Source organism: Geodermatophilus sp. FMUSA9-8 (assembly GCF_037034165.1).
Lineage (GTDB): Bacteria > Actinomycetota > Actinomycetes > Mycobacteriales > Geodermatophilaceae > Geodermatophilus > Geodermatophilus nigrescens.
This window is the reverse complement of sequence record NZ_JBAGKE010000006.1, coordinates 57,672-113,281: the sequence shown is the minus strand read 5'-3', so window position 1 is coordinate 113,281 and position 55,610 is coordinate 57,672. Positions and strand designations below refer to the sequence as shown.

At 75.8% G+C, this 55,610-nt stretch carries 57 protein-coding genes and 1 pseudogene (2 of these 58 cut by a window edge); 20 read left to right on the top strand and 38 right to left on the bottom strand.

The genetic code is table 11. The annotated features are described in order from the left end of the window. Positions 1-743, bottom strand: the 5' portion of a protein-coding gene (locus tag WA616_RS13975) for an endonuclease/exonuclease/phosphatase family protein (protein ID WP_336030695.1). It extends 106 nt beyond the left edge of the window; the window shows 743 of its 849 coding nt (coding positions 1-743); it begins with the start codon at positions 741-743; its stop codon lies beyond the left edge, outside the window. Between the two features lie 189 nt (positions 744-932). Between WA616_RS13975 and WA616_RS13970 the strand changes: the two genes are divergently transcribed. Continuing rightward, positions 933-1,394, top strand: a complete 462-nt coding sequence (locus WA616_RS13970; protein WP_336030693.1) for a hypothetical protein — start codon at positions 933-935, stop codon at positions 1,392-1,394. Between the two features lie 137 nt (positions 1,395-1,531). Here WA616_RS13970 and WA616_RS13965 read toward each other — a convergent pair whose 3' ends face one another. Further along, positions 1,532-2,827, bottom strand: a complete 1,296-nt coding sequence (locus WA616_RS13965; RefSeq protein ID WP_336030692.1) for an amidohydrolase family protein — start codon at positions 2,825-2,827, stop codon at positions 1,532-1,534. Positions 2,828-2,906: 79 nt separating this feature from the next. On the opposite strand from WA616_RS13965, the gene WA616_RS13960 reads away from it, so the two are divergent. The 3 genes from WA616_RS13960 to WA616_RS13950 are packed head-to-tail and all read left to right on the top strand — an operon-like array spanning position 2,907 to position 4,890. Further along, positions 2,907-3,605: a DedA family protein gene (locus WA616_RS13960; RefSeq protein ID WP_336030691.1), complete on the top strand. Its 699-nt coding sequence runs from the start codon at positions 2,907-2,909 to the stop codon at positions 3,603-3,605. Next, entirely contained in the window at positions 3,602-4,261 is a 660-nt protein-coding gene (locus WA616_RS13955) for an HAD family hydrolase (protein WP_336030690.1), read from the top strand. The genes WA616_RS13960 and WA616_RS13955 overlap by 4 nt, the downstream gene beginning before the upstream one ends. Beyond that, positions 4,258-4,890 carry an alpha/beta hydrolase family protein gene (locus tag WA616_RS13950; protein WP_336030689.1) on the top strand — a complete coding sequence of 211 codons (633 nt, stop codon included), beginning with the start codon at positions 4,258-4,260 and terminating at the stop codon, positions 4,888-4,890. Before WA616_RS13955 ends, WA616_RS13950 begins: the two co-directional genes overlap by 4 nt. Before the next feature lie 88 nt (positions 4,891-4,978). On the opposite strand, the gene WA616_RS13945 is transcribed toward WA616_RS13950, so the two are convergent. From WA616_RS13945 to WA616_RS13910, 8 genes are all read right to left on the bottom strand, one after another. Beyond that, positions 4,979-6,001 carry an SRPBCC family protein gene (locus tag WA616_RS13945; RefSeq protein WP_336030686.1) on the bottom strand — a complete coding sequence of 341 codons (1,023 nt, stop codon included), beginning with the start codon at positions 5,999-6,001 and terminating at the stop codon, positions 4,979-4,981. Positions 6,002-6,159: 158 nt separating this feature from the next. Continuing rightward, positions 6,160-7,017, bottom strand: coding sequence for an FAD binding domain-containing protein (locus WA616_RS13940; RefSeq protein WP_336030685.1), 858 nt, complete (start codon positions 7,015-7,017; stop codon positions 6,160-6,162). Next, positions 7,014-9,506 (bottom strand): xanthine dehydrogenase family protein molybdopterin-binding subunit, encoded by a 2,493-nt coding sequence (locus WA616_RS13935; RefSeq protein WP_336030684.1) that lies wholly within the window; start codon positions 9,504-9,506, stop codon positions 7,014-7,016. The genes WA616_RS13940 and WA616_RS13935 overlap by 4 nt, the downstream gene beginning before the upstream one ends. Beyond that, positions 9,503-10,015: a (2Fe-2S)-binding protein gene (locus WA616_RS13930; RefSeq protein ID WP_336030681.1), complete on the bottom strand. Its 513-nt coding sequence runs from the start codon at positions 10,013-10,015 to the stop codon at positions 9,503-9,505. Before WA616_RS13930 ends, WA616_RS13935 begins: the two co-directional genes overlap by 4 nt. A 217-nt stretch (positions 10,016-10,232) precedes the next feature. After that, positions 10,233-11,462 carry an MFS transporter gene (locus WA616_RS13925; RefSeq protein ID WP_336030679.1) on the bottom strand — a complete coding sequence of 410 codons (1,230 nt, stop codon included), beginning with the start codon at positions 11,460-11,462 and terminating at the stop codon, positions 10,233-10,235. Positions 11,463-11,517: 55 nt separating this feature from the next. Beyond that, the gene (locus WA616_RS13920; protein WP_336030676.1) at positions 11,518-12,831 is read right to left on the bottom strand and encodes a phytochrome sensor protein; all 1,314 of its coding nucleotides are present in this window, start codon (positions 12,829-12,831) and stop codon (positions 11,518-11,520) included. A gap of 94 nt (positions 12,832-12,925) precedes the next feature. Then, entirely contained in the window at positions 12,926-14,380 is a 1,455-nt protein-coding gene (gene mftF / locus WA616_RS13915) for a mycofactocin biosynthesis glycosyltransferase MftF (protein WP_336030675.1), read from the bottom strand. Then, on the bottom strand, positions 14,377-14,916 hold the full coding sequence (locus WA616_RS13910) for a cysteine hydrolase family protein (protein ID WP_336030674.1): 540 nt from the start codon (positions 14,914-14,916) through the stop codon (positions 14,377-14,379). Before WA616_RS13910 ends, mftF begins: the two co-directional genes overlap by 4 nt. Before the next feature lie 90 nt (positions 14,917-15,006). On the opposite strand from WA616_RS13910, the gene WA616_RS13905 reads away from it, so the two are divergent. Beyond that, on the top strand, positions 15,007-16,020 hold the full coding sequence (locus WA616_RS13905; RefSeq protein ID WP_336030673.1) for an iron-siderophore ABC transporter substrate-binding protein: 1,014 nt from the start codon (positions 15,007-15,009) through the stop codon (positions 16,018-16,020). 5 nt (positions 16,021-16,025) lie between these two features. On the opposite strand, the gene WA616_RS13900 is transcribed toward WA616_RS13905, so the two are convergent. From WA616_RS13900 to WA616_RS13890, 3 genes are all read right to left on the bottom strand, one after another. Further along, the gene (locus WA616_RS13900) at positions 16,026-17,522 is read right to left on the bottom strand and encodes a purine-cytosine permease family protein (RefSeq protein WP_336030671.1); all 1,497 of its coding nucleotides are present in this window, start codon (positions 17,520-17,522) and stop codon (positions 16,026-16,028) included. Between the two features lie 63 nt (positions 17,523-17,585). Beyond that, on the bottom strand, positions 17,586-18,269 hold the full coding sequence (gene mftE / locus WA616_RS13895; RefSeq protein ID WP_336030669.1) for a mycofactocin biosynthesis peptidyl-dipeptidase MftE: 684 nt from the start codon (positions 18,267-18,269) through the stop codon (positions 17,586-17,588). Next, entirely contained in the window at positions 18,269-19,534 is a 1,266-nt protein-coding gene (locus WA616_RS13890) for a multidrug effflux MFS transporter (RefSeq protein ID WP_336030668.1), read from the bottom strand. Before WA616_RS13890 ends, mftE begins: the two co-directional genes overlap by 1 nt. Positions 19,535-19,657: 123 nt before the next feature. On the opposite strand from WA616_RS13890, the gene WA616_RS13885 reads away from it, so the two are divergent. After that, positions 19,658-20,149 (top strand): pyridoxamine 5'-phosphate oxidase family protein, encoded by a 492-nt coding sequence (locus WA616_RS13885; RefSeq protein WP_336030666.1) that lies wholly within the window; start codon positions 19,658-19,660, stop codon positions 20,147-20,149. A gap of 42 nt (positions 20,150-20,191) precedes the next feature. Here WA616_RS13885 and WA616_RS13880 read toward each other — a convergent pair whose 3' ends face one another. From WA616_RS13880 to mftA, 5 genes are all read right to left on the bottom strand, one after another. Continuing rightward, complete coding sequence (locus WA616_RS13880) at positions 20,192-21,025, bottom strand: mycofactocin-coupled SDR family oxidoreductase (protein ID WP_336030665.1); 834 nt, start codon at positions 21,023-21,025, stop codon at positions 20,192-20,194. Continuing rightward, a complete protein-coding gene (locus tag WA616_RS13875; RefSeq protein WP_336030662.1) occupies positions 21,025-21,861 on the bottom strand; it encodes a mycofactocin-coupled SDR family oxidoreductase in 837 nt (278 codons plus the stop codon). The genes WA616_RS13880 and WA616_RS13875 overlap by 1 nt, the downstream gene beginning before the upstream one ends. Before the next feature lie 376 nt (positions 21,862-22,237). Then, the gene (gene mftC / locus WA616_RS13870) at positions 22,238-23,494 is read right to left on the bottom strand and encodes a mycofactocin radical SAM maturase (protein ID WP_336030659.1); all 1,257 of its coding nucleotides are present in this window, start codon (positions 23,492-23,494) and stop codon (positions 22,238-22,240) included. Continuing rightward, positions 23,491-23,802: a mycofactocin biosynthesis chaperone MftB gene (gene mftB, locus WA616_RS13865; RefSeq protein ID WP_336030657.1), complete on the bottom strand. Its 312-nt coding sequence runs from the start codon at positions 23,800-23,802 to the stop codon at positions 23,491-23,493. The genes mftC and mftB overlap by 4 nt, the downstream gene beginning before the upstream one ends. A gap of 7 nt (positions 23,803-23,809) precedes the next feature. Next, entirely contained in the window at positions 23,810-23,947 is a 138-nt protein-coding gene (gene mftA, locus WA616_RS13860) for a mycofactocin precursor MftA (RefSeq protein WP_336030655.1), read from the bottom strand. A gap of 131 nt (positions 23,948-24,078) precedes the next feature. Between mftA and mftR the strand changes: the two genes are divergently transcribed. Further along, positions 24,079-24,669, top strand: coding sequence for a mycofactocin system transcriptional regulator (gene mftR / locus WA616_RS13855; protein ID WP_336030653.1), 591 nt, complete (start codon positions 24,079-24,081; stop codon positions 24,667-24,669). Positions 24,670-24,735: 66 nt separating this feature from the next. On the opposite strand, the gene WA616_RS13850 is transcribed toward mftR, so the two are convergent. Next, positions 24,736-25,956 carry a cysteine desulfurase-like protein gene (locus WA616_RS13850; protein WP_336030652.1) on the bottom strand — a complete coding sequence of 407 codons (1,221 nt, stop codon included), beginning with the start codon at positions 25,954-25,956 and terminating at the stop codon, positions 24,736-24,738. Positions 25,957-25,991: 35 nt separating this feature from the next. Here WA616_RS13850 and WA616_RS13845 point away from each other — a divergent pair, with 35 nt between their 5' ends. Further along, positions 25,992-26,456, top strand: a complete 465-nt coding sequence (locus WA616_RS13845) for an SRPBCC family protein (protein WP_336030651.1) — start codon at positions 25,992-25,994, stop codon at positions 26,454-26,456. Between the two features lie 57 nt (positions 26,457-26,513). Here WA616_RS13845 and WA616_RS13840 read toward each other — a convergent pair whose 3' ends face one another. Further along, entirely contained in the window at positions 26,514-26,744 is a 231-nt protein-coding gene (locus tag WA616_RS13840; RefSeq protein WP_073420859.1) for a hypothetical protein, read from the bottom strand. 18 nt (positions 26,745-26,762) lie between these two features. Beyond that, on the bottom strand, positions 26,763-28,199 hold the full coding sequence (locus WA616_RS13835; protein ID WP_336030647.1) for a bifunctional 3-(3-hydroxy-phenyl)propionate/3-hydroxycinnamic acid hydroxylase: 1,437 nt from the start codon (positions 28,197-28,199) through the stop codon (positions 26,763-26,765). A 56-nt stretch (positions 28,200-28,255) separates the two neighbouring features. On the opposite strand from WA616_RS13835, the gene WA616_RS13830 reads away from it, so the two are divergent. The 3 genes from WA616_RS13830 (at position 28,256) to WA616_RS13820 (ending at position 30,497) form a co-directional block, all read left to right on the top strand. Next, the gene (locus tag WA616_RS13830) at positions 28,256-29,062 is read left to right on the top strand and encodes a class E sortase (RefSeq protein ID WP_336030645.1); all 807 of its coding nucleotides are present in this window, start codon (positions 28,256-28,258) and stop codon (positions 29,060-29,062) included. A gap of 3 nt (positions 29,063-29,065) precedes the next feature. Further along, positions 29,066-29,230 carry a hypothetical protein gene (locus WA616_RS13825; RefSeq protein ID WP_336030643.1) on the top strand — a complete coding sequence of 55 codons (165 nt, stop codon included), beginning with the start codon at positions 29,066-29,068 and terminating at the stop codon, positions 29,228-29,230. A gap of 139 nt (positions 29,231-29,369) precedes the next feature. Continuing rightward, the gene (locus WA616_RS13820; RefSeq protein WP_073420857.1) at positions 29,370-30,497 is read left to right on the top strand and encodes an NDMA-dependent alcohol dehydrogenase; all 1,128 of its coding nucleotides are present in this window, start codon (positions 29,370-29,372) and stop codon (positions 30,495-30,497) included. A gap of 49 nt (positions 30,498-30,546) precedes the next feature. Here the strand turns inward: WA616_RS13820 and WA616_RS13815 are convergent, their stop codons facing one another. Further along, entirely contained in the window at positions 30,547-32,244 is a 1,698-nt protein-coding gene (locus WA616_RS13815; protein ID WP_336030642.1) for an AMP-binding protein, read from the bottom strand. Between the two features lie 180 nt (positions 32,245-32,424). Between WA616_RS13815 and WA616_RS13810 the strand changes: the two genes are divergently transcribed. Then, the gene (locus tag WA616_RS13810; protein ID WP_336030640.1) at positions 32,425-33,282 is read left to right on the top strand and encodes a helix-turn-helix transcriptional regulator; all 858 of its coding nucleotides are present in this window, start codon (positions 32,425-32,427) and stop codon (positions 33,280-33,282) included. Positions 33,283-33,463: 181 nt separating this feature from the next. After that, positions 33,464-34,201: an endonuclease/exonuclease/phosphatase family protein gene (locus WA616_RS13805; protein WP_336030639.1), complete on the top strand. Its 738-nt coding sequence runs from the start codon at positions 33,464-33,466 to the stop codon at positions 34,199-34,201. A gap of 333 nt (positions 34,202-34,534) precedes the next feature. Here WA616_RS13805 and WA616_RS13800 read toward each other — a convergent pair whose 3' ends face one another. The 7 genes from WA616_RS13800 to WA616_RS13770 form a co-directional block, all read right to left on the bottom strand. Further along, positions 34,535-36,409 carry an AAA family ATPase gene (locus WA616_RS13800; RefSeq protein ID WP_073420854.1) on the bottom strand — a complete coding sequence of 625 codons (1,875 nt, stop codon included), beginning with the start codon at positions 36,407-36,409 and terminating at the stop codon, positions 34,535-34,537. Positions 36,410-36,489: 80 nt separating this feature from the next. Further along, complete coding sequence (locus WA616_RS13795) at positions 36,490-37,629, bottom strand: NDMA-dependent alcohol dehydrogenase (RefSeq protein ID WP_073420853.1); 1,140 nt, start codon at positions 37,627-37,629, stop codon at positions 36,490-36,492. 102 nt (positions 37,630-37,731) lie between these two features. Then, positions 37,732-38,307 carry an MOSC domain-containing protein gene (locus WA616_RS13790; protein ID WP_336030635.1) on the bottom strand — a complete coding sequence of 192 codons (576 nt, stop codon included), beginning with the start codon at positions 38,305-38,307 and terminating at the stop codon, positions 37,732-37,734. Next, positions 38,304-39,425, bottom strand: coding sequence for an XdhC/CoxI family protein (locus tag WA616_RS13785; protein WP_336030632.1), 1,122 nt, complete (start codon positions 39,423-39,425; stop codon positions 38,304-38,306). The genes WA616_RS13790 and WA616_RS13785 overlap by 4 nt, the downstream gene beginning before the upstream one ends. Continuing rightward, positions 39,418-40,539: a vWA domain-containing protein gene (locus WA616_RS13780; protein ID WP_336030629.1), complete on the bottom strand. Its 1,122-nt coding sequence runs from the start codon at positions 40,537-40,539 to the stop codon at positions 39,418-39,420. The genes WA616_RS13785 and WA616_RS13780 overlap by 8 nt, the downstream gene beginning before the upstream one ends. Continuing rightward, positions 40,529-41,443 (bottom strand): AAA family ATPase, encoded by a 915-nt coding sequence (locus tag WA616_RS13775; protein ID WP_336030627.1) that lies wholly within the window; start codon positions 41,441-41,443, stop codon positions 40,529-40,531. Before WA616_RS13775 ends, WA616_RS13780 begins: the two co-directional genes overlap by 11 nt. A gap of 142 nt (positions 41,444-41,585) precedes the next feature. Continuing rightward, positions 41,586-42,569: a PRC and DUF2382 domain-containing protein gene (locus WA616_RS13770; RefSeq protein WP_336030624.1), complete on the bottom strand. Its 984-nt coding sequence runs from the start codon at positions 42,567-42,569 to the stop codon at positions 41,586-41,588. A 248-nt stretch (positions 42,570-42,817) separates the two neighbouring features. Here WA616_RS13770 and WA616_RS13765 point away from each other — a divergent pair, with 248 nt between their 5' ends. After that, positions 42,818-43,690: a DUF3097 domain-containing protein gene (locus WA616_RS13765; protein ID WP_245794882.1), complete on the top strand. Its 873-nt coding sequence runs from the start codon at positions 42,818-42,820 to the stop codon at positions 43,688-43,690. A gap of 328 nt (positions 43,691-44,018) precedes the next feature. Here the strand turns inward: WA616_RS13765 and WA616_RS13760 are convergent, their stop codons facing one another. After that, positions 44,019-44,858 (bottom strand): aldo/keto reductase, encoded by an 840-nt coding sequence (locus tag WA616_RS13760; protein ID WP_336030621.1) that lies wholly within the window; start codon positions 44,856-44,858, stop codon positions 44,019-44,021. 72 nt (positions 44,859-44,930) lie between these two features. Then, positions 44,931-46,187 carry an MFS transporter gene (locus WA616_RS13755; RefSeq protein ID WP_336030619.1) on the bottom strand — a complete coding sequence of 419 codons (1,257 nt, stop codon included), beginning with the start codon at positions 46,185-46,187 and terminating at the stop codon, positions 44,931-44,933. 192 nt (positions 46,188-46,379) lie between these two features. On the opposite strand from WA616_RS13755, the gene WA616_RS13750 reads away from it, so the two are divergent. From WA616_RS13750 to WA616_RS13725, 6 genes are all read left to right on the top strand, one after another. Beyond that, positions 46,380-47,258, top strand: coding sequence for a hypothetical protein (locus WA616_RS13750; protein WP_336030616.1), 879 nt, complete (start codon positions 46,380-46,382; stop codon positions 47,256-47,258). Between the two features lie 148 nt (positions 47,259-47,406). Then, complete coding sequence (moaA, locus tag WA616_RS13745; protein ID WP_336030614.1) at positions 47,407-48,471, top strand: GTP 3',8-cyclase MoaA; 1,065 nt, start codon at positions 47,407-47,409, stop codon at positions 48,469-48,471. A gap of 31 nt (positions 48,472-48,502) precedes the next feature. Then, positions 48,503-48,739 (top strand): MoaD/ThiS family protein, encoded by a 237-nt coding sequence (locus WA616_RS13740; RefSeq protein ID WP_336030613.1) that lies wholly within the window; start codon positions 48,503-48,505, stop codon positions 48,737-48,739. Between the two features lie 69 nt (positions 48,740-48,808). Next, complete coding sequence (locus tag WA616_RS13735; RefSeq protein WP_336030612.1) at positions 48,809-50,197, top strand: hemolysin family protein; 1,389 nt, start codon at positions 48,809-48,811, stop codon at positions 50,195-50,197. Next, positions 50,190-51,239: a hemolysin family protein gene (locus WA616_RS13730; RefSeq protein ID WP_336030611.1), complete on the top strand. Its 1,050-nt coding sequence runs from the start codon at positions 50,190-50,192 to the stop codon at positions 51,237-51,239. Before WA616_RS13735 ends, WA616_RS13730 begins: the two co-directional genes overlap by 8 nt. Next, on the top strand, positions 51,236-51,454 hold the full coding sequence (locus WA616_RS13725; RefSeq protein ID WP_336030610.1) for a hypothetical protein: 219 nt from the start codon (positions 51,236-51,238) through the stop codon (positions 51,452-51,454). The genes WA616_RS13730 and WA616_RS13725 overlap by 4 nt, the downstream gene beginning before the upstream one ends. Positions 51,455-51,503: 49 nt before the next feature. Here the strand turns inward: WA616_RS13725 and WA616_RS13720 are convergent, their stop codons facing one another. The 7 genes and pseudogenes from WA616_RS13720 to WA616_RS13695 form a co-directional block, all read right to left on the bottom strand. Beyond that, entirely contained in the window at positions 51,504-51,929 is a 426-nt protein-coding gene (locus WA616_RS13720) for a molybdenum cofactor biosynthesis protein MoaE (RefSeq protein ID WP_336030608.1), read from the bottom strand. Further along, the gene (locus tag WA616_RS13715; RefSeq protein ID WP_336030607.1) at positions 51,926-52,543 is read right to left on the bottom strand and encodes a nucleotidyltransferase family protein; all 618 of its coding nucleotides are present in this window, start codon (positions 52,541-52,543) and stop codon (positions 51,926-51,928) included. The genes WA616_RS13720 and WA616_RS13715 overlap by 4 nt, the downstream gene beginning before the upstream one ends. A gap of 118 nt (positions 52,544-52,661) precedes the next feature. Then, positions 52,662-53,117, bottom strand: coding sequence for a TOBE domain-containing protein (locus WA616_RS24510; RefSeq protein WP_442902004.1), 456 nt, complete (start codon positions 53,115-53,117; stop codon positions 52,662-52,664). A gap of 120 nt (positions 53,118-53,237) precedes the next feature. Then, a pseudogene (locus WA616_RS24505) lies at positions 53,238-53,681 on the bottom strand (ATP-binding cassette domain-containing protein); the annotation flags it as partial. Positions 53,682-53,710: 29 nt separating this feature from the next. Further along, positions 53,711-54,505 (bottom strand): ABC transporter permease, encoded by a 795-nt coding sequence (locus WA616_RS13705; RefSeq protein WP_073422662.1) that lies wholly within the window; start codon positions 54,503-54,505, stop codon positions 53,711-53,713. Further along, positions 54,502-55,290, bottom strand: a complete 789-nt coding sequence (gene modA / locus WA616_RS13700; RefSeq protein WP_336030601.1) for a molybdate ABC transporter substrate-binding protein — start codon at positions 55,288-55,290, stop codon at positions 54,502-54,504. The genes WA616_RS13705 and modA overlap by 4 nt, the downstream gene beginning before the upstream one ends. 42 nt (positions 55,291-55,332) lie before the next feature. After that, positions 55,333-55,610, bottom strand: the 3' portion of a protein-coding gene (locus WA616_RS13695) for a TOBE domain-containing protein (RefSeq protein WP_073422664.1). Its footprint extends 118 nt past the window's final position; the window shows 278 of its 396 coding nt (coding positions 119-396); the start codon falls outside the window, past its right edge; the stop codon is at positions 55,333-55,335.

The window sequence follows — 55,610 nt, the reverse complement described above, 5'->3', positions numbered from 1 at the left end:
ACGGGCTCGTCGAGCACCCGGGCGCACGCGGTGACCTGCAGCGTCGGCCCGTGCACGCCGGCGCGCACCAGCACCCAGTCGATCCGCCGGCCGACGGCGGTGGCCACCTCGCCGGCCCGCACGAGCGGGTTGCGCGCGTCGAAGGTGAGCCCGGGGTCGCCGGGGTGCAGCGTCTCCCAGGCGTCCTGGTAGCAGACGCTCGTGCCGTCGAGCGACCGGCGGCCGCGCCAGAACTGCATGCTCGCGGCGTCGGGGGTGGCGTCGCAGTCGCCGAGCACCACCACGTGGTCGGCGGTGCCGGCGAGCCGCTCCAGCGTGCGCGCGGCGGCCAGGGCCTGCTGCTCCCGCTCGGCCTCGTAGCCGAACTGCCAGCTCGGCTTGTGGTGGGCGACCAGGGTGCGGCCCACCGCGGTGTCCACCTCGACGACGAGCGTGGCGCACCAGGCGAAGTCGCGGGCCCGCTCGGTGCGGCGCTGGTCGACCTCCTCGACCACCCGGTGCGGCGCGCGGGTGGCCAGCACCCCGCCGACGCCGTCGTCCGCCGCCCGCGAGAACGGGGTGACGGTGTAGCCGGACCCGAGGAGCTCCTCCACCGTGCCGCCCGCGACCGGCACCTCCTGCAGCGCGACGACGTCGGCGTCCAGCCGGCGCAGCGTCTCCCCGGTCAGCGCGCCGCGCCGTCGCCAGTCCGGGTTGGCCGGGCCGAGGACGTTCATGGTCAGGACCCGCAGGGACGCCGCCATGCCCGCGCAGTCAACCCGAGCGGGCGCCCGTCCTCCAGCCGCCGTCGCACGCCGGTGCTCCCCGGGTCCTCCCCCGGTCGGACGGCGGGCGGTCCCGCGGATCGTCCCGGCGGCCGACGCGCGCAGCGACCTGCGCGGACGACGCTCGTCCCGCCACCACGACGGTGGCCGAACGGGAGGAGGTCCGCGGTGCGCGGAACGGTCGGAGCGGTGCTCGGCGGGGCGGTCGCGGTGGCGGCGACGGCGGTGGCCGGGGTGCTGGTGGCGATGCCGGCGGGCGTGCACGGCGCCGGGGCGGTGCTCGCCGAGCTGCAGGGGCACACGGAGACGACCTCCCGCGACGACGCGGCGCGCGCCCCCGAGGGCTCGGTGCCGTTCTGGACGCGCTCCGTCGGGACCGGCGTGACCGTCGTCCGGCCGGGCGACGCGTACGGCGAGGACGACGGCAGCGTGCGCGCGGACATGGCGCTCGCGGCCGGGACGACGGCGCCCGGGTCGTGCACGCCGCTGGCGCACCCCGGCATGCCGTGGGACGGCGGCGGCTCCTGGCCCGACCTGACCGGCGAGCCGGCGCTGCTGTGCGACGGCTGGGTCACCGTCGTCGTCGACGGCCACCTCTACGCCTGGACGGGACCCGCCCCGCAGGCCTGACCGGCGCCCTCGGGTCCTGGCTCACCTCCGCGGGTCCTGGCTCACCTCCGCGGGTCCTGGCTCACCGCAGCGCCTCCTGGCCCACCTCCGACGGTGAGCCAGGACGCAGCACGACCAGGCGGCCTGATCGTGCGGGGTCAGCCGGCCAGGCGCGCCGCCCGGACGGCAACCTCGGCGCGCAGCGCGCCGGCGTCGACGGTGGTGACCGCCCCCTCGGCGACCACCTGGCGCCCGCCCACCCACACGTCGCGCACCTGCCGCGAGACGCCCGACCAGACCAGGTGGGTGAGCAGGTCGGCCGGGTCGCCGACCGGCTCGAAGCCGAGGTCGCCGGTGTCGACGTGCACCAGGTCCGCGCGCCGCCCGGCCTCCACCTGCCCGAGGTCGGGCCGGCCGATCGCGTCGGCGGCCCCGCCGGTGGCCAGCCAGAACGCCTCGGCCGCGGTCAGCGCGAGGGCCGACCGCTCGCGCAGCCGCGCCAGCGAGGCCGCCAGCCGCACGTCGGCGAGCAGGTCCAGCCCGTCGTTCGACGCCGGCCCGTCGGTGCCCAGGCCCACCCGGAGGCCGCGGTCGAGCATGTCCCGCAGCCGCGCGACGCCGCTGGCGAGCTTGGCGTTGCTGGCCGGGCAGTGCGCGACGGCGACGTCGTACTCGCGCCACAGCTCGAGGTCGCCGTCGTCCATGTGCACGCAGTGCGCGGCGAGCACCCGGCCGCCGAGGACGTCGTGGGCGGCCAGCAGCGCGGGCACCGACAGCCCGTGCTCGGCGAGCAGGTCGGCGCCCTCGGTCGCGGTCTCGGCCACGTGCAGGTGCAGCAGCATCCCGTGCTCGCGGGCGAGCTCGGCCGCGCGGCGCAGCAGGGGCAGCGGCACGGTGTAGGCCGCGTGCGGGCCGAGGCCGTACTCGACGCTGCCGTCGTCGGGCACCCCCCGCGCGAGCTCGACCGCGGCGGCCAGCTGCTCCTCCAGCGGCGGCATGCCGGGCAGCGGCACCATCGGCGCGGCAATCACCGCCCGGGCGCCGGTGGCGCCGACCGCCGCGGCGATCCGCGCGGGCTCGAAGTACATCTCGACGCTGGTGGTCACCCCGCCGCGCAGCATCTCCGCCGACGCCGCGGTCATCGCCACCTCGACGTCGTCGGGGGTCAGCCGGGCCTCGCGCGGCCACATCACCTCGCGCAGCCAGCGGTCCAGCGGCAGCCCCTCGCCCTGCCCGCGGAACAGCACCATCGGCGCGTGCGAGTGGCTGTTGACCAGGCCGGGCACCAGCAGACCGGGCAGCGCGACCACCTCGGCGTCGCCGGCCGGCGGGGCGTCGGCGGCCGGTCCGGCCCACGCGATCCGGCCGTCCTCGACGTCGACGACGGCGTCCGGGACGACGGTGCCGGCCCGGTCCCCCACGATCACGGCCCGGGCGGTGAGTCGCTGGCGCATGGCGGAACGCTAGCCCCACCGGCCCCCGTGGTCCGGCAGCGTCCGGGCGACCCCCCGGGCGCCCCTCTACCGTGGTCGCATGTCGTTCCTCGCCGCCGCGGCCACCGACCAGGGCGGGCTGACCGCCTGGCTGCTCTCCCTCGTGGACTCGCTCGGCCCGATCGGCGTGGGCTTCAGCATCCTGCTCGAGACGGTGATCCCGCCGATCCCCAGCGAGGCGGTGCTGGGCGCGGCGGGCGTGCTCATCGACAGCCCGTGGGCGTTCGTCGCGGTGGTGGGGGCCGCGACGATCGGCTCGATCCTCGGCGCGATCTTCTTCTACTACGTCGGCCGGGCGCTCGGCCCGCGCCGCTCCCACGCCTTCCTCGACCGGCTGCCGCTGGTGGAGACCGCCGACGTCGACAAGACCTTCGCCTGGTTCGAGCGGCACGGCCGGTCGGCGGTCTTCTTCGGCCGGATGGTGCCGATCGTGCGCAGCTTCATCTCCGTGCCGGCGGGCGTCGTGCGCATGCCGTTCGGCCAGTTCGTCCTCTACTCCGCCGCCGGCAGCCTGATCTGGAACACCGTGCTGGTGACCCTCGGCTGGCTGGCCCGCGACTTCATCGAGGCGAACCTGCACTACCTCGACTACGCCGTCGTCGCGGTCGTCGTCCTGGGCGTGGGCTGGCTGGTCTACAAGCGGGTGCAGGACATCCGCCACCACCGCCGCCGGCAGACCACCGCCGGCCGCACCGAGCCCGGCCGCCCCGGGGACGCCGGCGACAGCACGACGGCGTGACCGCCCGGCCCGACGTCGTCGCGTTCGACGTCAACGAGACGCTGCTCGACCTCGCGCCGGTCGCCGCCGCGCTGGTCGAGCACGGGCAGCCCGAGGGCCTGCTGCCCACGGTCTTCGCCCGCACGCTGCACACCGGCACGGCGGCCACGGTCGCCGGGCTCCGGGTGCCCTTCCGCGCGGCCTTCGAGTCGGCCCTGGCGCAGCTGACCGACCTCTCCGAGCGCGACCGCGGCCGCGTCGCCGATCGCTTCCTGGCGCTCTCGCCGCACCCCGACGTCGAGCCCGCGCTGCGGCGGCTCGCGGAGGCCGGGATGCGGGTGGTGACGCTGTCGCACGGCTCGCCGGGCGTGGCCGAGGCCGGGCTGGAGCGCGGCGGGATCACGCCGCTGGTGGAGCGCACGCTGACCAGCGAGACGGTGCAGGCGTGGAAGCCGTCCCGGGAGGCGTACGTGTGGGCGGCCGGCGTCTGCGGGGTGGCGCCCGCGCGCATGGCGCTGGTGGCCGCGCACGCCTGGGACGTCCACGGCGCGGAGCGCGCGGGCCTGACCGGCGCCTGGTTCCCGCGCGCCGAGCGCGTCTGGGCGCCGGCGCTGCCCGCCCCGTCGGTGGTGGCCGCCGACCTCGCCGGGGCGGTCGACGCGCTGCTCGCGCGGTGAGCCCGCCGGTCCTCGTCGACACCCCGCTCGGCCCGGCCGCGGTGCGCGCCGCGGGCCCGGGGTCCGCCGTCGGCACGCTGGTGCTGGGGCACGGTGCGGGGGGCGCGACGGACGGGCCCGACCTGCTCGCCGTCACGGCCGCGGCGTCCGCTGCCGGCTGGCGGGTGCTGCGGGTGGACCAGCCGTGGCGGGTGGCCGGCAGGCGCATCGCGCCGGCACCACCGCAGCTCGACGTCGCCTGGACAGCGGTGCTCGAGGCGCTGCGCGCCGGCGGCGCGCTGACCGGGCCGCTGGTCGTCGGCGGGCGCAGCGCGGGTGCGCGGGTGGCCTGCCGGACCGCGGCGGCGCTCGGTGCCGACGGCGTGCTGGCGCTGGCCTTCCCGCTGCACCCGCCGGGCCGGCCCGAGCGCAGCCGCGCGGACGAGCTGCGGGCGGCCGGCGTGCCGCTCGCCGTGGTGCAGGGCGGGACCGACGCGATGGGCCGGCCGGAGGAGGTCGCCGCCGCGCTGGCGGGCGTGCCGGCGGCGTCGGTGCACGCGGTGCCGGGCGACCACTCGCTCGGGAAGGCCCCCGACGCGGTGGCCGCGGCGGCGCTCGCCTGGCTGGGGCAGCTGCCCCTCAGGAGTTGATCATCGGCTGGTTGCCGCTCGCCGCGGCGTGTCCGCGCGTGTCGGCGGCAACGAGCCGATGATCAACTCCACTGGGCGCGCGGCGGCCTCAGCGGTGGCGCCGCCGGAACGCCAGCACCACGAGCAGCAGCACTGCCGCGACCGCGGCCCCGGGCGCCGCGTAGCGCGCCATCGCGGCCCCGCCGGCGACCTCCAGCAGGTCGATCGGCTCGGGCTCGGCGGCCGGCTGCGGCCGGGGCGCGGCGGACGGGGTGCTCCGCGGCGGGGCGCCGGTGGCCGGGCGGCCGGGAGGAGCCGTGTTGCCCGACGGCGGCGCGCTGGGCGCCCGGCCGGCGGACGGCGCGGCGGGCGTCCCGCTCGAGGACGGGGCGGTGTCGGCGACCGCGGGCACCGGCGAGGTGTCCGTGGCGCCCACGGGGCTGATCGGCCGGGTGGGCGGGCTGGCCGCCACGGTGTCGGCGTCGGCCGTCAGCGAGTCGGTGGCCGACGCGGCGGCCTCGCGGGCCTTCGTGCCGGCCGAGCGCACGGCCTCGGCGACGGCGTTGTCCCCCGGGGTCTGCTCGACCGACTGGGCGACCTCCTCCGCGACCCCGGTGGCGGTCGCGGCGGCCCCCGCGACGGCCCCCGTGGTGGCGCTCCCGGCCCGGTCGGCGTCGCCCTGGGCGTCGCCCTCGCCGAGCTGGGCGGCGAGCTTGTCGGCGAACTGGCCGAGCAGCTTGTTGCCGACGTCGGTCATGACCCCGCGGCCGAACTGGGCGGGCCGGCCGGTGATGTTGAGATCGGTGAGCACGTCGACCCGGGTGACCTGGCCCTCGGCGAGCAGCTTCGCGGTGATGGTGGCCGCCGCGGTGCCGTTGCCGCGCTGGTCCTTGCCGCGGGCGTCGATGACCGCCCGGTGCGCGGCCTCGTCCTTCTCCACGAACGACGCCTTGCCCTGGTAGGTCAGGTTGATCGGGCCCAGCTTGACCTTCACCCGGCCGGTGAAGTCGTCACCGGTGACCGAGTCGAGGGCGGCGCCGGGCATGCACGGGGCGATGCGCTCGATGTCGAGGAGCACCCGCCAGGCCTCGTCGACGGGGACGGGGACGGTGAAGGAGTTCTCCAGCTGCACGGTGCGACCTCCGGGGGTGGGAACGGACCTCGGCCGGTCCGCCCGGGTGGGCGGGCCGGCCGAGGGAACGTGCGGAGCCTGGTGACCGAATGGAACGGCCCCCTCACAGGGACCCGGTGCGAGCCTGCGAGTGCCGGGGGGTGAGGGGGTCCTTCAACCTACAACCCGGCGGCGGTGGCGACCGCCCGGCGAGTGAGCACCTGCGCGAGGTGCTCGCGGTAGTCGGCCTGGGCGTTGAGGTCGCTGCTGGGGCTGGTGCCCTCGGCCGCCGAGCGGGCTGCCTGCGCGACCGCGTCGGGCGACGCCGCGGCACCGGCGAGGGCGGCCTCGGTGGCCGATGCCCGCAGCGGGGTCGGGCCCATGTTGGTCAGCCCGATCCGCGCCTCGGCGATGTGCCCGTTCTCCCGCCGGACCGCCGCGGCGACCGCGACGATCGACCACGCCTGCGCCACCCGGTTGAACTTCTCGTACCGCACGCCCCAGTCGCCGGCGAGCTTCGGTACCCGGATCTCCACGAGCACCTCGCCCTCGTCGAGGGTGGTGGTGAGGTAGTCGACGAAGAACTCCGACGCCGGCACCGTGCGCCGTCCCGAGGGCCCGGCGATCACCATCTGCGCGTCGAGGGCGAGCGCCACGGCGGGCAGGTCGCCGGCCGGGTCGGCGTGCGCCAGCGCGCCGCCGAAGGTCCCGCGCCGGCGGGTCTGCCGGTCGGCCACCGTCTCGGTCGCCTCGGCGATCAGCTTCGCGTGCCGGGCGATCAGCGGGTCGGTGACCACCTCCGCGTGCGTGGTCATGGCGCCGATCACCAGCGCGTCGCCCTCGTCGCGGACGCCGCGCATCTCCGCCACCCGGCCGAGGTCGACGACGGTCTCGGGCGCCGCCAGCCGCAGCCGCATGACCGGGATGAGCGACTGGCCGCCGGCCATGATCTTGACGTCCTCACCGCCCTCCGCGACCGCCTGGACGGCCTCGTCGACGGTGGTCGGCCGGACGTACTCGAACGCGGCGGGGATCACCGGTCACCTCCGAGGGACGAAGCAGGGGTCGAGACACCGGTCGTGGACTCGGTGGAGGCGCCGCCGTAGGCGTTGGTGCCGGCCGCGGCCCGGTCCCCGCCGTCGCCGCCCTGGTGGATGGCCCGCCAGACCCGCTCGGGGGTCAGCGGCATGCGGATGTCGCTCACGCCGAGGTGCCGGACGGCGTCGAGCGCGGCGTTGACCACCGCCGGCGTGCTGGCGATGCAGCCCGCCTCGCCGACGCCCTTGGCGCCGATCGGGTTGCCCGGCGCCTCGTGCACCGTGTTGCCGGTGTCGAAGTGCGGCAGGTCGGCGGCCGAGGGGACCAGGTAGTCGACGAAGGTGCCGGTGGTGAGGTTGCCGTCGGCGTCGTAGACGGCCTCCTCGTACAGCGCCTGCGCGATGCCCTGGGCCAGCCCGCCGTGGATCTGGCCCTCGACGATCAGCGGGTTGACGATCGTGCCGACGTCGTCCACGCACGCGTACTTGCGGATCTTGACGAACCCGGTGTCGGTGTCGACCTCCATGGCGCAGATGTGCGTGCCGTGGGGGAAGGAGAAGTTGACCGGGTCGAACGTCGCGTCGGCGTCGATCGAGGGCTCGATGCCCTCCGGGTAGTCGTGCGCGGCGAAGACGGCGAGCGCGATCTCCTGGATGCCGAGCGAGGCGCCCGGCGTGCCGCGCACGGAGAACTTCCCGTTCGCGAACTCCAGGTCGTCCTCGTTGGCCTCGAGCAGGTGCGCGGCGACCGTGCGGGCCTTGGCGACCACCTTCTCCGCGGCCTTCACCACGGCGGTCCCGCCGACGACCAGCGAGCGCGAGCCGTAGGTGTCCAGGCCCTTGGTGGCGATCGCGGTGTCGCCGTGCAGCACCTCGACGTCCTCGAAGGGCACCCCGAGGGCGTCGGCCACCAGCTGGCTCCACGCCGTCTCGTGGCCCTGCCCGTGCGGGGTCGAGCCGGTGACCACCTCGACCTTGCCCGTCGGCAGCATCCGGATGGCCGCGTGCTCCCAGCCGCCCGCGCCGAAGGACAGCGAGCCGAGCACCCGCGAGGGCGCCAGGCCGCACATCTCGGTGAAGGTGGAGAAGCCGATGCCGAGCTGCACCGGGTCGTTCGACTCCCGGCGGCGGCGCTGCTCCTCGCGCAGCTCGTCGTAGCCGATCAGCTCGAGCGCCTGCTGGGTGGCGGTCTCGTAGTCGCCGCTGTCGTACTCCAGGCCGGCCACCGTGGTGAACGGGAACTCCTGGGCCTGGATCCAGTTCTTCCGGCGCAGCTCCAGCGGGTCCATGCCGAGCTCGACGGCGAGCTCGTCCATGATCCGCTCGATGGCGAAGGTGGCCTCGGGCCGGCCGGCGCCGCGGTAGGCGTCGGTGGGCACCTTGTTGGTGAAGACGCCGTCGCACTCGAAGCGGTAGGCCGGGAACTTGTAGATCGCCGGGAACATGAAGGCGCCGAGCGCCGGCACGCCGGGGGTGATCAGCCGCAGGTAGGCGCCCATGTCGGCGAGCAGCCGCACCCGCAGGGCCTTGACGTTGCCCTCGCGGTCGCTGGCGATGTCGACGTACTGGATCTGGTCGCGGCCGTGGTGGGCGGTCATCAGCGACTCGCTGCGCGTCTCGGTCCACTTGACCGGCTTGCCGAGCCGCCGCGCCACGAGCAGCGCGATGACCTCCTCCGGGTTGACCTGCAGCTTGCCGCCGAAGCCGCCGCCGACGTCGGGGGCGATGACGCGCAGCTTGTGCTCGGGCACGCCGGTGACCGAGGCGAGCATGACGCGCAGGATGTGCGGCACCTGGGTGGCCGACCACATCGTGTAGTTGTCGCCCTGGGGCTGGACGACGACCGAGCGCGGCTCCATGAACGCCGGGATCAGCCGCTGGTTGACGAACCGCCGGCTGACGACGACCTCGGCGTCGGCGAACGCCTGCTCGGTGTCGGTGCCCGTGCCGGCCTCCCCCGCGTCGAAGACGAAGTGGTAGCTGATGTTGGACTGCGTGTGGTCGTGGCAGAGGTCGGCGTCGGCCTTGACCGCCTCCTCCATGTCGAGGACCGGCGGCAGCGGCTCGTAGTCGACGTCGACCAGCTCGATCGCGTCGGCGGCCGCCGCGCGCGAGCGGGCGATGATCACCGCGACGCCCTCGCCGACGTGGTTGACCTCGTCGACGGCGAGCGAGGGGTGCCCGGGGTTGACCATGTCCGGCGTCACCGGCCAGGCGCAGGGGATGGAGCCCTGCTCGTCGGCGATGTCGCGGCCGGTGAACACGGCGACGACGCCCGGCGCGGCCTGCGCGGCGCTCACGTCGATGCTGCTGATCTTCCCGTGGGCCACGGGGCTGCGGACCACGGACATGTGCAGCATCCCGGGCAGGACCATGTTGTCGGTCCAGGTGGTGCGCCCCGTGATCAGGCGGGCGTCCTCCTTGCGGCGGCGCGCCTTGCCGACCTCCTTCTCGACGGCGGTGGTCGCCGGGTCCTCGGTGAGGGTCATGCCTGCGCTCCGGTGGTCTCAGGGGCGGCGGGGGTGGCGGAGGACTTCATCTCGCCCGCGGCCTGCTGCACCGCGCGGACGATGTTCTGGTAGCCGGTGCAGCGGCAGAGGTTGCCCTCGATGCCCTCGCGGACCTCGGCGTCGCTCGGGTCCGGGTTCTCCTTCAGCAGGTCGATCGAGGCCATGATCATCCCCGGCGTGCAGTAGCCGCACTGGAGACCGTGCATCTCGTGGAACGCCTTCTGCACCGGGTGCAGGGCGCCTCCGGGCTCCGCGATGCCCTCGATGGTGGTGACCTCGGCGCCGTCAGCCTGGACCGCGAGGACGGTGCAGGACTTCACCGCCTGCCCGTCGAGGTGGACGGTGCAGGCGCCGCAGTTGCTGGTGTCGCAGCCGACGACCGTCCCGACCTTGCCCAGGGCCTCGCGCAGGTGGTGGACCAGCAGCGTCCGGGGTTCGACCTCGTCCGTGTACGTGACGCCGTCGACCCGCATGCTCACCCGTGTCATGGATCCTCCGCTCCGTTGCAGGGCGCGTGGCGCCCGGCCCGCCGGGCGCTCTCCGGCGGAGTCTGGCAACGGGAGAGTGACTTAGGCCACGCTTACCTCTGACGGGGGGAACGGCGGAGCCGCGGATGCGGGCTCATCGACTCTCAGGGCCCGCATCCGCGGAGGTCTTGCGGACCAGGAGCCCGCAGGAGAGAGGTTGCAGCGCTGTTGCAGCGCCTCAGGCGGCGACGAGGGCGCGCAGCTCGCGCCGGCGGAGCACCGCGCTGGCCGCCAGCGCGGCCAGGCCGAGGACCGCCAGACCCGCCCCCACCAGGCTCGGCGCGGTGTAGCCGTACCCGGCGGCGATGACGACGCCGCCGAGCCACGCGCCGAGCGCGTTCGCGGCGTTGAGCGCGGAGTGGTTCAGCGCGGCGCCGAGCATCTGCGCCTCGCCGGCGACCTCCATGAGCCGCAGCTGCAGGCAGACGACCAGCGTGGAGGCGGCGACGGCGAGCAGGAAGATGCCGGCCAGCAGGGTGGGGCCGGAGCCGGCGGCCGGGCCGACCAGCAGGAGCAGCACGGCGAGGGCGACCAGCGTGCCCACCAGCGACCGGAACAGCGCCAGGTCGGCGAGCCGCCCGCCGAGCGCGGTGCCGATCACGCCGCCGACGCCGAAGGCGAACAGCACCCACGGCACGGTGCCGCGGGACAGGCCGGTCACCTCGGTGGCCAGCGGCGCGACGTAGCTGTAGACGGCGAACATGCCGCCGAACCCGACGGTGCCCACCGCGAGGGTGAGCAGCACCTGCGGCCGGCGCAGCGCGCCGAGCTCGGCGCGCACGGTGGCGTCGCGGTCGCCGGGGCGGGAGGGGACGACGGCGAGCACGGCGGCCACGGTCAGCACGGCCAGGACGACGACGGCCCAGTAGGCCGAGCGCCAGCCGAGCGTCTGGCCGAGCCAGGTGGCGGCGGGCACGCCGGCCACGTTGGCCACCGCGAGGCCGAGCATCACGGTGCTCACCGCGCGGCCGCGCAGCTCGGCGCCGACCAGCGAGGCGGCGACGAGCGAGGCGACGCCGAAGTACGCGCCGTGCGGCAGGCCGCTGACGAAGCGGGCGAGCAGCAGCGTGGTGTTGCCGGGGGCGAGGGCGCTGAGCGCGTTGCCGACCAGGAAGGCGGCCATGAGCCCGACGAGCAGCGCCCGGCGGGGCAGGCGGGCGCCGAGCGCGGCCAGCACCGGGGCGCCGACGACGACGCCGAGGGCGTAGGCGGAGATGACGTGCCCGGCGGCCGGGATGCTCACCCCGACGCCGGAGGCGATGTCGGGCAGCAGGCCCATCGTGACGAACTCGGTGGTGCCGATGGCGAAGCCGCCGAGCGCCAGGGCGACCAGCGCCACGGCCACCCGGGGGGTGGCCAGCGTGACGGGACGGACGGGGGCGGGCGGGGCGGCGGCGCGGGCACTCACGTAGCCGTGCCAAGTCCGCGTCGCCGGGCGGCATTCCCGCACCGGCGCGTCCGGATCAGCCCCGGGCGCCGCGCCGCAGGGAGAGGAGGTGGCCGGCGACCGCGCCGCGGCGGGGCGAGCCGGCCGGCAGCGCCTCGAGGCAGGCCTGCCAGACGGCCACGTCGTCGCGGGCCTCGGGCAGCGCCGTCCACCGCAGCAGCAGCTCGGGACGGCGGCTGCGCAGCACGGCGGACCGCAGCGCGGCGGCCGTGCGGCGGCGGGCCGCGACGACGCCCGGCGCGCACGAGCGCGGCAGCACCGGCCCGGGGTAGCGGTCGAGGGCGGCGCCCACCGCGCCCCGGTCGAGCAGGGCGCGCACCCGGTCCAGGTCGGTCTCCAGCGGCCCGAGCAGCCGGTAGGGGCGGGACCCGACGAGGTCGGCGCCCACGAGGCGGCGCAGCCGGGACAGCTCGGCGCGGACGGTGACCGCGGCGGTGTCGGTGGCGTGGCACTCGGCGGCCAGCTGCTCGGTGGTGCGCCCCTCCCCCGCGGCGGCGGCCTCGGCCAGCAGCAGGAGCAGCTCGGAGTGGCGCAGCGAGAGCTCCAGCGGCCCGCGCGGCGTCGTCAGGCGGGCCCGCTCGCGGCCGAGCACCTCCAGCAGCGGCGCGGCGGCCCGGACGGGTGCCGGCCGGGCCGGCCCCCGGGCCTCCTCCTCGCGGTGCAGCCAGCGCAGCTCGGACTCGACGGCGGCCACCGTGGCGCGCACGAGGGTGAGCACGTGCGGGCTGGCCACGTGGTCGCCGCCGGTGACGTCGATGGCGCCGAGCAGGACGCCGGTGACCGGGTGGTGCACGGGCGCGGCCGAGCAGCTCCACGGCTGCACGGGACGGCGGTAGTGCTCGCTGCCGTAGATCTGCACCGGGTGGTCCAGCGCCAGCGCCGTCCCGGGGGCGTTGGTGCCGGCCACCTCCTCCGACCAGCGGGCGCCGGCGACGAAGTGCATGCCCTCGGCCAGGGTGCGCAGCCGCCGGTCGCCCTCCACCCACAGCATCCGGCCCTCGGCGTCGGTGACCGCGACGATCATGCGGTCGGCCTCGGCGTCCTCGACGAGCAGCCGGCGGATCACCGGCAGCACCGGCGCGAGCGGGTGGGCGGCGCGGTAGGCGGCCAGGTCGTCGTCGAGCAGGTCGACCGGCGGGTGCTGGCCGTCGGGGTCGACGCCGCTGCCCAGGCTGCGCCGCCAGGAGTCCCACACCATCTCGCGCACGGCCGACCGGGGCGGCGGGGCGCCGCGGGTCACCAGCGTCTCGTGCGCGGCCCGCAGCCGGCGGGTGTGCGCCGGCGACGGCCGCCCCTCGGGCAACGCGAGCCACGGGCTGACGGCGGTCACGGCACGCTCCCGGGGCTGAGGGACATGGTGCGCCCATGGTGACCCGGATCGCACCTCCCGCGCCAGGGGACCGCCGCGGGGGTCCCGCCGCAGGTCAGGCGGCCGGTGGGCGGACGGGCAGCAGGCACCGGGGGTCGCGGGCCCGCAGCGCGCCGGCCCACAGCCCCGCGCCGTAGGCCACGTCCTCCAGCCGGCGGGCGGCGGCGAAGCGCGGCAGGCCCACCTGCCCGCGGTGCGGCCACCACCCCAGGACGGCGTCGGCCGCGGCGACGGCCACGGCCGCCCGGCGGGCGCGGCGGGAGACGGCGGCGGCCGCGACGGTGAGCGGCCAGTGGTGGCGGGTGGCCGACCGGGCGAGCGTGCGGGCGCCGGCGGCGGTGCCGCGGAGCACCAGCCCGGCGGCCCGGCCGTACGGCGGGCGTCCCCCGGCCGGCGCCAGCCGGTGCGCCAGGCGGGCCGTGGCGACGCCGAGGACGCCGGCCGCGGCGACCCTGCCGCCCCGCCCGGCCAGGGCCAGCCCGAGCGCCGCGGCCGACCACGGGCTGATGACCACGGGGGCCACGAGCGCGCCGTGCCGGGCGGCCAGCGGCGCGGCCCCGGTGCCGTAGAGCGCGCGGCGGCGCAGCCACGCACCCGTCGCGGCCGGGTGCTCGTGCGCCACCCGCGCGGCCGGCTCGTAGCGCACCCGCCACCCGGCCGCGGTCAGCCGCCACACCAGGTCGACGTCCTCGGCCACGCGCATCCGCTCGTCGAAGCCGTCGCCGAGCGCCGTCCGCCGGGCCAGCAGCGCCGCGCTCGGCAGGTAGGACAGGCCGGTCAGCGGCGCGACCGGGCCGGGCACCGGGCCCATGTCGAGCGCGCTGACCGCGGTCTCGTAGGCGCTCAGCCATCCGGGGCGCCCGGGCGGCAGGGCGGTGACGCGGGGGGCGACGAGGGCCAGCCGCGGGTCGGCGAGGTGCGGGAGCAGCACGTCGAGCCAGCCGGGGACCGGGACGACGTCGGAGTCGAGGAACGCCACGGCCGCGGTGGCCGCGGCGCGCAGGCCGGTGTCGCGGGCCGCCGCCGGGCCGCGCGAGCGCGCGTGCCGCAGCACCTCGGCGCCCGCGGCTCCAGGGGGCAGGGCGGCGGCGAGGGCGGCGGCGAGGGCGGCGGGGTCGGCCGAGCCGTCGTCGACGACGAGCACCCGCACCCCGGCGGTGGGAGGGTCGGCCCGCAGCGCGGCGAGCAGCCGGGCGGCGCCGTCGGGGCGGTCGCGCACCGGGACGACCACGGTGACGTCGTCCGGGCCGGGCGCCGGGCCGGCGGGCTCGGGCACCGCGACGCCGGCGTCGAGCAGCCGGGCCGCGAGCGCCGCGGTCCGCGCGTCCGCCACGGTCAGCCGGTCGCCGTCGAGCAGGCGCCGGGCGGCCGGGGAGAGCCGCAGCAGGCGCAGCGGCGAGCCGCCGAGCAGCGCCGTCCCGTCCTCCACCGGCCGGGTGCCGGGGGCGAGGCGGACGGCGTACCCGTCGGGCAGCCGGGCGTCCGGCGGCGCGGGGAGGGCCGGGGTCACCGGCCCAGGAGGTCGGCCGTGGTGGTGAGCTCCATGAGCGGGGCGTAGAGGTCCATCAGGTGCAGGGCGCGCTCGTGCTCGTCGTCGGAGGAGCCGGCGCACGCGTCGGTGACCACCCGGACCGGGACGCCGGCGTCGGCGGCGGGCAGCACGGTCGAGACCACACAGCAGTCGGTGGCCACGCCCGCGACGGTCAGCGGCCCGCCGCCGACGACCTCGGCGAGCTCGGGGCCCCACTTGCCGAAGGTGGTCGCCGTCCGCACGAGCGCCGCACCCGGGTCCTCGACCAGCTCGTACAGCGGCGCGTCGGGCGGCTGCAGCGCGAAGGGGTACCGGTCGTAGTAGGCGGCCCACGCGCCCTGCGGCCGGGCCGGCGCCACGAACCGGGTGAACACGACGCGCTCGCCGAAGGCCGCGACCAGCCGCCGGATGCGCGGGCGGACCTCCTCGAAGCGCGGTGCCGTCCACGGGGAGTCCGGGTCGCCGAAGACCCGCTGGAGGTCGACGACGACCAGCCAGCCGGAGAGATCTGCCACGGCCGGACCCTAACCAGCCGCGCCGCCCGGCCGGTCCGGCGGGGACGGGTCAGGTTAGGCTGCCCTTCCTTCCTACCGAGGAGTACCGCGATGCCCCACGCCCTGTCCCGGCGGGCCGCCCTGCTGGCGGCCGCCCTGACCACCGCCGCGTCGCTGGCCGCCTGCGGCTCCGACGACGGCGGCTCGTCGGCGGGGTCGTCGGCCCCCTCGTCGGGCGGGGGCGGGGCCGGCGCCTTCCCCGTCACCGTGAGCACCGCCTTCGGCGACGTGGAGATCGCCGAGGCGCCGCAGCGCGTCGTCGCCCTGGGCTGGTCCGACGCCGAGACGGCGCTGTCCCTGGGCGTGCAGCCGGTCGGCGCGAGCGACTGGCTGGGCTTCGGCGGCGAGGGCGTGGGCCCGTGGGCCGAGGGGCTCTACGACGAGGCGCCGGAGATCATCGAGACGCTGGAGCCCAGCCTGGAGGCCATCGCGGCGCTCGAGCCCGACCTCATCCTCGACACCCGCTCCGACGGCACGCAGGAGCGCTACGACTCGCTGTCCGCGATCGCCCCGACCGTCGGCGCGCCCGAGGGCGTCGACGCCTACCAGACCACCTGGCAGCAGCAGCTCGAGCTGGTCGGCCAGGCGCTGGGCTGCACCGAGGAGGCCGAGCAGCTGCAGGGCGAGGTCGAGCAGGCGTTCGCCGACGCCGCCGCCGAGCACCCGGAGTTCGACGGCACCGAGGTCGCCGTCGGCGCCTACACCTCCGAGGGCTTCGGCGCCTACGTCCGCGGCGACACCCGCGTCGACTTCATGGAGGCGCTCGGCTTCACCAACAAGCAGGCCATCCAGGACCTCGCCACCGACAGCTTCTTCGTCCCGGTGTCCGAGGAGCAGGTGTCGCTGCTCGACGCGCCGCTGACCGTCGCCTTCCCGATCTTCGTCGACCCGGCGCAGATCACGTCGAACCCGCTGTGGCAGACGCTGGGCTCGGTGCAGCAGGGCAACGCCGTCGTCCTGGAGGACGAGACGCTGGTCAACGCCTTCTCCAGCGGCTCGGCCCTGGGCCAGCAGTACGCGCTCGAGAACGCCGTCCCGCTGTTCGCCGAGCCGCTGCAGGACTGAGCCGCTCAGTTCGCAGGAGGCCGTCCCGGCACCGCCGGGGCGGCCTCCTGCCGTTCCACGGCCCCGCGCCGCAGGCCGAGCGCGCCGAGCAAGCCGACGGCGAAGGCGGCCAGGACGCCGAGGTTGGCGAAGGCCCAGGCGCCCTCGCGGCCGCCGAGACCCAGCGGGCCGAACAGGTAGCCCTGCCAGGTCAGCCACCCCGCAGCGCCGTTGGTCACCAGGCCCCAGCCGAGCACGGTGCCCGCCGCCAGGAGCAGCAGCGGGACCGCCGGCGCCGCGCCGTAGCGCCCGCGGGCGTCGTAGAGGTCGGCGTCGGAGTAGTCGCCGCGGCGCAGCGCCAGGTCGCCCAGGAAGACGCCGCACCAGGCCGCGACCGGCACGCCCAGGGTGATGAGGAAGCCCTGGAACTGGACGGAGAAGCTCGCGTCGGCGAGGAACACCACCCAGATCGCGCCGAGCACCATGAGCGTGCCGTCGATGCCCGCGGCGACCGGCCGGGGCACCCGCACGCCGGCGGCCAGCAGCGACAGGCCGGACGAGTAGATGTCCAGCAGCGCGCCGCCGACCAGGCCGAGGACGGCGACGACGACGAACGGCACGAGGAACCAGGTCGGCAGGAGCGAGGCCAGCGCGCCGATCGGGTCGCCGCCGACGGCCGCCGAGAGCTCCGGGTCCGACGCGGCGAGCAGCAGGCCGGTGGCCAGCAGCAGCACCGGCGCGAGCGCCCCGCCGAGCGTCGTCCAGCCGACGACGCCGCGGGGAGACGCCGCGCGCGGCAGGTAGCGGGAGTAGTCGGCGGCGGCGTTCACCCAGCCGAAGCCGTAGCCGGTCATCGCCAGCACCAGCGCGCCGACGACGGCCGCCGTCGACCCCGCGGGCGCCGCGCCCACCGCCGACCAGTCGACCTCGCCGGCCACCAGCGCCACGTAGACGACGGTGAGCACGCCGCTGACCACGGTGATCACCCGCTGCATGCGCATGATCGCGTCGAAGCCGAGCACCCCGCCGGCCACCACGAGCAGCGCGACGACGACCAGCGCCACCGCCTGGGTCGCCGTGCCGCCGCTCCAGCCCAGCTCTATGAAGACGGTCGCGGTGGCGAGCGTCGCCAGCGAGACCAGCACGGTCTCCCAGCCGACGGTCAGCACCCACGACAGGACCGCGGGCACCCGGTTGCCGTGCACACCGAACGGCGCGCGGCTGAGCACCAGGGTGGGCGCCGAGCCGCGCTTGCCGGCGATCGCCACGAGCCCGCAGAGCAGGAACGACACGACGATGCCCACGACGCCGGCCACCAGCGCCTGGGCCGCGGAGATGCCGAAGCCGAGCAGGAACGAGCCGTAGGCCAGGCCCAGGACGCTGACGTTCGCGCCGAACCACGGCCAGAACAGCGACCGCGGGGCGCCGTGGCGCTCCTCCTCGGCGATGACGTTGATGCCGTTGGTCTCGACGGCGACCCGCGGCGCCGCCGTGCCGGTCCCCGTGTCCTGCCGCTGGGCCACTCGGCCCTCCTCCCCGGTCGGTGTCGCCGGTCATCCTGACGTCCCGGGCGCCGGGCGGCCCGCTCAGCCCAGCCGGCCGTCGTCCCCCACGTCCCAGCGGGCGGCGGCGGCCGCCAGCCGCGCGGCCATCCCCGCGAGCAGCCGCGCCCCCTCGTCCGCCGTGGCGCCGGCGGGGTCGCCCAGCACGCCGGTGGGGCTGACGGCGCGCACGCCCTCGGCGCGCAGGCGGGGCAGCAGCTCGGCGACCGGCGTCGTCACGCCCGGGACGGACCGGTCGGTCCGCACCGCCGCCGGTTCCACGTGCGACAGCAGCGAGGTCTCGGTGCGCCCGGCGTGCGCGTCGCCGCCGGGGACGGCGCAGGGGAACCAGGCGGCGTCGCGGCCCTCGGCGCGCAGCAACGGGACGGCGCGGCGCAGGGCGTCGAGGTTGCCGCCGTGGCCGTTGACGACGAGCAGCCGACCGGCCCAGCGGCAGGCGGAGCGGCCGTACTCGACCAGCAGCGCGGCCAGCGCCTCCGTGCCGATCGACACGGTGCCCGGGAAGCCCTCGTGCTCGCCGCTGGCGCCGTACGGGACGGCCGGGGCCAGCACGCCGTCGAGGCCCGCCGCCCGCGCCACGGCCTCCGCGACGACGGTGTCGGTGGCCAGCGGCAGGTGGTGCCCGTGCTGCTCCACCGACCCGAGGGGGACGACGAGCAGCGGCCGCTCGGGGAGCTCCGGCCAGACGGCGCCGGCCAGGTCGGGCACTATCCGGCCTGGGCGGGGGCGTCGGCCTCCACGGGCAGCTGCCAGGGCCGGACGACGGCGAGCAGCACGGCCATGGCGAGCACCAGCGCGGCCACCACGACGACGCCCATCGCGACGGCGTCGTTGCCGAGCACGCCGACCAGCGGGGCCACGACGGCGCCGACGCCGAACTGCACCGCGCCGAGCAGCGCCGCGGCGGTGCCGGCGGCCTCCCCGTGCCGGCTCAGCGCCAGCGCCGGGGCGTTGGGCAGGGCGAGCCCGCACGCGGCCAGGACCGCCCACAGCGGCAGCACGATGGCCCACAGGCCGCCGGTGCCGGTGGCGGCCAGCACGACCAGGACGGCGCCGGCCAGGGCACCGCCGGCCACACCGGTGACCAGGACCTGCGCGGGCGAGAACCAGCGCAGCACCACCGGGTTGAGCTGGGTGGCAGCGATCAGCCAGAAGGCGCCGGCGCCGAACAGCAGGCCGAACTGCTGCTCGTCGAGGCCGAACTCGTCCTGGAAGACGAAGGAGGAGCCGGAGACGTAGCTGAACAGCCCGGCCATGGTCAGGCCGGCCACCAGCACGAGGCCGACGTAGGCGCGGTCGCGGAGCAGGCCGCGGTAGCTGCGAAGGGTGCCCGTGAACCCGCTGCTGCGCCGCCGCTCCGGCGGCAGCGTCTCCCGGACGGCGTACCTGCCGAGGAGGAGCAGGCCGATGCCGTAGAGCCCGAGGATCAGGAAGACCCCGCGCCAGGAGGTGAAGCGCAGCACCTCCCCGCCCACCGTGGGCGCGAGCACCGGCGCCGCCCCGAGCACGAGGAACAGCCGGGAGAGCATGGTCGCCGCGGCGCGGCCCTGGAACAGGTCGCGCACGACGGCGAGGGCGATCACCGCGCCGGCCGCCGTCCCCATGCCCTGCAGGAAGCGCAGCAGGCCGAGCACCTCGATCGACGGCGCGACGAGCACCAGCAGCGAGGCGACGACGTGCAGCGCCGTGCCCGCGATCAGCGGCCGCTTGCGGCCCAGCGCGTCCGACAGCGGCCCCAGCACCAGCTGGCCGAGCGCGAGCCCGACGAGCGTGCCGGTGAGGGTCAGCTGCACGGTGGCCGAGGAGGTGCGCAGGTCGTCGGCGACGGCCGGCAGCGCCGGCAGGTACATGTCCACCGTGAGCGGGCCGAGGGCCACGAAGGCCCCGAGCGTGAGGGCGGTGCGTGCCGTCCCGGGCCGGTTCGCCGTGCCGGGAGCCGCGGAGGCGGCCGGCCGGTCCTGGGTCGTCGTCACGACAGGGGCGAAGGCGGCTCGGCGCCGGGGCATTCCACCGAGCCGGGGTGTTCACGGAACGGTTCCCCTCCCGACATGCCCGCGGGCCGGTGTCAGCGCCCGGATCCGGGGAAGGGCAGGAGCATGACCACCGACTCCCCGGACGCCATCCGCAAGGTCGCCGAGCTGCTCAAGGACCAGCGGCTCGGCTTCCTCACCACGACCATGCCCGACGGCCGGCTGACCAGCCGCCCGATGGCCCTGCAGGAGGTCGAGTTCGACGGCGACCTCTGGTTCTTCGCCGAGCAGGACGCCCCCTGGCTGACCCACATCGCCTCCTCGCCGCAGGTCAACGTGGGCGCCGGCTCCGGCGGCAGCTGGATCTCGCTGACCGGTACCGCGCAGGTCACCGCGGACGTGGCGAAGAAGAAGGAGCTGTGGAACAAGGGCGTCGAGGCCTGGCTGCCGCAGGGCCCGGAGGACCCGTCGGTCGTCCTGGTCAAGGTCCACGGGGACACCGCCGAGTACTGGGACTCCCCCGGCAACCGGCTGGCGACGGCGCTGAGCTTCGTCAAGGCCAAGGCCACGGGCAGCCAGCCCGACACCGGCGACAAGGACGTCGTCGACCTGCCCTGACGCAGGACGGGTGCGGCGGCCGGGCGGCCGCCGCACCCGCGGTCAGCGGATCGTGTAGCCGGCGTCGACCGGCAGCATCGCCCCGGTGACGTAGCGCGCCTCGTCGGAGACGAGGAACAGCACGGCGTTGGAGATGTCGACCGGGTCGACGTAGGGCACCGGCAGCGGGTGCAGCGTCTCGAACAGCTCGGCGAACTTCTCCCGCGTCGGCTCCGGGTCGTCGGGCGTGAACAGTCCCCACGTCTTCTCGTTCTGGATCATCACGGTGTCCACGCCGGTGGGGTGCACCGTGTTGACCCGGATGGACTGCTTGCCGAACTCGTTGGCCAGCGTCCGCATGATCCCGACGACGCCGTGCTTGGCCGCCGTGTAGTGGATCGTGTTCGCCGTCCCCTTGATGCCGGCGGTCGAGCTGGTGATGACGATCGACCCGCCGCCGCCCTCGATGAGGTGTGGCAGCGCGACCCGGCAGGTGTTCCAGACGCCGGTCAGGTTGATGTCGATCATCTCCTGCCAGTCGCCGTCGGTGAGTTCGAGCGCGGGCTTGATCTCGAAGACGCCGGCGTTGGCCAGCACGATGTCGAGCCGGCCGAGCTGGGCGACACCGTCGTCGACCGCCGCGCGCAGCGCCGCCGGGTCGCGGACGTCGGCCTTCGCCGCCACGATCCGCCGGTCGAGCGCCTCGACCTGGCGGACGGTCTCGGCGAGGTCCTCCTCGGTGGCCGGCGGGTACATCCCGATCGAGTCCACCGGCCCGCAGAGGTCGACGGCGATGACGTCGGCGCCCTCCTGCGCGAGCCGCAGCGCGTGGCTGCGGCCCTGGCTGCGGGCGGCTCCGGTGATGAAGGCGACCCTGCCCTCGACGCGGCCGGCCACTACTTGATCACCGACCCGGCGTCGACCGGGAGCTGGACGCCGGTGACGTACCGGGCGTCGTCGCTGACCAGCCAGAGGATCGCGTTGCTGATGTCGGCCGACTCGACCCACGGCACCGGCAGCGCGTTGAGCCCCTGGAACATCGGGGCGACGTCGTCCCGGGTCACCTCGTCCTCGGCCTTGTCGGGGACGAAGTTCCCGTAGGTCTTGCGGTTGTGGATCATGTCGGTGCTCACCGACGTCGGGTGCACCGAGTTGACCCGGATCATGTCCGGCGCCAGCTCGTTGGCCAGCGTCTTCACCAGCCCGACGACGCCGTGCTTGGCGGCGACGTAGTGGGCGAGGTTGCCCAGGCCCTTGATGCCGGCGGTGGAGCTCGTGAGCACGATCGCGCCGCCCTGGCCGTGCGCCCGCAGGTGCGGGACGGCTGCGCGCACCGTCTTGAAGACACCGGTGAGGTTGACGTCGATCATCTCGTCCCACATCTCGTCGGTGAGGTCCTCCACCGGCGCGAAGCTGGCGATGCCCGCGTTGGCCAGCACGATGTCGAGGCGGCCGAGCTCGGCGACGCCCTCGTCGACGGCCGTCCCCAGCGCGGCGGTGTCCCGGACGTCGGCGACCCGGGCGACGATCCGCCGGTCGAGGGCCTCGACCTGCCGGACGGTCTCGGCGAGGTCCTCCTGGGTGGCCAGTGGGTAGCCGACGGTCGGCATGTCGGCGCACCGGTCGACGGCGATGACGTCGGCGCCCTCCTGTGCCAGCCGGAGTGCGGGGCTGCGGCCCTGGCCGCGGGCCGCACCCGTGACGAGAGCGACCTTGCCGTCGAGTCTTCCCATGTGGACTCCCTGCTCGGCGGTGCGCTGAGCCCCCGTGACGCACGTGTCAACCTAGGCGGAGTCCGCCGGGCCGGGCAATGACACCGACGTCAGCCTCACGGACGGCGCACGGGCTCGGCCGGGGTCGTCCAGCCGACTCCCAGGCGGCGCACGGGCGGCGGTCAGCGGCCGCGTCGATCCTCGGTCGTGCCTCCTCCGGAGCGCCCGTGTCCCCCGTCGCGGGCGCTCCGGAGGGGCACCGGACCCCGAGGAGGACCCGTGCTCACCGTCGCCGTGCTCGTCGCCCTGCTGCTGACCATGACCCTCGCGGACCTGGCCCCCGGGCTGCTGCCCGACGGCCCGGGGCCCGCGGGGGTGGCCCCGACCCGCTGAGCCCTCAGCCGAGCTGCAGGCCCGCCAGCGGCGACTCGTCGCAGATCCGGGCGGGCGGTGCGGGTGTGGACGCAGCCGGGATCGCGGGCATGCCGAGCAGCGTCGGCTGGCCGCGGACCGGGCCGGTGTGCGAGTGGTCGAGGTGGCTCTTGGGCTTGACCAGGTCGAGGTCGCGGGCGGCCAGCGCGGTCTCGCCGTAGCCCTGCACGCACTCCGGGTCGGGGCCGTCCAGCGGCAGGCCGGTGAAGAACTTGGCCGCCATGCAACCGCCCCGGCAGGCGTCGAAGTGCGCGCACTTCGTGCAGGCGCCGCCGGTCTGCGGGCTGCGCAGCTCGGCGAACAGCTCGCTCTGCTGCCAGACCCGCTGGAAGCCGCCCTCGCTGCGGACGTTGCCGGCGAGGAACTGCTCGTGGATGGCGAAGGGGCAGGCGTAGACGTCGCCGACCGGGTCGATCAGGCAGACCACCCGCCCGGCGCCGCACAGGTTCAGGCCCGGCAGCGCCTGCCCGTAGGCCGACAGGTGGAAGAACGAGTCGCCGGTGAGCACCCGGTCGCCGTTGGCCAGCAGCCAGGCGTAGAGCTCGCGCTGCTGGGCCTGGGTCGGGTGCAGCTGGTCCCACACGTCGGCGCCGCGGCCCGACGGTCGGAAGCGGGTGATCCGCAGCTGGGCGCCGTAGCGGTCGGTCAGGGCCCGGAAGTCGTCGAGCTGGGAGACGTTCTCCCGGGTGACGACGACGGAGACCTTGAAGTCCTTCATCCCCGCCTCGGCCAGGTTCTCCAGGGCCTTCGTGGCGGTGGCGAACGACCCGGTGCCGCGGACCCGGTCGTTGACCTCGGCGGTGGCGCCGTCGAGGGAGATCTGCACGTCGACGTAGTCGGTGGCAGCCAGCTGCTCGGCGCGCGCCCGGTCCAGCTTCACGCCGTTGGTGGAGAACTTGACGCCGACGTCGTGGCCGATGGCGTAGTCGAGCAGGTGCCAGAAGTCCGGGCGCACGGTGGGCTCGCCGCCGCCGACGTTGACGTAGAAGACCTGCATCCGCTGCAGCTCGTCGATGACGCCCTCGGCCTCGGCGGTGGTCAGCTCGCGGGGGTCGCGCCGGCCCGAGGAGGACAGGCAGTGCACGCACGCCAGGTTGCAGGCGTAGGTGAGCTCCCAGGTGAGACAGATGGGGGCGTCGAGGCCGTACTCGAACTGGTCGACCAGGCGGCCGCCGGTGGGGCGCTCCGGGGCGGCGGGTCGGCTCGGCAGGACGGCGGTCATGCGCGCACCTCTTCGGGACGGCGTTCGATCATCTGGGAGCGGGCGAGGTCGGCCAGCGCCGTCACGTACGCGGGCCGCTGGGCCTCGGGGACGCCGCACGCGACCAGGGTCGCGGTGGCGCTGGGGTGGTCGGCCAGCGTCTCCACGACGGTGACCAGCGTCTTCGACTTCAGGAACGACAGCTTGCGGTTGCCGAAGTGGTAGACCAGCGCCCCGAACGGCTCCGGCCGCAGCGCCACCGACCGGGCGCGACGCCAGGGCAGATCGGGGTCGAAGAGGTCCGCGGCCGGAGCGGTCGGGGTCGTCACGGTCGGCTCAGTAGACGCCGCACATGCCGTCGATGGAGACCTCCTCGACGAGGGACTCCTCGACCAGCGCCTCCTCGGCTCCCGTCTCGACGGCGGTGGCCTGCGCGGCTCCGTCCTGGGTCTCGGTCTGGGTCGTCTCGGGCATGCGGACCTCCGGATCAGGTGGGTCGGGGGATGCGGAGGACGCTAGAGGCACCGAGTGCCACGGGCAACCGTGTGGGTGAGCGGGGCCACACCGGCGGCTCCCGGCCGGCCGGAACGGGCCAAGATGTGCCGGTGACCGACGTGCTGCGCGCCGACCTCCGCGAGGACACCCGGGCGCGGATCGAGCAGGCGGCCCTCGAGCTGTTCACCGCCGCGGGGTTCGAGCAGGTGACGATCGAGGAGATCGCGGCCGCCGCGGGCACCAGCCGGCGCACGTTCTTCCGCACCGTGGGCAGCAAGGCCGACGCCGTCTGGGGCGACTTCGACGGCCACGTCGACCGCCTGGCCACCCTGCTCGAGCACTCCGGCGACGACGTGCCGGTGCTGACCGCCGTGCTCGGCGCCTACGTCGAGGTCAACGACTACGCGCCCGAGGACCTCCCGGTGCTGCGCCAGCGGATGCGGCTGATCCTCACCGAGCCGGCGCTGCAGGCCCACTCGCAGCTGCGCTACGCCGACGTCGACCGGGTGGTGGCCGGCTACGTGGCCCGGCGCTGCGGGGAGCAGCCGACGGCGCTGGTGCCGAGGCTGGTCGCCACGGCCACCCGGGCGGCGGCGACGACGGCGTTCGAGGCGTGGCTGTCCGGCGCCGCGCCCTCGCTCGCCGACGCGCTGCGGACGGCGTTCGGCCAGCTCGCGGAGGGCTTCCCCGGCCTGCGCTGACGAGGCACTGACGAGGCATTGGAGGCTATCCGCACGTTCTGGTACGCGATACGTGCGTGAAGCTTCCTATGCCCGGCCCACCGCGGCGCGCAGGCCGTCGAGCAGCCGGTCGACGTCGGCGTCGTCGGTGTAGGGCGCGAGCCCCACCCGCAGGCCACCGGTGTCGCCGAGGCCGAGCCGCCGGGACACCTCGATCGCGTAGAAGCTGCCCGACGGCGCGTTGACCCCGCGCGCGGCGAGCTCCCGGGTGACGTCGGCGGCCGCCCGGTCGGCGAAGGTGAGCAGCAGCGTCGGCGTGCGGTGCGCCGCCCGTGACCACAGCGTGACGCCGGGCAGCTCCGCGAGGGCGTCCTCGATGCGCAGCCGCAGTCGGTCCTCGTGCTCCTCGACGGCGGTCAAGCCCGCGACCAGCCGCGCCCGCCGGTCGCCGTCGTCCCCGCCGAGGCCGGCCAGGTAGTCGACCGCCGCCGTCGTCCCGGCGAGCAGCTCGTAGGGCAGCGTGCCCAGCTCGAAGCGCTCGGGGACCGCGTCGGTGGAGGGCAGCAGCTTGTCCGGGTGCAGCGTCTCCAGCAGCGACGGCGCGGCAACCAGGCAGCCCAGGTGCGGGCCGAGGAACTTGTACGGCGAGCAGGCGTAGAGGTCCGCGCCGAGCGCCGCGACGTCGACCGGCGCGTGCGCGGTGAGGTGCACGCCGTCCACGTGGGTGAGCGCCCCGGCCTCGTGCGCCAGGGCGGTGAGGGCGGCGACGTCGGGGCGGGTGCCGATGAGGTTGGAGGCGCCGGTCAGCGCGACCAGCCGGGTGCGGTCGGAGAGCACGGCGGCCAGCGCGTCCGGCGTCAGCTCGCCGGTGTCCGGGTCGAGGTCCGCCCACCGCACCGTGGCGCCCCGCGCCTGCGCCGCCTGCACCCACGGCCGCACGTTGGCGTCGTGGTCGAGCCGGGTGACCACGACCTCGTCGCCCCGGCCCCAGCCGGCGGCCAGCGTGCGGGACAGGTCGTAGGTCAGCTGGGTCATCGACCGGCCGAAGACCACGCCCCCGGGGTCGCCCGCCACCAGGTCGGCGACCGCGGCGCGGGCGGCGACCACCACCGCGTCGGCGTTGCGCTCGGCCTCGGTGACCTGCCCGCGGTTGGCGATCGGCGAGCCGAGGGTGGCCGCCACGGCGTGCGCGACCTGGCGGGGCACCTGCGAGCCGCCCGGCCCGTCGAAGTGGGCGGCGCCGGCCCGCAGCGCGGGGAAGTCGGCACGGACGGCGGCGACGTCGTACGCGGTGCTCACGGTGCTCATCGCCGCCGAGCATGGGGGACGGCAGACTCCGCGGCATGTCCGACCTGACGCACTCCGACTCCGTCGTCGTCGCCGTCGGCCCGGAGGAGCTCTACGACCTGGTCAGCGACGTGACCCGCACCGGCGAGTGGAGCCCGGTCTGCGTGGCCTGCTGGTGGGACGAGGGCGCCACCGGGCAGGCCGGCGACTGGTTCACCGGCCGTAACGTCACGCCCGAGCGCACGTGGGAGACGCGCAGCCAGGTGGCCGTCGCCGACCGCGGCCGGGAGTTCGCCTGGCTGGTCGGCGGCTCGCGGGCGCGCTGGGGCTACGTGCTCGAGCCCGTCGAGGGCGGCACCCGGCTCATCGAGACGTGGGCGTTCCTGCCCGACGGCGTCGCCTTCATGACCGAGCGCTACGGCGCCGACGACGCCCCGGCCCAGGTGCAGGCCCGCATCCGCGCCGCGCGGGAGGGCATCCCGGCCACGCTCGCGGCCATCAAGCGCGTCGCCGAGGCGTGAGGGAGTGCACGTCCGCGGAGATGCGCCGAGGCGTCTCCGCGGACGTGCACGGGTGGACTAGCGGCCGAGGATCCCGCCGATGGCGCCGCCGAGGCCGCCGCCCTGGCCGCCACCACCCCCGCCGAGCATCTTGATCAGGTCCATCGGGTCGATGCCGAGCTTCTGGAGGAGCCCGGCGTGCTGGTCGGTGTCGACCTGACCGGGCAGTTCCTGGTCGGCCTGCTGCGCCTTGGCGTCGTCACCCTGCGACTGGAGCAGCTGGAGGATCTGTGCCTTGTCGATCTGCATGGGCGGGCCGGTACCCACTCAGCCCGCCGCCCTCACCACCCGGTCGGGACGGACCACGACCCAGCGGGCGCGGCCGGCGCGCAGCCACGCGGTCAGGGTGCCGTCGACGTCGTCGAGCGCGGTCCGCCGCCCGCCCGCGGTGACGGTGGGCCCGGACGGCGCCAGCGCGAGGACGGCGGTGCCGGCGCCGAGGACGTCGTCGAGCCGGCACTCCCGGCCGTCGACGCGGACCCGGGCGCGCGGCACGAGCGTCCCCGCCAGCCGGCGCCCGGCCGGCCCGCCGCGGTCGACCAGCGGCCCGCGGCGCAGCGGCGGCGTGCGGCTGTCGGTGGCGTAGGCGGCAAGCGCCGGCACCCGGCCGACGGCGGCGAGCACCGCCCGGCGGACCGGCACCGCGCCCGCTCCCCCGCCGGTCATCAGCCCGCCGACCAGCGCGGCCAGCCGCACCAGCGCCCGGGCGTGCGGCCCGCGCTCGGCGCCGTGGCTATCGAGCAGGCCCTCGTCCGCGGCACCGGTGACGACGGCGGCGACCTTCCAGGCGAGCTGGTGCACGTCGCGCAGCCCGAGGCCGAGGCCCTGGCCGACGAACGGCGGGGTCAGGTGGGCGGCGTCGCCGGCCAGCAGCACCCGCCCGCGCCGCCACCGGTCGGCCACCTCCGCGCGGTAGACGTACTCGGCGGCGCGGACCACCTCGGCGCCGTCGGCCCCGAACGGCGCCAGCAGCGGCCGCAGCACCTCCGGCGCGGTGAGCGCGGCCGCCGTCCCGCCGTCGAACAGCCGGGTCTCGAAGCGGTACCGGTCGCCGCTGACCGGCATGAACGTCGCCGCGCGGGCCGGATCGCAGACCTGGTGCACGCCGGGCCACACCGGCAGCGGCGACGGCGCGCGCAGGTCGACCACCAGCCAGCGGTCGGGCCGGGCGAGGGCGCGCATGCGGGCGCCGGTCAGCCGCCGCACCGTGCTGTGCGCCCCGTCGCAGCCGAGCACGGCCGCGGCGTCGAGCCGGTCCCCGCCGGCCAGCGCCACCGTGACGGCCCGGTCCGGCCGCTCCGTCAGCCCGGTCACCTCGGCGGGCGCGCGCAGCGTGACCCGCGGCGCCCGGTCGACGGCGGCGCGCAGCACCGCCTCGAGGTCGGGCTGGTGGAACATCGACGCCTGCGGCCAGCCGTGCCGGCCGGCGCCCGGGTCGCGCGCGAACTCGGCGAGCACCCGGTGGCCGGCGTCGAGCAGCCGCAACCCCGCCATCGGCCGGCTGACGGCGAGGAACTCCTCCGCGACCCCGGCGTCGGCCAGCGCGCGCAGCGCCTCGTCGTCGAGGTGCACGGCCCGGGGGACGGCGGGCGGCGCGGGCCGGCGCTCGAGCAGCAGCACGTCGATCCCCCGCCGCGCGAGCAGCAGCGCCGCGGTGCAGCCCACCGGCCCGGCGCCGACGACGACCACCGGCAGCTGCGACACGCCGCCCAGTGTCGCGGACCGGGCGGCGGCGCCCGTCCTGGCATCGTGGTCCCGCCATGGCCCCGACGTCCGCCCCCGCGCCGCCGCGCGAGTGGCGCCGCCACGGTCGGCCCGCCGGCGAGCGCTGGCGCACCCTCGTCAGCGGCCTGGGCCAGACGCTGGTCACGGCCGGCGTCGTGCTGCTGCTGTTCGTCGCCTACGAGCTGTGGGTGACCGGCCTGTTCACCGCGCGCGACCAGGACCGGCTCGCCGACCAGCTGGCCACCGAGTGGTCCGGCGGCTCACCCGGCGCGGACGCGCCCGTCGTCGGCACGCCCACCTCCCCGGCCGCGCCCGGCGTGGGCGAGCCGTTCGCGGTGCTGCACGTGCCGCGCCTGGGCGAGGACTGGTCGCGGGTCGTGCTCGAGGGCACCACCGAGGACCAGCTCGCGCAGGGCCCGGGCCACTACGTCGGGACGGCGATGCCCGGCGAGCAGGGCAACCTCGCCGTCGCCGGCCACCGCGTGGGCCGCGGCTCGCCGTTCCTCGAGCTCGACGCGCTGCGGCCGGGCGACGCCGTCGTCGTCGAGGTGGCCGACGGCTGGTTCACCTACCGGGTGCTCGGCGCCGGCGACGACCTGGCCGCGCCCGACCCCAACGGCGTCCCCGGGCGGCAGATCGTGACGCCCGACCGGGTCGACGTCGTCGCGCCCGTCCCCGGCGGCGCCGCGGACGCCGCCCCCGCCGGCGCCTACCTGACGCTCACGACCTGCCACCCGCGGTACTCGGCGCGGCAGCGCCTGGTCGTGCACGCCGTGCTGGAGGGCCCGGGCGTGACCCGGGCCGACGCCCCCGACGGGCCGCCGGCCCTGACCGAGGACTGAGCCGTGTACCGCTGGATCTGGCGCCACCTCCCCGGGGGGACGGCGACCCGCGCGGCGCTGTCGCTGCTGCTGGCGCTCGCCGCCTGCGCGCTGCTGCTGTTCGTCGTCTTCCCCGCCGTCGAGCCGCACCTGCCGTTCACCTCGGTGACGGTCGACCCCGGCCGCTGAGGGCCGCCCGCCGCAACGGTTGCGTCCCCTTGACGGCACCCGGTGCCGCGCACAGTCTGTGGCGCGGCGCACAGTCGCAGCGGCGGCCCGTCGACGGCGACGGGCGGCGACCGCGCGCGGACGGACGGAGGCACACCGGGTGAAGACCAAGGGCGCGATCCTGTGGGGCGTCGGCGAGGACTGGTCGATCGAGGAGATCGAGCTGGGCGACCCGAGGGAGGGTGAGGTCCAGGTCCAGCTCGCCGCGTCGGGCCTGTGCCACAGCGACGAGCACCTGGTCACCGGCGGCACGCCCGTCGCCTTCTACCCGGTCATCGGCGGCCACGAGGGCTCCGGCGTCGTCACCAAGGTCGGCCCCGGCGTGACCGGGCTGCAGGAGGGCGACCACGTCGTCACCGCCTTCATCCCCGCCTGCGGCCAGTGCCCGCCGTGTTCGAAGGGGATGCAGAACCTCTGCGACCTCGGCGCCAGCCTGCTGGCCGGCACCGCGATCTCCGACGGCAGCTACCGGGTGCAGGCCAAGGGCCAGGACGTCATCCCGATGTGCCTGCTCGGCACGTTCTCCCCCTACATCACCGTGCACCAGGCGTCGGTGGTGAAGATCGAGCCCGACATCCCGCTGGAGATCGCCGCGCTGGTGGGCTGCGGCGTCACCACCGGCTGGGGCTCGGCCACCAAGGTCGCCGACGTCCGGCCCGGCGAGAACGTCGTCGTCATGGGCGCCGGCGGCGTCGGCATGAACGCCGTCCAGGGCGCCGCGGCGGCCGGGGCCAAGCGGGTCATGGTCATCGAGCCGGTCGCCCGCAAGCGCGAATGGGCCATGGACCTCGGCGCGACGCACGTGTTCGAGTCGGCCGAGGAGGCCACCGAGAAGGTCAACGAGCTGACCTGGGGCCGGATGGCCGACAAGACGATCATCACCGTCGGCGACATCCAGGGCGAGGACATCCAGACCGCGCTGAGCCTCACCGGCAAGGGCGGCCGCGCCGTCGTCACCGGCATGGGCAACGCCGCGAACACGGACGTCAAGCTCAGCCTCTTCGAGCTCACGCTGCTGCAGAAGGACCTGCAGGGCGCGATCTTCGGCGGGCTGGCGCCGCGGGCGGCGATCCCCGAGCTGCTCAGCCTCTACCAGGAGGGCCAGCTCAAGCTCGACGAGCTCGCGACCACGAAGTACAAGCTGGAGGACATCAACCAGGGCTACCAGGACATGCGCGACGGCAAGAACATCCGCGGGATGGTCGTCTACACCGACGCCGACCGCTGAGCCGTCCGCCCGTGCCCGCCGGCCACGCGCCGGCGGGCACGGGCGCGTCTCAGCCCCTCAGCTCGGGGAAGTCGGTGTCGGCCCAGTCGGTGCCCGTGCCCGCCGGCGCCGCCTGCTCCTCCCGCTGCCGCAGCTCGACCCGGCGGATCTTCCCCGAGACCGTCTTGGGCAGCTCCGCGAACTCGATCCGCCGCACCCGCAGGTAGGGCGCCAGCCGCTCGCGCGCGTGCCGCAGCACCGCCAGCGCCGTCTCCGGCCCCGCCTCCCAGCCCGGGGCGAGCATCACGTAGGCCTTCGGCACGGCCAGCCGGACCGGGTCGGGCACCGGCACGACGGCGGCCTCGACCACCGCGGGGTGCTCGATGAGCACGCTCTCCAGCTCGAACGGGCTGATCTTGTAGTCGCTGGCCTTGAAGACGTCGTCGGTGCGCCCGACGTAGGTGATGTAGCCGTCGGCGTCCCGGGTCGCGACGTCGCCGGTGTGGTAGTACCCGCCGGCCATCGCCTCGGCCGCCCGCTCCGGGTCGCCCTGGTAGCCGGTCATCAGCCCGACCGGCCGCTGCGAGAGGTCCAGGCAGATCTCGCCCTCGCTGCCCTGCTGCCCGGTGAGCGGGTCGACCAGCACCACCGGGACGCCGGGCAACGGGCGGCCCATGGAGCCCGGGCGCACCTCCGCGCCGGGCGCGTTGGCCACCGACGCCGTCGTCTCGGTCTGCCCGTAGCCGTCCCGCAGCGTGAGCCCCCAGTGCCGGCGGACCTGCTCGATGACCTCGGGGTTGAGCGGCTCGCCCGCGGCGACCACCTCGCGCAGCGTGCCGGGACCGCCGGAGAGGTCGGCCTGGATGAGCATCCGCCAGACCGTGGGCGGCGCGCAGAAGGTGGTCACGCCGGTGCCGCGGACGTGCCCCAGGACGCGCGCGGCGTCGAACCGCGTGTAGTTGAACAGGTCGACGGTGGCCTCGGCGGCCCACGGGGCGAAGAAGCAGCTCCACGCGTGCTTGGCCCAGCCGGGCGAGCTGATGTTGAGGTGCACGTCGCCGGGCCGCAGGCCCAGCCAGTACATCGTCGACAGGTGCCCGACCGGGTAGCTGACCTGCGTGTGCTCGACCAGCTTGGGCCGGCTGGTGGTGCCGCTGGTGAAGTACAGGAGCAGCGGGTCGCCGGGCTCGGTGCCGGGGTGGCCGAGCGGCGCGTCGGGGGCGCCGGCGCTGTCGGCGTAGGGCGCCCACCCGGACGGCGCGTCGCCCACGGCGATCCGGCCGTAGTCGCCCGGCACGGCGTCGAACTTGGCGGCGTCGACGGCGTTGACGACGACGTGCCGGGCGCCGCCGCGGCCGATCCGGTCGGCGAGGTCGTCGGGGCCGAGCGCGGTGGTGGTCGGCATGATGACCGCGCCGAGCTTCATCACCGCGAGCATCGCCTCCCACAGCTCGACCTGGTTGCCGAGCATGAGGACGACGCGGTCGCCGCGCCCGACGCCGCGCTCCCGCAGCCACGCGGCCACCTGGTCCGAGCGGCGGGACAGCTCGGCGAACGACCAGCTGCCGCTCGTGCCGTCCTCCTCGGTGATGCGCAGCCCGGGCCGCTCCACGCCGCGGGCGACCTCGTCGAACCAGTCCACCGCCCAGTTGAACGGGCCCTCCACCCGTGGGAACGCGAACTCGGCGGCCGCCGTGGCGGGGTCGCCGCGGAGGGCGAGCAGCCGGTCGCGGGCCTCCCGGTAGGCGGTGGTGGCGGTGCCGGGCATGCGGGGGCTCCCTCGGTCGTGCGGTCGTGGGCCCCGGCATGGTCGGACGCGCCCGTCCGGCACCACCACCCCCGATCGCGCCGGGCGTTGCCGCACGTTGCAGGCGAGGACGGCCCCCGGCGCCCGCGGCGCTACCGTGACGCGGGTCACCATCGTCCGCCCTGCCCGAGGAGGTCCCCCGTGTCCCTCCCTGCCACCGCCCGGCCCGACGACCGCGACGTCCTGCGGGCCGCCGTCCGCGAGGTGCACGCCCGGTCGGGGATGGGCGTGGTGTTCGCCGGCCCGGTGCAGGGCGCGGCCATGCGGATCGAGGAGATGGTGGGCGGGCGCACGCGGTACCTGCACGGGCTGCAGGTGCGCACGGGCGCGGGCCTGGGCGGGCGGGTGCTCAGCGAGGGCCGTCCGGCCGGCGTCGAGGACTACGAGCGGGCGCTGGACATCACGCACGAGTACGACGGGCCGGTGCTCGCCGAGGGGCTGCGCACGGTGGCCGCGGTGCCGGTGCTGGTCGACGGGCGGGCGCGGGCGGTGCTCTACGCGGCCAGCCGGGAGGGCGGCTCGGTGGGCGACCGGGTGCGCGACGCGCTGGCCCGCGCGGCCGGGCGGATGGGCGCCGAGCTCGCCGTCCGCGACGAGGTGGACCGCCGTGTGGCGCTGATGGCCGCCGCCCCGGCCGGCCCGTCCGCCGCGGAGGACCCGGCGCGGTGGGAGGAGGTGCGCGCGGTGCACGCCGACCTCCGGCTCGCCGCGCAGGCCACCGACGACGCCGCGCTGCGCGACCGGCTGCTGTCGGCGTGCGGGCGGCTCGCGGCGCTGGGCGCCCCGCGCGGGACCCGGCCGGCCGTGCGGCTGTCCGCGCGCGAGGTCGACGTCCTCACGCAGGTGGCGCTGGGCTGCAGCAACCGCGAGACCGCGACCCGGCTGTCGCTGCGCCCGGAGACGGTGAAGAGCTACCTCGGCTCGGCGATGACGAAGCTCGACGCGCACACCCGCCTGGAGGCCGTCGTCCAGGCCCGGAGGCTCGGCCTGCTGCCGTAGGCGCTCGTCGCGTCGATCATCGGACGCGTGCCGCCGACACGCGCGGACACGCCGGTGGGAGCGGCACGCATCCGATGGTCACGTCCCCCGACTAGGCGTGGGTGGCCGGATGCGCTCAGGAAGCTCGCGCACCGGCCGATGAATGGAGTGACCGCAGCACCCTGACGAGCAGCGAGGGCCCATGAAGGACGTGCACATCCGTGTCGGCACTTGGAACGTGCAGTACGCCACGCCGGACCGCAACAGCGCCCGCCTGCAACGGCTCATCGCCGAGTACTGCGACGTCATCGTGCTGACCGAGACCCACTCCGACCTCGCGTTGCCGGACCCCTACAAGCCCGTGGCCATGGGACAGAGGCCTGGCGCTCGCCTCGGCGGGAGCTGGGTGACCATCTGGACCCGACGGGAGGTCACTGGGCGATTCGAATCCGCTCCCGACCTCCGCGCGATCGCCGTCGAACTCGAGGACTCGGTGGTCGTCTACGGCACGGTCCTGCCCTGGGACTCCGAGTCCCTGCCGGACACTCCCGCGGACGCGAGGGCCAAGAGCTGGGCCGAGTTCCTTCGACTCCTCCCCCAGCACGAACGACGCTGGGAGGAACTGCGTGCAGCGCATCCGGACCATCTGCTGGTGGTCGCCGGCGATCTCAATCAGTCGCTCGGGCATGGGGACGGGTATGGCTCGAAGGACGCTCGTGCAGCTCTGCGAAGGTCTTTGACGGCGGCTGGCCTGACCTGCTTCACGGACGGCGACCGCTTCGAGGCGGATCTCGCAGAGGACCCGATCGACCACATCTGCGCCGCTCCACCTTCGGGCGCCACCCTGCACGCCAGCAACTGGAAGGCGTGGGAGGGCCGGTCGCTCGACGGAGCGAAGCTCTCGGACCACTCCGGCGTTGCGGTGACGATCAGCACCTGACATTGATCATCGGACGCTTGCCGCCGACACGCGCGGACACGCCGGTGGGAGCGGCACGCATCCGATGATCAACAGCGCAGGCGCGGTCGCACCGAATGCCGGACTCGAACCGGCTCGCTCCTCGCGGAGTTACAGGCCTGCACCGGACACCTGCGCCTTCGTTCCCATAGGCCCTCGACGATGCGACCGCCCGGCGAGCGTAGGGCCACGAGGACCCGCCCGTAGGGGCTTCGCCCGGTGTTGATCATCGGACGCCTGCACGGCTGGCCGGCGTGTCGTCGCGTGTCCCGTGCACGCATCCGATGATCAACTCCGCGGGCGCGGTCGCGGCGATCAGCCGAGCAGGCGGGTCAGCGCCGGGCCGAGGTCGCGCACCGTCCGCACCATCTGCGCGCTCCCCCCGCCGCGCGCCGCCAGCGCCCGGGCGGCCTCCTCCGCCTCCGCCGTCGGCAGCGGGCACAGCACGTCCACCCGGTCCAGGCCGGCGAGCGCGGTCTCCGGCGGGTCGCCGGTGGTGTGCAGGCAGTCCGACAGCAGGACGACGCGCCGCTCGTCGGCCACCTCGGCGTCGAGCTGGCGGCGGGCGGCCCGCAGCGCGCCGGCCAGGTCGGTCATCCCGTGCCCGCGCAGGCCGATCAGGTGCGTGACGACGTCCTCCGCGGCCCGCCGCTGCCCCGGCCGCTGCACGACGTCGACCTCCCGCCCGAAGGTGATCAGGCTGGTCCGCAGCTTGTCGTCCCCGGTGAGGACGACGCCGGCCGCCGCCACCGCCGCGATCGCCACGCCGAGCCCGGTCATCGACCCCGACGTGTCCACGGCCAGGCACACCGACCGCCGGTGCCCGGTCCACGTGCGCGTGACCAGGTCCTCCGGCGCCAGCGGCGAGCCGACCTCCCAGCGGTCGAGCGTGCGGTCGAGGTCCAGGTCGCCGTCGCCCCGCCGGTCGGGCACCAGCCGCCGCGTCCCCCGTGTCCGGACGCGGCCGACCCGCCCCACCTGCACGAACACCCGCGCGGCCAGCCGCTGGGCCGCCGAGCGCAGGTCCCGGTCGGTGGCGGCGGCGAGGTCGGTGAGCAGCGCGGCCGCGGCGTCGGCGTCCTCGGCCATCAGCGCGGCGAACGCCTCCTCGTCGAGCTCGCCGACCTCCGGGCTGACCTCCTCGAACGCGTCGTGGCGCGCCGCCATCTCACGGCGGCTGGTCTGCCGGCGCCCGCCCCCGGAGCGGCGGTCGCGGCGCAGGGACGAGGCCGAGTCCTGGCCCGCCGGGGACTCCGGCGGGCCCTCACCTTTTCCCGGGTCGTCACCACCTGCGGCGTCGGCGGGGGGCTGCTCGTCGGGGGGCGGGGGCGAGCCGTCCGGTGGCCAGACGCCGTCGAGGATCTCGTCGATGACCGCCTCGGGCGTGCGCTCGACGCCCTCGGCGATGCGGATCCGCCCCGACAGGGCGGCGTAGGCGGCGTCCCGGGCGGTCTCCCGCGCCCCCTCGGCGCCGAGCCCCGACTGCCCGCGCACGTCGAGCAGCCCGCCCAGGAGCAGCACCAGGTCGGTGGCGCCGCGCACCGACGAGCCCATCCGGACGTCGCGGTGCTCGCGCGAGGCCCGCACCAGCCGGACGGCGAGGCCGATGAGCGCCGGCGGCGCCCCGGTCACCGCGGTGACGATCGCCCGCTCGGCCGCGGCGTCCTGGTAGCCGAGGACGACGCGGCACATCCGGTCGGCGATCGCCTGCCCGACCCGCGCCGTGCCGATCGCGTCGAACGGGTTCATCGCCGCGATCAGCCGGAACCCCGCGGCGGCGCGCACGTGCCCGAGCCGCGGCACGGTGATCTCCCCCTCGGTGAGCACGGTGATGAGGACGTTGAGCGTCTCCTCGGGGATCCGGTTGAGCTCCTCGAGGTAGAGCAGCCCGTGCCCGCGCATCGCCGTCAGCAGCGGTCCGTCGGTGAAGCTGCCCGGCACGTAGCCGTCGGCGAGGACGGCCGCGGGGTCGTACTGGCCGATCAGGCGGGCCGGCGTCAGCTCGGCGTTGCCCTCGACGAACACGACCTCCTGGCCGGTCTCCGCCGCGATCGAGCGCAGCAGCGTGGACTTGCCCGTGCCGGGCGGCCCCTCGAGCACGACGTGCCGGTTGGTGCGCAGCGCGACGGTGAGCACCTCCCGCTCACGACGCAGCCCGATGACCGGGTGGGGCGCGGACGGTGCGCTCACGCGGCTCCTCTCGTGGTGCGGGACCTGCGCACCCGAGGGGGGCGGGTGCGCAGGTCCCGGGTCGGTGGACGGCGGGCGGCTCAGGCCGGCGCGCCCTCCAGCGGCGGGGTGTCGTAGACGATGACGCCGCGGATGTTCTTCCCGTTGACCAGGTCCTCGTAGCCCTCGTTGACCTGGTCGAGCGTGTACGTCTTCGTGATCAGCTCGTCGAGCTTGAGGTCGCCGGACTGGTACAGCTCGATCATCTTCGGGATGTCGTGGAACGGGTCGCCCGAGCCGAACAGGCTGCCCTTCACGGTCTTCTCGAACAGCGTGAGCAGCGAGCTGGACAGCTCGATGTTGTTCTTCGTGGGGTCCGCCAGGCCGGTGATCACCGCTGTCCCGCCCTTGCGGATGGTGTTGACCGCGTCGGTGACGACCTTCGCGTCGACGACGCCGACGGTGATGATCGCCTTGTCCGCGCCGACGCCGCGGGTCAGCTCCTGGACGAGCTCCATCGCCTCCTCGGCGGTCTCGCAGCTGTGCGTGGCGCCGAGCTGCTCGGCGGCCTCCCGCTTGTTGGGCAGCGGGTCGACGGCGACGACGTTGCGCGCCCCGGCCAGCGCCGCGCCCTGCACGCTGTTGATCCCGATGCCGCCGATCCCGTAGATGACGATCGTGTCGCCGGGCTCGGTGGCCGCCGCGTGCACCGCCGACCCCCAGCCGGTCGGGACGCCGCACCCGATGAGCACGACCTTGTCCAGCGGCAGGTCCGGGTCGACCTTGACGGCGGAGTTCTCGCTGATGACGGCGCGCTCGGAGAACGTGCCGAGCATGCACATGCCGCCGTAGTCGTTGCCGTCGTCGTCGTGGAAGCGGTAGGTGCCGTCGGGCAGGTTGCCGACCAGGATCGACGCGCCCATGTCGCAGAGGTTCGACTTGCCCGTGGAGCACCAGCGGCAGTGCCCGCACACCGGCAGGAACGAGCAGACGACGTGGTCGCCGGGCTGGAGCCGGGTCACGCCCGGGCCCACCTTCTCGATCACCCCGGCACCCTCGTGCCCGCCCACGATGGGGAACTGGGGGACGATGTCGCCGTGCCGCAGGTGCTCGTCGGAGTGGCACAGGCCGGCGGCGACGTAGCGGATGAGCACCTCCCCGGCCTTGGGTTCGTCGAGCTCGAGCTCGGTGATCTCGAACGGCTTCCCGACGTCGCGCAGTACGGCTGCCCTGGTCCTCATCGACCCTCCCGTCGTCGGCCGCCGCGACTCGGCGGCACCTCCCGGCGCGGGCCATCGTCGTGACGCCGGTGTGACCGGGGCCACCCCCGGACGGGGGGATGCTCAGCCGCGGGGGCGGGGCAGCACCCGGTGCACCTCGCCCGCGCGCGCCGGGTCCAGCGGCACCGCGCTCGCCAGCACCGCCGGGCCGAGCCGCAGGACGCCGTCGCCCAGCGGGGCGCAGCGCACGCCCGCGCGGCCGCGCATGCCGCGGTGGGCGCCGGGCGCGAGCACGGTGTCCAGCCACGCGCAGGGGTTGGCCGGGCGCCCGCCGCGCAGGACGACGACCCCCTCCCCGCAGTCGAGGGAGAACTCCGCGCCGCGCAGCGCCTCCACCTCCGCGCCCCGCAGGACGACGTTGCGGCGGGCGAGCAGCGGGTCCAGCGCCCCGGCGCCGAGCTCGGCGGCCAGCGCCTCCACCGACTCGGCGGCGAGCACGGTGACGGCGGCGTCGCGGTGCGCGGGCCGGCCGGCGTAGCGGTCGCCGACGACGCCGTGCCCGGCCCGCACCTCGACCTCCTCGACCCGGTCGCCGTCCTGCGGCGGGACGACCCCGGCGGGGCGCCCGTCGTAGCGGTGCACCGGCGAGACGAGCAGCCCGACGACCTCGACGTCGTACCGGTACGGCAGCTCCGTCACCGCTCGGCGGTGCGGTGGATGGGGCCCTCCGTCCCCGTCAGCCGCTCCCCCGAGCCGCCCCAGCGCCCGGCGATGACCTCCGCGGCGATGGACACGGCGGTCTCCTCGGGCGTGCGGGCGCCCAGGTCCAGGCCGATCGGCGAGGACAGCCGGTCCAGCTCGGCGTCGGACAGCCCGGCCTCGCGCAGCCGCTCCAGCCGCTCGTCGTGCGTGCGCCGCGAGCCCATCGCGCCCACGTAGGCCACCGGCAGCCGCAGCGCGACCTCCAGCAGCGGGACGTCGAACTTCGGGTCGTGGGTGAGCACGCACAGCACGGTGCGCTCGTCGATCCGGCCGGCGTCGACCTCGGCCTGCAGGTAGCGGTGCGGCCACTCGACGACGACCTCGTGCGCGTCGGGGAACCGGCGGGCGGTGGCGAAGACCGGGCGGGCGTCGCAGACGGTGACGCGGTAGCCGAGGAAGGCGCCCACCCGCGCCACCGCGGCGGCGAAGTCGATGGCCCCGAACACGACCATCCGCGCCGGCGGGGCGAAGGAGGAGACGAACAGCGTCAGCTCGTCCCCGCGCCGCTCGCCGTCGTGGCCGTAGGTCAGCGTGCCGGTGCGCCCGGCGGCGAGCATGCCGCGGGCGTCGTCGGCGACGGCGTCGTCGAGCCGCTGCAGGCCGAGCGTGCCGGAGCTGCGGTCGGGCCAGAGCACCAGCCGCCGGCCGATGCGGTCCTCCGGCCCGCGCACGACCGTGACGACGGCGACCGGCTCGTGCCGGCCGACGGACTCGGCGATCTCCCCGAGTTCGGGGAACGACTCGCGCGACACCGGCTCGACGAAGACGTCGAGGATCCCGCCGCAGGTCAGCCCGACGGCGAACGCGTCGTCGTCGCTGACGCCGTAGCGCTCCAGCGTCGGGACGCCGGACTCGACGACGTCCTTGGCCTCCTCGTAGACCGCGCCCTCGACGCAGCCGCCGGACACGCTGCCGACCGCCGTCCCGTCGGGGCCGACGAGCATGGCCGCCCCGGCCGGCCGCGGCGCCGAACGCCACGTGGCGACCACGGTCCCCATGCCGACCGTCTCCCCGGCCTGCCACCACCCGACCAGGTCGTCCAGGACTTCACGCACGCGAGATCACCCCTGACAGTTCCTCGAAGGCGGCCAGGCTGTGGCCGGACACGAACGCGTCAACCGACGGCAGCGCCGCCTGCATCCCGCCGGTGAGCGGCTCGTACCCGGCCCGCCCCTTGTGCGGGTTGACCCAGACGACGGCGTGCGCGAGCCGGCGCAGCCGGGCCATCTGCTCGCGCAGCAGGTCGGGGCTGCCCCGCTCCCACCCGTCGCTGCACACGACCACGATCGCGCCGCGCGCGGTGCCGCGCTGCCCCCACCGGTCGAGGAAGGCCTTGAGCACCTCACCGAGCCGCGTGCCGCCGGACCAGTCGGGGATCGCGTCGCCGCTGGCGGTCAGCGCCCGGTCGGGGTCGCGCAGCCGCATCTCCCGGGTGACGCGGGTGAGCCGGGTGCCGATCGTGAACACCTCGGTGGACGCCGGCCGGGCGCGCACCGCCGCGTGCGCGAAGCGCATGAGCGCGTCGGCGTAGGGGCTCATGGAGCCGGAGACGTCGACCAGCAGCACCACCCGCCGCGGCCGGGGCCGGGACCGCCGGTGCATCAGCCGGGTGACCTCGCCGCCGTCGCGCAGCGCCCGCCGGACGGTGCGCGCAGGGTGCACCACGCCGTGGGTGTCCGCGCGCCGCCGCCGGGACGGGCGCATGGGCGCGGCCGGGCGGACCAGCGCGAACAGCCGGCGCAGGTGCTCGCGCTCGGCCGGCGTCAGGTCCGCGACGTCGCGGTGGCGCAGCACCTCGTCGCCGGACGCCGCGACGGCGAGGTCCGCGGGGTCCTCGCCCCGCTCCCCCGTGCCGCCGCCCTGCTCCAGGGGGGCGGCGGTGGACACCAGCGGCGGCGGCTCCTGCGCGGTCGCGGGCCGGCGCCGGGGCGCCTCCCCGCCGAACCAGGCGGCGAAGGCGGCGTCGTAGCGGTCGAGGTCGTCGGGCCCGGAGCACAGCGTCAGGCGGCCGGCCCAGTAGACGGCGGTGGCGTCGAGGACGTCGAGGGCCGCGACCGCGGACAGCATCGCCTCGACCCGGTCGGGGGACGCGGCCACGCCGGCGGCGCGCAGCGTGCGGGCGAAGCCGAGGACGACGCCGACGACGTCCCCGGCGCGCTCAGCCGCCACCGAACAGCGCCCCGCGGGCCAGGGCGTGCACCCGGTCGGTGTCCTCGCGGTACTTGAGCACCGCCCCGAGGGTGCGCGCGGCGAGGTCGGGGTCGAGGTCGCGGGCGCCGAGGGCGTGCAGCGCGCTGGCCCAGTCCATCGCCTCCGCGACCCCCGGCGGCTTGAGCAGGTCCAGGCTGCGCAGCTTCGCCGTCGCCCGGGCCACCTCGCGGGCGAGCTGCTCGGTGACCTCGGGCAAACGGGTGCGCAGGATGGCGACCTCGCGCTCGAAGTCGGGGTGCTGCAGCCAGTGGTAGAGGCAGCGGCGCTTGAGGGCGTCGTGCACCTCGCGGGTGCGGTTGGACGTGAGCACGACCAGCGGCGGGACGTCGGCGTGCACGGTGCCGAGCTCGGGGATGGAGATCGTGAAGTCCGAGAGCACCTCGAGGAGGAACGCCTCGAACTCGTCGTCGGCGCGGTCGACCTCGTCGACCAGCAGCACGCTCGGGGAGTCCTCGAGCGCCTGCAGCAGCGGCCGGGCGAGGAGGAAGCGGCGGTCGTAGAGGGAGGCCTCCAGGGCCTGGGTGTCCCCGGTGGCGTGCGCGGCCTCGGCGGCGCGCAGGTGCAGCAGCTGGCGGCCGAAGTCCCAGTCGTAGAGGGCCTGGCTGGCCTCGAGGCCCTCGTAGCACTGCAGGCGGTAGATCGGTCGGCCGGTGACCTGGGCGAGCGCCCGGGCCAGCGCCGTCTTGCCGACGCCGGCCTCGCCCTCGAGGAACAGCGGGCGGCGCATGACCAGGGCCAGGTAGGCGGCGGTCGCCAGTCCCTCGTCGGGCAGGTAGCCGGTGTCCTGCAGGGCGGCGGCCAGCTCCTCGGGGCTGCCGGGGAGCCCGTCGGTTCGGAGGACGGCGGCCGTGGTCTCGCTCACGCCGCCGAGCATCCCACCTGGCCGCGGGGCCGGCCGCCCCCGACCGGGGGTCCCCCGACAGCACGGTGGCCGGCCGGGAGTCGAGGTCTCCGGCCGGCCACCGCCGACTGTGGTGCGTCCCGCCCCTACGGGCGGGAGGGCGTCACCGCCCGATCTTGCCGTCGTTGTCGCGGTCGAGGGCGTCCTTGGCCTTCTGCACCAGGCCGCGGTCGTCCCGGCCGGCGGTGCCGGTCGTGGTGCCGGTGGTGCCGCCGTCGACCTCGATCTCCTCCTTGCGCACCTGCTCGCTGACCTGCTGCTGCTCGGTCACCGTCTGGGTGTCCAGGCGGACGCGCTCGACCGGCACGGCCTCCTTCTCCACGACGGGGCGCTCGGCGTGCAGGACGACCTCGTGCTCCTCCTCGGAGATGGCCGGGCCGTCCATGGCGTTGCCGTAGTTGGCGTCGGTGATCGGCTCGCGCTCGACCCGGACCTCCTCGTGGGAGACCGGCACGGTCTGCGTCACGTTCTCGCTGACGACGTACTTGCGCAGCCGCGCCCGGCCGGCCTCGACCCGCTGGGTGCCCACGTTGAGGTGCTCCTCGGAGCGGGTCATCGCGTTGTCGGTGGTCGGGCCGGAGGTGTCGTGGCCCACGGTGCCGCGGGTCTCGAGGTCGTCGCGGACGCCGTCACGGTCGCGGTCCATGCCCGCGGTGCCGGCCACGCCGGTGCCGGCGGTGGTCAGGTCCTGCTGGCCGCGGGTCTGGTCCATCGAGTAGGTGCCGGCGGTGCCGGTGTCCGTCGTCGTGGTCTGCGTGGTCTGCGTGCCCGAGCCGTAGCCGAGGCCGTAGTACCGGTACAGCTCCTGCTCCTCCTGCGGGGAGAGGTGGCCGTCGGTGTCGACCTTCGGCGCGTCCTTGACCTGGGCCTTGGTGACGCCCACGCGCAGGCCGTCGTTGGTCAGGTCGGCGTCACGCAGCGGGACGAAGGACTCCTTGGTGCCGAACAGACCGGTGCGCACCGTGGCCCACTCCGGCTGACCGGTCTCGTCGTCGAGGTAGACCTCGGAGGCGGACCCGATCTTCTCGCCCGACTGGTCGTAGACGTCCTGTCCGATCACACGGCTGATGGTGTCGGTGCCGATCATCGTCGTTTCGCGCTCCCATCTGAGCTCTGGTGTAACGGTCGACTCAATGGGTGACCGAGGTCGGCGGACCGAAACGACCGGATCGGATCTTCGTCCGCCCGTCACCGTCCGTCCTCGTTCCGGCAACCGCGCCCCTCCCCCCGGCGGGACGACGTCCGTGCAGGTCAGCGCGGTGTGTCGGAGGAGGTCGCCGCACCGCTCGACGAGCGACGACTCGTAGCGGTACGTGACCGTCCGGTCGCCCGGGCGTGTCGCGCTCGTCCCGCCCGGCGCGTCTCCACGGCTGGCGCGCCGTCATCGGCTCTATTGGAGGCGTGCCGCCCCGCTCGCCCTACGACAACCTGGTGCACCCCCGCACGGTGAAGAAGCCGCCGCCGCAGGTGGCCGCCGAGCGCGACCTCGTCGTCGAGGACCCGTCGTCCGGCTTCGTCGGCGCCGTCGTGCGCTGCGAGAAGGACGTCGTCCACCTCGAGGACCGGTTCGGGAAGGTCCGCGCCTACCCCCTCGGCCCCGGCTTCTGGGTCGACGGCCGGCCGGTGGTGCTCGTGCGCCCGACGCCGAAGGGCCCCGCGACGCCGACCCGCAGCGCCTCGGGTTCGACCTACGTGGCCGGCGCCCGCGCCCGCGTCGCCCGCGAGGGCCGCATCTACGTCGAGGGCAAGCACGACGCCGAACTGGTCGAGAAGGTCTGGGGCCACGACCTGCGCATCGAGGGCGTCGTCGTCGAGCCGCTGCACGGCGTCGACGACCTGCCGGCCATCGTCCGCGAGTTCCGCCCGGGCCAGGGCCGGCGGCTCGGCGTGCTGGTCGACCACCTGGTGCGCGGGTCGAAGGAGTCGCGGATCGCCGAGCAGGTGACCGGGCAGCACGCGCTCGTCGTCGGGCACCCGTTCATCGACATCTGGCAGGCCGTCAAGCCCTCCGTCGTCGGCATCCGCGCCTGGCCGGAGGTGCCGCGGGGCGAGGACTGGAAGACCGGCGTCTGCCGGCGGCTCGGCTGGGAGGACGACACCGGCTACGTGTGGGCGCAGCGCATCCTCGCCCGCGTGCGCACCTGGACCGACCTCGAACCCGCGCTCATCGGCCGCGTCGAGGAGCTGATCGACTTCGTGACGGAGTGATCTGTCGGCCTACCGGCCTCCACCGCGGCCAGGTGCCCGGAAGGACCTCGGTGCCCCCCACACCTCGCACGCTCGGCGCGGGCCCCTGCACCGAGGCCGGTCGACGCGCTGAGCCCTGCCACGACGTCCCGGCCGGGAGCCTCCAGCCCCGCGCCCGGTCCGCCGTCCCCCGCAGGGGCGGCTCTCGTGTCGCTGCGCCCCCGCAGGGCGGCTCGCGTGTCGCTGCGCCCCCGCAGGGCGGCTCGCGTCGTGCGGCCGGGTGGTGCCCGCCGCACGGCGACGGCCGCCGCCCCGGGAGGGGACGGCGGCCGTCGTGGTGGTGCTGCGGTCAGCGCGGGACGTAGTCGAACGTGTCCGGGTCCGGGCCGGTGCGCTCGCCGCGGTCGAGGCCGCTGATGGTGGCCATCTGGCCCTCGTCGAGCTCGAAGTCGAACAGCGCGAAGTTCTCCTCCACGCGCTTGCGCGTCACCGACTTCGGGAAGACGACGTCGCCGCGCTGCACGTGCCAGCGCAGCACGACCTGGGCCGGGGTGCGGCCCAGCGTCTCCGCGATCGCGGTGATCGCCGGGTCGTCGAGCACCTTGCCCTGCGCGATCGGCGACCAGGCCTCGGTGACGATCTCGTGGTCGGCGTCGAAGGCCCGCACCTCGTCGTTGGCCAGGTACGGGTGGATCTCGATCTGGTTCACCGCCGGGCGCACGTCGGTCTCGGAGAACAGCCGGCGCAGGTGGTGCGGGTTGAAGTTGGAGACGCCGATCGCGCGGCAACGGCCGCCGGCGTAGATCTCCTCCATCGCCTTCCACGTCTCGACGTAGTCGACGTCGATGGTCGGCAGCGGCCAGTGGATGAGGAACAGGTCGAGCTGCTCCAGGCCGAGGTCGGTCATCGTCTGGTCGAAGGCGCGCAGCGCGTCGTCGCGGCGGTGGAAGCCGTTGTTCAGCTTGCTCGTGACGAAGACCTCGGACGGGTCGATGCCCGACTCGCGGATCGCCTGCCCGACCTCCTTCTCGTTGCCGTACATCTCGGCGGTGTCGATGTGCCGGTAGCCGACCTCGAGTGCGGTGCGCACGGCCTCGACGGTGTTCTCCGGCTCGACCTGGTAGACGCCGAAGCCCAGCTGCGGGATCTCGACGCCGTTGTTCAGGCGGATGGTGGGCACGGTGGCCACGGGTGCTCCCTCTCGTCGTGGACGGTGGGCGGCGCGCCACTCCATGGCGCGCGCCTCTCCCGTCGGGGGCCGCTACCCGCCGACCGCGTCCTCAACCCGTGACGCGGGCTCCGTCACAGACCCGGGGGCGCCGCGCCGGAGCAGCGGCGCCCCGGCCAGCGCGATGAGCGCCGCCGCGGCGGCGGCCACCGCGGGCACGGCGAACGCGGCCTGCGCGCCCCAGGAGTCGACGGCGGCGCCGGCCAGCGCCGAGCCCGCGGTGACGCCCACGGTCAGCCCGGTGTTGGACCACGACAGCGCCTCGGTGAGCGCCGCCCGCGGTACCCGCGACTCGATCAGCGAGGCGCCCGACACCAGCACCGGGGCGACGGCGAGGCCCGCGAGGAACCCGGCGCCGATCAGCAGCGGCAGCGACGACACCGCCCACAGCCCCTGCGCGGCCACGCCGAAGAACACCGCGGTGCCGAGGAACCGGGCGGCGAGCGTGCCCGGCAGCCGGGCGACGCCGTAGGCGAGACCCGCGACCAGGCTGCCGCCGGCGTAGAGCGCCAGCGCGACACCGGCCAGCGCGGGCACCCCGAGGGACTCCGCATAGCCCACGACGACGACGTCCATGGCGCCGAACACGGTGCCCACGCCCAGGTAGGCGGCGCACACGAGCAGCACCGCGGGCCCGAGGGCGGCCAGGCGCCGCGACCCGCCGCCCTCGTCGGCCGGCGTGACGACCGGCTCGGTGGCGCGCTGGCGCGCCAGCCACAGCCCGCCCACCGTGCCCAGCACGATGCCGGTGGTGAAGCCGGCGGCGGGGGCCACCAGCGTGCCGAGCACGGTCACCAGCGGCGGGCCGACGACGAACACGACCTCGTCGACGACGGACTCGAAGGCGAACGCGATCTGGCGGCGCTCGGCGTCCTCCAGGGCGGCCACCCACCGGGCGCGGACCAGCGCGCCGATGTTGGGCAGGCTGGCGCCGGTGAGCGCCGCGAGGCCGAACCAGGTCCAGCGCGGCGCGTCGCCGACGACGACGCCGACGAACGCCAGGCCGGTGAGCAGGTAGGCCGCCATCGCCACCTGCAGCACCCGGCCCTGGCCGCGGCGGTCCATGGCGCGCGCCCACTGCGGGCCGGCGACCGAGGCGGTCAGCGCCAGGGTGCCCGAGACGGCGCCGGCGAGGGCGTAGCTGCCGGACTCGCCCTCGACGAGCAGCACCGCGCCGAGGCCGAGCATCGGCAGCGGCAGGCGGGCGACCCAGCCGGCGAGGGAGAACCAGGCGGCTCCGGGGACGGTGAACAGGCGTCCGTAGGGACCGAGGAGGGTGCGGGGTGACACGGGCTTCTCGCGCTTCCTGGCCACAGGCGAGTGCGGGTCTGCCCGCCGGACTCTCGGGTGGCGACGCGACCGTAACAACGGACGGGGACTCCGTCGTCCCGGTTTCCTCGCGACCGAGCGTGTCGACGTCGTCACTCAGAGGCGTTGCGAGGACCCTCCGTGGCGTCCCGCACACCTCTCCCGAGGAGCCCCGTGGCCCCGACCGCCCAGCGCGCCACCCGCCCGCTGCCCCTGCGCCTGCTGCTCGTCCTGCTGCTGGCCCTCACCGCCCTGCTGTCCCCCGGCACCGCCCGGGCCTCCGGCGGCGACGACGGTGGCACCCAGGGCGCCGCGGCGGGCGGCGACTTCGCCGTCACCGTCAACGGCCGGACCGCGAACCCCGGCGCGGGCAGCGAGTACCGCCTCCGCGACACGACGCCCACGAGCCCGGTCGCCGTCCGCGGCCGGCACGTCACCTTCACGATCGACCCGGCCACCCTCGGCGTGTACGACTACGCGCTCACCGGCGCCCCCGACCCGCAGCGCATGGTCACCGCCCCGACCGTCGTCTTCTCCTCGAAGGTGCCGGTGCTGACCGCCGCCCAGCTGCGCGGCGTGCGGATCGGTGAGCTGCGGCTGCGCGACGACGTCCTCGTCGTGACCTTCACGACCGCCTCCGGCGGCAAGCTCAAGGTGCAGGCGAAGGACGCCCCGCAGGGCGGCATCTTCCAGATGGAGCAGGAGTTCGGCGTCGCCGTCGAGTACGTCCACACGCTCGGCCCGGGCCTCTTCTACTTCGTCAACGAGTTCACCGGGAAGGTCAACCTCGGCAACGGCGTCGCCGGCGACGCCACGCACCAGATGCTGCTCGGCAAGGACAGCCCCCAGGTGGCCACCCGGCTGTCGCTGTCGGCGACGACGTCCCGCTGGTCGGTGGCCTCGGGCGGGCGCATGGGCGGCGTGCTCGGCGAGGACGCCGTCGAGCTGTCCGCCGGCGCGACGAACTGCACCAGCGACTGCCAGGCCCGCAACCGCATCCAGGGCTCGGTCCCCGTCCCGCCGGACCCGACCTCCCCCACCCCGATCGGCTGACCACGCCGCCGGCGTGCAACGTCGGTGCAGCACCCGCATCCGCGGGCGCGGCCGGGACTCCCCGGTGGCGTCCGCGGATGCGGCGTTCCGGGGCCCCGGCGCCGCGGGACCGGGGACGGCCGGGCCTCCCGCGGCTACATTCGCCAGCGTGAGTGCCACCCCGCTGCCCGACCCCCGGCCCCGTCGCGCCGACGCGGTCGAGGGCGGTGCAGCCCCGGGCACCGGCGGCCTGGTCGACCGGCACGGCCGCGTGGCCACCGACCTGCGGGTGTCGCTCACCGACCGCTGCAACCTGCGCTGCTCCTACTGCATGCCGCCCGAGGGCCTGCAGTGGCTGCCCAAGGTCGAGCAGCTCACCGACGACGAGGTCGTCCGGCTGGTGCGCATCGGCGTCGAGCAGCTCGGCATCCGCGAGGTCCGCTTCACCGGCGGCGAGCCGCTGCTGCGCCCGGGCCTGCCCGGCATCGTCGCGGCCGCGACCGCGCTCACCCCGCGTCCCGAGGTCAGCCTGACCACCAACGCGATCGGGCTGTCCCGCGTGGCCCCCGCGCTCGCCGAGGCCGGGCTGGACCGCATCAACGTCAGCCTCGACACCCTCGACCGCGAGCGCTTCAGGCGGCTCACCCACCGCGACCGGCTCGACGACGTGCTGGCGGGCCTGCGGGCCGCGCACGACGCCGGGCTCACGCCGGTGAAGGTCAACGCCGTCCTGCTGCGGGGCGTCAACGAGGAGGACGCCGTCCCGCTGCTGGACTACTGCCTGGAGCACGGCTACCAGCTGCGGTTCATCGAGCAGATGCCGCTCGACGCCCACCACGCGTGGACCCGCGGCGAGATGGTCACCGCCGAGGACATCCTGGAACGGCTGTCGGCGGCGCACGTGCTCACGCCCGACACCGAGGAGCGCGGCTCGGCCCCGGCCGAGCGGTGGCTGGTCGACGGCGGCCCCGCCACGGTCGGCGTCATCGCCTCGGTCACCCGCTCGTTCTGCGGCACCTGCGACCGCACCCGGCTCACCGCCGACGGCCAGATCCGCAACTGCCTGTTCGCCCGCGACGAGTCCGACCTGCGGACGGCGATGCGCGAGGGCGCCACCGACGCCGAGCTGGCCGACCGGTGGCGGATCGCCACGCTGGCCAAGCTCCCCGGCCACGGCATCGACGACCCGAGCTTCCTGCAGCCGAGCCGGCCGATGTCGGCCATCGGGGGATGAGTTGTCCACCCACCCCACCACCCCGGCGCCCGTGACCGTCCGCTACTTCGCCGGCGCCCGCGCGGCCGCCGGCGTCGACACCGAGACCTGTGAGGCCGCCACGCTCGAGGAGCTGGTCGGCCGGATCGTCGAGTCCCACGGCGAGCGCCTCGAGCGGGTGCTCACCGCCTGCTCGTTCCTGGTCGACGGAACCCAGACGCGGGACCGCGCGTTGGCACTCGGACCCGGGGCAGTCGTCGACGTGCTGCCCCCCTTCGCCGGAGGATGACCGCCCCCTCGTGAGCTCGCCTCACCATACGAGCCGTCCCCGTCCGCTCCGCTCCGCCGAGGTCACCCCATGACCGAGTGGCTGCTCGTCCTCGTCGGCGTCCTGCTGGTCGCCGCCTGTGCGGCGTTCGTGGCCTTCGAGTTCGCCCTGGTGACCGTCGACCGGCCCACCGTCGAGCGCGCCGCCGACGCCGGTGACCGCCGGGCCGGCGGGGTGCTCGCCGCGCTGCGGACGCTGTCCACGCAGCTCTCGGGCGCCCAGCTCGGCATCACCGTCACCAACCTGGCGATCGGCTTCGTCGCCGAGCCGTCCATCGCCGAGCTGCTGCGCGGGCCGCTGGAGTCGGCCGGGCTGTCCGGCGCGGCCGCCCGGTCGGTGTCGATCACGCTCGCGCTGGTGCTCGCCACCGTGCTGACCATGGTGTTCGGCGAGCTGGTGCCCAAGAACGTGGCGATCAGCGAGCCGCTGCGCACCGCCCGCGCGGTCGCCGGTTTCCAGCGCGGCTTCACCCGGGCCACCGCCCTGGTCATCCGGTTCCTCAACGGCTGGGCCAACGCGCTGCTGCGGCGGCTGTTCGGCGTCGAGCCGCAGGAGGAGCTGGCCTCCGCCCGCTCGCCGGAGGAGCTGACCTCGCTGGTCCGCCGTTCGGGCCGGCAGGGGACGCTGCCCACGGAGACCGCCACGCTGCTCGAGCGCGGGCTTGCCTTCGGTGAGCTGCGCGCCAGCGACGCCGCCACGCCGCGCACCCGCATGACGACCGTGCTCGGCGACGCACCCGTCGCCGAGGTGCTCACCGCGGCCCGCGACTCGGGCCACTCCCGCTTCCCCGTCGTCTCCGGCGCCGGCATCGACGACGTCGTCGGCATGGTCCACGTGAAACACGCACTGGCCGTCCCGCGCGACCGGCGCGCCGCCACCGCGGTGTCGGCGGTGATGCTGCCGGCGCTGTTCGTGCCCACCTCGCGCCGGCTGGACGACCTCCTGGGCGACCTGCGCCGCGGCGGCCTGCAGATGGCCGTCGTCGTCGACGAGTACGGCGGCACCGACGGCGTGGTGACCGTCGAGGACCTCGTCGAGGAGCTGGTCGGTGACCTCGTCGACGAGTACGACGAGGAGGGCGGCGACGACGTCGTCGACCGCGGCGACGGCACCTGGTCGGTGTCGGGCCTGCTGCGCCCCGACGAGGTGGCCGCCGCGACCGGTCTGGCGGTGCCGTCGGACCGCCACTGGGAGACCCTCGGCGGGCTCGTGCTGCACGTGCTCGGCCGGATCCCCGAGGTCGGCGACCGCATCGAGGCCCGCCCGACCCTGCCGCCGGAGCTCGCCGCCGAGGCCGAGGGCCTGCCCGCCGGGGTGTGGGTGCAGGTCGAGCGGGTCGACGGCACCCGGGTGGAGCGCGCCGTCGTCGGCGGCGTGCCCGCCACCACCGGCGACGACGAGGAGGACGACCGTGGGTGACTGGCTCGGCGTCCTGGTCGCCGTCGTCCTGCTGCTGGCCAACGCCTTCTTCGTCGGCGCGGAGTTCGCGCTGATCTCCGCGCGCCGCTCGTCGATCGAGCCGCTGGCCGAGGCGGGGTCGCGCCGCGCCCGCACGACGCTCGCGGCGATGGAGCGCGTCTCGCTGATGATGGCCGGCGCGCAGCTGGGCATCACCGTCTGCTCGCTGGGCCTCGGCGCCATCGGCGAGCCCGCCGTGGCGCACCTGCTGGAGCCGGTCTTCGCGGCACTGTCGGTGCCCGAGGCGCTCGTGCACCCGATCTCGTTCGTCATCGCGCTGACCGTCGTCGTGGCGCTGCACGTGGTGATCGGCGAGATGGTGCCGAAGAACCTGGCGCTGGCCGGCCCCGACCGCGCCGCGCTGGCGCTCGCTCCCCCGCTGCGCGCCGTCGTCACCGTGCTCAAGCCGGTCATCGTGTCGCTCAACGCGCTGGCCAACGGCGTCCTGCGGCTGCTGCGCGTGCAGCCCAAGGACGAGGTGACCAGCGCGTTCACCCGCGACGAGGTGGCCGGGCTGCTCGACGAGTCCCGCGCCGGCGGCCTGCTCGACGAGCGCGGCCACGAGCTGCTCACCGGCGCGCTGCAGCTGGAGGACCGCGACACCCGCTCGGTGCTCATCCCCCGCACGGCGCTCACCACGGTGGCGCCCGGCGACGGGACCGACGCCGTCGAGCGGGCGGCCGCGGCCACCGGCTTCTCCCGGTTCCCCGTGGCCGACGGCGACCGGCTGCTCGGCTACGTGCACGTGAAGGACGTCCTGGTGGCCGACGGCGCGCCGGAGCCGCGGGTCCGCGACATCACCCGGCCGCTGCCGCGGGTGGCCGCCGCCGACGACCTGCGGCGCACGCTGGGCGTGATGCAGGCCGGACGGGCACAGTTCGCGGCGGTGACCGACGGCGGCCGGGTGGTCGGCGTCGTGGCCCTGGAGGACATCCTCGAGGAGCTGGTCGGCGAGATCCGGGATGCTGCACACAGGGGTACGGAGAGGACGGGAACGCGATGAGCTTCGTGGACAAGGCCAAGGCGAAGGCCGAGGAGCTGCTGGGCCGGGCCGAGGAGGTCTACGGCGAGTCGCACGGCGACGCCGCCGCGCAGGTGGCCGGTGAGGCGCACCGCCTCGAGGCCGAGGCGGAGCTCGAGGAGGAGCGCGCCGAGGAGGCCGCCCACGGGCACGGCACCGCGCGCCCGACGGACGAGGACGGCCGCACCGTCGGCTGAGTCCGCTCAGCCGCCCGGCCGGTGTGTCACCGGCCGGCGGCCGGCCGCCTCAGGGGCAGGCCACCCACTCCTCGTCGCCGTCGGTGAAGACCTGGCGCTTCCAGATGGGCAGCCGCTTCTTCACCTCGTCGACGAGCTCGGCGCACGCGGTGAACGCCTCGCCGCGGTGGGCGGAGCTGACCGCGCAGGCCAGGGCGACGTCGCCGATGCCGAGCAGGCCGACGCGGTGGGAGACGGCGACCGCGCGCACGCCGGGCCGGGCGGCGAACTCCTCGGCCAGCTCGGTGATGACCTGCTCCGCGGTCGGGTGGCCGACGTACTCGAGCTCGGTCACCGAGCGGCCGCCGTCGGTGTCGCGGACGACGCCGGAGAAGGAGACGACGGCACCCGCGCCCGCGTCGGCGACGGCCTGCTCGTGCTCGGCGACGGACAGCGGCTCGTCGACGACTCTGGCGACCAGGTGCCCGGCGATCACGGGCCCGAAGCTACCCCGTCGCCGGACCCGGCCGGGGGCACGTCGAGGTCGACCGGGTCGGCCAGGCCGCTGCAGTCGACCTCCGTGACGTCGTGCGCGGCGAGGTACCGGCGGGCGCCCTCGTCGCCGGCCGCCGTCGCCGCCACCCCGGCCCAGTGATCCCGGCCGAGGAGCACCGGGTGCCCGCGGACGCCGTCGTAGGTGGCGACGGCGAGCGCGCCGGGGGAGGCGTGCGCGGCGACCGCCCGCAGCGCCTCCGGCGTCATGCCCGGCATGTCCACGAGCGTGACGAGGGCGGCGTCGATGGCTCCCCCACCCCGCCGCCCCGCCGCCACCGGCCAGCCGCGCAGGCCGTCGAGGCCGGTGCGCAGGCTGGAGGCCATGCCGGTCTCCCACTCGCGGTTGGCCAGCACCGTGGCGCCGGTGAGGTCCGCGGACCGCCACACGTCGACCGCGCGGGCGCCGAGGACGACCAGCACCGGGTCGCAAGCCGCGCGCGCCGTCCGCACCGCCCGCTCGACCAGCAGGCTGCCGTCGTACTCGACCAGCGCCTTCGGCATCCCGTAGCGGCGGCCCCCGCCCGCGGCGAGGACCAGCCCGGCGACCGTGCTCATGCCCCTCCCCTCCCCTGCCCCGCATGATCAGCCGGCCTGGTCGTGTCGCGTCCTGGCTCACGTCCCACGGTGAGCCAGGACGCGTCCCGGTGATCCCGCCTGATCATGCGCCGACCCCTCAGCGGGCGTAGACGGCGACCTCGGAGGCCTTGACCACCGCCCACACCGGCGAGCCCGGCGCGAGGCCGAGCTCGGCGAACGCGGTGGCGGTGACGTCGGCGAGCAGCGGCACCTCGCCGACGAGCTCGCAGCGCACCGTGGAGCCGTGCGGCGTGGCGCCGGCCACGGTGGCGGGCCAGGCGTTGCGCGGGCTGCCCTCGGGTCGCGAGGGGTAGAGCGCCACCGACTCCGGGCGGACGGCGACCAGCACCGGCCCGCTCGCGGGCTCGGCCACGGTGACCGCTCCCCCGCCGTCCAGGCGCACCGTCGTCCCCTCCGCCGTGCCGGGCAGCAGCGACAGCCCGACCAGCCGGGCCACGTAGTCGGTGCGCGGGTGCCGGGCGACGTCGGCGGGCGGGCCGGCCTGCACCACGGCGCCGTCCTCGACGACGAGCACGCGGTCGGCCAGCGCCATCGCGTCGACCGGGTCGTGGGTGACCAGCACGGTGCTGCCGGCGAAGTCGGCGAGGTGGCGCCGCAGCTCGGCGCGGACGGCCAGGCGGGTGCGGGCGTCCAGCGCCGACAGCGGCTCGTCGAGCAGCAGCAGCGCAGGGTCGCCGACCAGCGCCCGGGCCAGCGCCGCCCGCTGCGCCTGCCCGCCGGAGAGCTGCCCGGGCCGCCGCGGCCCGTGCTCGGCCAGCCCCACCCGCGCCAGCCACGCGGCCGCGGCGGCGCGCGCCTCCCGCCTCGGCACGCCGCGCGTCCGCGGGCCGAAGGCGACGTTCTCCAGCACCGACAGGTGGGGGAACAGCAGGTGGTCCTGGAACACCATCCCGAGCGGCCGGCGGTGGGCGGGCAGGTGCACGCGCGCGGCGACGTCGTCCCACGGGGTGCCGTCGACGGCGACCCGGCCACCGTCGGGCGGCAGCAGCCCGGCGAGCACGCGCAGCAGCGTGGACTTGCCCGCGCCGTTGGGGCCGAGGACGGCGAGCACCTCGCCGTCGGCCACCTCCAGGGCGACGTCGACGGTCAGCGGCCCCCGGCGGACGACGACGTGCGCGTCCACGCTCACGCGGCGGCGCCCCGGCCGAGCCAGCGGTCGCGCAGCAGCAGCAGGGTGGCGACCGAGACGACGAGCAGGACGAGGGAGAGCACGATCGCTGCCTGCGGGTCGCGCTGCAGGGCGAGGTAGACGGCGAGCGGCATCGTCTGCGTGGTGCCGGGGAAGTTGCCGGCGAAGGTGATCGTGGCGCCGAACTCCCCGAGCGCGCGGGCCCAGCACAGCACCGCGCCCGCGGCGACGCCCGGCGCCACCAGCGGCAGGGTGACGCGGCGGAAGGTCGTCCAGCGGTCGGCGCCGAGGGTGGCGGCGGCGTCCTCGTAGCGGACGTCGGCGGCCCGGAGCGCGCCCTCGACGCTGATGACGAGGAACGGCATGGCCACGAACGTCTCGGCGATGACCACCGCCGTCGTGGTGAACGGGATGGTGATGCCGAAGGCGTCGTCGAGCCAGCTGCCGACGATCCCCTGCCGGCCGAGCACGAGGAACAGCGCGACGCCGCCGACCACCGGCGGCAGCACCAGCGGCACGGTGACCAGCGCGCGCAGCACCGACCGCCCGCGCGCCCGGGAGCGGGCGAGCACCCAGGCCAGCGGCACGCCGAGGACGACGGAGACGAGCGTGGCGAGCGTCGCCGAGACCAGCGACAGCCGCAGCGCCTGCCCGACGCCGGGCGCGGTGAGCAGGGCGCCGAGCTGCGACCAGGGCGTGCGGACCAGCAGCCCGGCCAGCGGCAGCACCAGGAAGGCGACGGCGAGGGCCGCCGGGACCAGCAGCGGCGCCGGGGTGCGGGCGCGCCTCACGGGGCCCGGAAGCCGGCGTCCTGCAGGGCCTGCTGCCCCTCGTCGGAGAGCACCAGGTCGACGAAGGCGCGGGCGGCGTCGGGGTTGGGCGCGCCGGCCAGCGTGCAGAGCGGGTAGTCGTTGACGGCGTCCTCGGCCTCGGGGACGGAGATGCCCTCGACGGCCTCGCCGGCGGCCACGACGTCGGTGGCGTAGACCAGCGCGGCGTCGACCTCGCCGAGCTCGACCTTCGTGAGCGCGGCCCGGACGTCCTCCTCCTGCGTGTCCGGGCGCGGGGTGACGCCGGCCGCGGCGAAGACGTCCTCGGCGGCGGCGCCGCAGGGCACGTCCGGCGCGCAGACGGCGAGGGCGAGCTCCTCGCGGGCGAAGTCGGCGAGGCCGGTGACGCCGGCGGGGTTGCCGGCGGGCACGGCGATCTGCAGGACGTTGGCGGTGAAGACGGTGGGGTCACCGTCGGCCAGGCCCGCGTCGGTCACGACCGACATCTGGGCGCCGTTGGCGGAGGCGAAGACGTCGGCCGGGGCGCCCTGGGTGAGCTGGGTGGCCAGCGCCGAGCTGCCGGCGAAGTTGAACTGCACGGTCAGCCCGTCGCTCTCCGCCTCCAACCGCTCGCCGAGGGCGGTGAAGACGTCGGTGAGCGAGGCGGCGGCGAAGACGGTGAGCGTGCCGGTGGGCCCGCCGTTCCCGCCGGTCGGCGTCGTGGCGGCCGCGCCGTCGTCGCCGCCTCCGCAGGCCGACGCCAGGGCCACCGCCGTCAGCACCGCGAGGACGCGTCCGCTCCGCATGCGCGGGACCCTAGCCCCTGCAGGTCCGCTGGTGCGGAACCACTACGGGACGTCGACGCTCACCTGCGTCGCCTTGACCGTCGCCACGGCGCGGACGCCGACCTCGAGGCCGAGCTCGTCGGCGGCCTCGCGGGACATGAGCGACACCAGCCGGAACGGGCCGGCCTGGATCTCGACCTGGGCCATCACGGTGTCGCGGAGGACGCGGGTGACGATGCCGGCGAGCCGGTTGCGCGCCGAGGAGCCCCGGGTGGTGCCGGGCTCGGGCGCCTCGTGCAGCTCGGTGGCCAGGCGGGCGAGGTCGGCGCCGTCGACGTGCG

What these genes read in the sequence shown, in the direction of transcription:
- WA616_RS13930 (WP_336030681.1), bottom strand. Translation starts at nt 10,015, where the DNA reads ATGACACGGGTGAGCATGCGGGTCGACGGCGTCACGTACACGGACGAG.
- modA (WP_336030601.1), bottom strand. Translation starts at nt 55,290, where the DNA reads ATGCGGAGCGGACGCGTCCTCGCGGTGCTGACGGCGGTGGCCCTGGCG.
- WA616_RS13850 (WP_336030652.1), bottom strand. Translation starts at nt 25,956, where the DNA reads ATGAGCACCGTGAGCACCGCGTACGACGTCGCCGCCGTCCGTGCCGAC.
- WA616_RS13840 (WP_073420859.1), bottom strand. Translation starts at nt 26,744, where the DNA reads ATGCAGATCGACAAGGCACAGATCCTCCAGCTGCTCCAGTCGCAGGGT.
- WA616_RS13965 (WP_336030692.1), bottom strand. Translation starts at nt 2,827, where the DNA reads ATGCGCCAGCGACTCACCGCCCGGGCCGTGATCGTGGGGGACCGGGCC.
- WA616_RS13905 (WP_336030673.1), top strand. Translation starts at nt 15,007, where the DNA reads ATGCCCCACGCCCTGTCCCGGCGGGCCGCCCTGCTGGCGGCCGCCCTG.
- WA616_RS13815 (WP_336030642.1), bottom strand. Translation starts at nt 32,244, where the DNA reads ATGCCCGGCACCGCCACCACCGCCTACCGGGAGGCCCGCGACCGGCTG.
- mftC (WP_336030659.1), bottom strand. Translation starts at nt 23,494, where the DNA reads ATGACCGCCGTCCTGCCGAGCCGACCCGCCGCCCCGGAGCGCCCCACC.
- WA616_RS13830 (WP_336030645.1), top strand. Translation starts at nt 28,256, where the DNA reads ATGGCCCCGACGTCCGCCCCCGCGCCGCCGCGCGAGTGGCGCCGCCAC.
- WA616_RS24510 (WP_442902004.1), bottom strand. Translation starts at nt 53,117, where the DNA reads ATGGCGCTGGCCGACCGCGTGCTCGTCGTCGAGGACGGCGCCGTGGTG.
- WA616_RS13960 (WP_336030691.1), top strand. Translation starts at nt 2,907, where the DNA reads ATGTCGTTCCTCGCCGCCGCGGCCACCGACCAGGGCGGGCTGACCGCC.
- WA616_RS13845 (WP_336030651.1), top strand. Translation starts at nt 25,992, where the DNA reads ATGTCCGACCTGACGCACTCCGACTCCGTCGTCGTCGCCGTCGGCCCG.
- WA616_RS13715 (WP_336030607.1), bottom strand. Translation starts at nt 52,543, where the DNA reads ATGAGCACGGTCGCCGGGCTGGTCCTCGCCGCGGGCGGGGGCCGCCGC.
- WA616_RS13735 (WP_336030612.1), top strand. Translation starts at nt 48,809, where the DNA reads ATGACCGAGTGGCTGCTCGTCCTCGTCGGCGTCCTGCTGGTCGCCGCC.
- WA616_RS13725 (WP_336030610.1), top strand. Translation starts at nt 51,236, where the DNA reads ATGAGCTTCGTGGACAAGGCCAAGGCGAAGGCCGAGGAGCTGCTGGGC.
- WA616_RS13875 (WP_336030662.1), bottom strand. Translation starts at nt 21,861, where the DNA reads ATGGGAAGACTCGACGGCAAGGTCGCTCTCGTCACGGGTGCGGCCCGC.
- WA616_RS13935 (WP_336030684.1), bottom strand. Translation starts at nt 9,506, where the DNA reads ATGACCCTCACCGAGGACCCGGCGACCACCGCCGTCGAGAAGGAGGTC.
- mftA (WP_336030655.1), bottom strand. Translation starts at nt 23,947, where the DNA reads ATGCCCGAGACGACCCAGACCGAGACCCAGGACGGAGCCGCGCAGGCC.
- WA616_RS13795 (WP_073420853.1), bottom strand. Translation starts at nt 37,629, where the DNA reads ATGAGGACCAGGGCAGCCGTACTGCGCGACGTCGGGAAGCCGTTCGAG.
- WA616_RS13885 (WP_336030666.1), top strand. Translation starts at nt 19,658, where the DNA reads ATGACCACCGACTCCCCGGACGCCATCCGCAAGGTCGCCGAGCTGCTC.
- WA616_RS13770 (WP_336030624.1), bottom strand. Translation starts at nt 42,569, where the DNA reads ATGATCGGCACCGACACCATCAGCCGTGTGATCGGACAGGACGTCTAC.
- WA616_RS13805 (WP_336030639.1), top strand. Translation starts at nt 33,464, where the DNA reads ATGAAGGACGTGCACATCCGTGTCGGCACTTGGAACGTGCAGTACGCC.